The organism is Streptomyces sp. NPDC102462 (genome assembly GCF_044765425.1).
In the GTDB taxonomy this organism is placed as follows: Bacteria; Actinomycetota; Actinomycetes; order Streptomycetales; family Streptomycetaceae; genus Streptomyces.
Genome location: NZ_JBIWKB010000069.1, coordinates 1 through 48,836, shown reverse-complemented (window position 1 = coordinate 48,836; position 48,836 = coordinate 1). Strand labels below are relative to the sequence as shown.

The following is a 48,836-nucleotide window of genomic DNA, read 5'->3' as shown; positions in this document are numbered from 1 at the left end:
CCCGCAGTTCTGCCATCTGTTCAGAGGAGAGATCCATACCTGACTCAACGATCACAGAAGCCTCAGGTTCCATGAACAGGATCACGAGACACTAGTGCCGCATCAACCGACGTTCGCCCTGTAGTGCCGCGCTGTTGGAAGGTGGTGCGCTCATCGCTGCCGTCAGGAACGTGATCGCCCAGCGCCGGGCCGCCTCGCCCGCGACGGGGGACGCGCAGCCAGGGGAGGGCTGCTGGTGGACTTCGAGGCGGTCGACGGCCGTCACGGCGAGGATCCCCCGCATCCGGAACCGCAGCTCCTCCGGGGAAAGGCCGGGCAGTACGCGCGCGAAGGCCGCGAGATAGCGCTCGCTGACCGAGTTCTCGGCCGCGCCGGACCAACTGCGTGCCTCCTCGGCCGGGTCGCTGAGGATCGTCACGATCAGCCGGGATGTCCGGGCGCCGCCCTCGTCGCCGGCCGGCATCTCGTCGAAAAGCGGCCCCACGAACGCCTCCACCAGTTCGCTGACCGGTGGGTCGGGGGTCCGGGCGAGCAGTTCGTCGAGCGCGGCGCACTGGGCTGCGTTGATGGGCTCGATCACGCGGCGGGCGACTGCGGCCATCAGCTCCGCCTTGGAGCCGAAGTGGTAGCCGACGGCGGCCAGGTTCGCTCCGGCGAGTTTGGTGATCGCGCGGACCGAGGTGCCGCGGTATCCGTGCTCGGCGAAGAGGTGCTCGGCCGCGTCGAGGATCTGGGTGCGGGTGTCTGGGGTCGCCACACGAGGGACTCTACATATGCTTGAATGAAACGAACGTATGAATCAAACGAACGTATGAAAGAGGGCTGTCATGAAGCTGCTCGTGTACGGCGCCGGAGTGTGCGGCAGCCTGTTCGCCGCCCACATGCACGAGGCCGGCCACGACGTCTCGCTCCTCGCCCGGGGCGAGCGCCTGACCGCCCTGCGCCGGCAGGGAGTGCAGCTCGCCGAGGAAGACGGCCCAGCTGTCAGGCGGGTGCCGGTACCGGTGGTCGAGCACCCGGACGGCGGGTACGACCTGATCACCGTCGTCGTCCGCACCCACCAGGTGGACGCGGTGCTGGAATCACTCGCCGGTGTCCAAGGTGATGTGCTGTTCCTGCTCAACTGGGCAGCCGGCCCGGAGATGCTAGGTACGGTGATCGGCCACGAGCGGGTGCTGCTCGGCTTTCCCACGACCGGCGGCACGATGGACGGCGACGTGGTCCGCTACCGCAAGAGCAATGTCATCACCCGCCGGGTCGCGATTCCGATCGGCGAGCCCGACGGCCGTACCACCCCGCGACTGGTACGGATCGTGGAGACGTTCCGTACCGCCGGGATCAACGCCAAGGCCGAGCCGCGGATGGATGCCTGGCTCAGGACGCACGCCGCGTTCGCGGTCCCGCTCGGTCAGGCGGTACACACGGCCGGCGGCCCGGCAGCGCTGGCCGACGCCCCGGACGCGGTACGCGGCATGCTCCACCTCATGCGGCAGAACCTCGCCGCGCTACAGACACCGCCGGTACCTCGCGCGTTCGCCGCGTTGCGGGCTCTGCCGCAAGGGCTCCTCGTGGCCGTGCTCCGGCGCTTCCTGAAGAGCCCGACGGCCGTGCACAGCGGACTCAGCGACCTCTCGCCTGCCACGGCGGCCGAACTTGAGCGGCTGGCCGAACAGCTCCGTGCCCCTGCGGGAGCCCGCTGAGCGACCCCTGTGGAGGTGCGCTCTGGCGGTCAGGCGTCCGCAGCCGCGAGGAGTTCGTCCGTCGTCGGTCCGTCCGGGTATCCGCCCTGCGCGCCGAGGTGGCCGCAGGCGTACGTCGCCGAGGCCACCGCCGCCCGGAGCGCCGAGTGCGGGTCCGCGCCGCACAGGGAGCGGGCGATGTAGACGCCTGCCAGGCAGTCGCCGGCTCCGGTGGTGTCGACGATACGGGCGGCGGGCGGCGGCGCCACGGCGATCTCGCCGGACTCGTACGTCAGCGTCGCCCCGCGTGATCCCCCGGTGCGTACCACCGACTTGAGCCGGTGGCGCGCTGCGAAGCCGTGCACGTCGCCTATCTCCGCCGCGGTCCGCTCGTTGAGGAAGACGACCGCCGCCCCGTGCAGGGCCGGGGCGAGCGCGTCCATGCCGTGGGCGAGCGCAAGGGGTTCCAGGTCGATCGACAGCGCAATGCCGGCGGCGCGCGCCCGCTCCGCGAGCACCGCCGCGCCCTCCGGGTGCAGGCAGGAGGTGTGGATCCAGTCCACTCCCGCCAGTTCGGCGTCGCGCACCCGCTCCGGCGGGGGGTACTGCGAGACCGACGAGGTGTAGACGAGACGCTTCTCCCCGTCCTCGGCCAGGGTGCACACCGACAGCGCGGTCATGCCCGGTGTGGTGGTGACACCCGTGACGTCGACCCCATGTGCCGCGAGGCGGTCCGTGGCGTACGCGCCGAACACGTCGTCCCCGACGACGGCCAGCAGCGCCGCGTCGACGCCCTGCCGGGCGCAGGCGACGGCCGCGTTGGCGGCCACCCCTCCGGCACTCACCAGGTGCTCGAACGCGTGCGTCTTCTGGTCCGGGTCGGGAAAGCGGGGCACGCGCAGCGCCACATCGAACGCTATGTCTCCGCAGAACAAGGCCGTCGCCATGATGCCGTTCCCCTCGTCGTGCCCTTTGCCGGTCGCAACTCGGGCCGTCGGCATCCGGTGGTCGACTACCCTCGGTCCGTGGCCGACAGACGCAGACCGAACCACCCGGCGGCGGGGTGTCTCAACAAGGCGCGGATTGCTGTGTCTTCCCCGGCCTTTCGCGTCAACTCGCCCATGATGGCGCGTGGTTGCTGGTTCCGGTATGAGGGCGGACCGGGCTCGTGAAGACCAGCTTCAAGGTCCACGCCGGTGTGGCGCTCGCGCTCAGCGGGCTCTCGCTGCTGGTGTCGGCGCTCACGCTCCTGCCGGGCCGGCCGGTGCCGTTCCACGGTGGGCTGGTGACGATCGAATTCGCCCTGCTCTTCCCGCTGTTCATCGTGACCGTCGCGCGTGGGATCGCGCTGCGGGCCGACGGGACGAAGGTCACGCGCGCGGATCACTGGCCGGCCGTGCGGCGGCTGCCCCGCTCCGTGCGCTTCCTTCTTTTCTTTCTCTTCGCGTCCGGTATCGGTCTGACGGCCGGCGGCATGGTCGCGGACACCTCCCGCCAGGCCGGGAGGACCGAGGCCGGTCGCTATTACGCCATCGACCTCGGCAGCGCCACCCATGAACAGGTCGAGGTGTCGAAGAGCGAGTACGACGCGCTGCGCCGGCACGACCAGCGTGCCGTGCACGCCATCGGCGGGCTGCTCGCGGCGGGCGCCGCCACCCTGACCTTGATCATCGGCCAGGCCCAGCCCGGCACCGAGCGGCACCTGCCACCACACGGCCTCGATTCCGCGGCATAAGCCACCGGACGCGACGGTCCGAGCCCCACCCACGCGGATCTCCCGAGGCCAGCCCACACGGCACCCCCGAGCCTCGCAGCCGCACCGGCACCACACGCACCGCCGCGGACAGGATCTTCCCGTTCGCGTCGAGCCGGGCCGCGAGCATGCCCGCCCGTTGCCCGGCGTCGCCGAGGAAGGACAGGTCCCCGGCGCGTTCCGGATGGCGCGCCGCGCCGGCCGCACCGCGCTCCGCCGCGGCCGCCGCCCGGTCGTCCAACTGGGGGGCCGCCGCCTGCAGGGAAACGCGACGAAGGGCCGCACCCCCCTTTACGGGGGATGCGGCCCTTGGTCGTTTCGGCCGGTGCCTACTTGCGGATCAGGCTGCGCAGCACGTACTGCATGATGCCGCCGTTGCGGTAGTAGTCGGCCTCACCTGGGGTGTCGATGCGGACGACCGCGTCGAACTCGACGCCCGTGTCGGTGGTCACCTTGACCGTGCGCGGCGTGGTGCCGTCGTTCAGCTCGGTGACGCCGGAGATGGCGAAGGTCTCCTCGCCGCTCAGGCCGAGGGATTCGGCGGAGGCGCCCTCCGGGAACTGGAGCGGCAGCACGCCCATGCCGATGAGGTTGGAGCGGTGGATGCGCTCGTAGGACTCGGCGATGACGGCCTTGACACCCAGCAGGGCCGTGCCCTTGGCCGCCCAGTCGCGGGACGAGCCGGAGCCGTACTCCTTGCCGGCCAGGACGACCAGCGGGATGCCGGCGGCCTGGTAGTTCTGCGAGGCGTCGTAGATGAAGGAGACCGGCCCGCCGCCCTGCGTGAAGTCGCGGGTGTAGCCGCCCTCGGTGCCCGGCGCGATCTGGTTGCGCAGGCGGATGTTGGCGAACGTGCCGCGGATCATGACCTCGTGGTTGCCGCGGCGGGAGCCGTAGCTGTTGAAGTCGCGGCGCTCCACACCGTGCTCGGTGAGGTACTTGCCGGCCGGGGTGTCGGCCTTGATGGCGCCGGCCGGGGAGATGTGGTCGGTGGTGACCGAGTCGCCCAGCTTGGCCAGGACGCGGGCGCCGGCGATGTCCTCGACCGGGGCCGGCTCCATGCCCATGCCCTCGAAGTACGGGGGCTTGCGGACGTACGTCGACTCGGCGTCCCACTCGAAGGTGTTGCCGGTCGGGATCGGCAGCGCCTGCCACTGGGCGTCGCCGGCGAAGACGTCCTTGTACGACTTGGCGAACATGTCCTCGCCGATGGCGTTGGCGACGACGTCGTTGACCTCGGCCTCGCTGGGCCAGATGTCCTTCAGGTGGACCGGGTTGCCGTCCTGGTCGGTGCCCAGGGCGTCACGCGTGATGTCCACCTTCATGGAGCCCGCGATGGCGTACGCGACGACCAGCGGCGGGGAGGCCAGGTAGTTCATCTTGACGTCGGGGTTGATCCGGCCCTCGAAGTTGCGGTTGCCGGACAGCACCGAGGTGACCGCGAGGTCGTGGTCGTTGACGGCCTTGGAGACCTCCTCCGGCAGCGGGCCGGAGTTGCCGATGCAGGTGGTGCAGCCGTAGCCGACGAGGTTGAAGCCGACCTTGTCCAGGTACGGGGTGAGGCCCGCCTTGTCGAAGTAGTCGGTGACGACCTTGGAGCCCGGGGCGAGGGTGGTCTTGACCCACGGCTTGCGGGTCAGGCCCTTCTCCACCGCCTTCTTGGCCACCAGCGCGGCGGCGACCATGACGTACGGGTTGGAGGTGTTGGTGCAGGAGGTGATGGCCGCGACCGTGACCGCACCGTGGTCGAGGGTGTAGGTGGTGCCGTCGGGGGCGGTGACCTGGACCGGGTTGGAGGGGGCACCGTTCGGGGCGACCGCCGGGGAGTCGGAGGCCGGGAACGACTCCTTGCCCGCCTCGTCCACCACGTCCACGTAGTTGAGCACGTCCGACTTGAACTGCTGGGCGGCGTCGGCGAGGACGATGCGGTCCTGCGGGCGCTTCGGTCCTGCGATCGACGGGACGACCGTCGACAGGTCCAGCTCCAGCTTCTCGGAGAAGTCCGGCTCGGCCTTCGGGTCCAGCCACAGACCCTGCTCCTTGGCGTACGCCTCGACCAGCGCGACCTGCTGGACGCTGCGGCCGGTCAGGCGCAGGTAGTTCAGGGTCTCGTCGTCGATCGGGAAGATCGCGGCGGTGGAGCCGAACTCCGGCGACATGTTGCCGATGGTGGCGCGGTTGGCGAGGGAAGTGGCGGCGACGCCCTCGCCGTAGAACTCCACGAACTTGCCCACGACGCCGTGCGCCCGCAGCATCTCGGTGATGGTGAGCACGAGGTCGGTGGCGGTGGTGCCGGGCCGCAGCTCACCGGTCAGCTTGAAGCCGACGACGCGCGGGATGAGCATGGAGACGGGCTGGCCGAGCATGGCGGCCTCGGCCTCGATGCCGCCGACGCCCCAGCCGAGCACGCCGAGGCCGTTGACCATCGTGGTGTGCGAGTCGGTGCCGACCAGGGTGTCCGGGTACGCCTTGCCGTCGCGCACCATCACCACACGGGCCAGGTGCTCGATGTTCACCTGGTGGACGATGCCGGTGCCGGGCGGGACGACCTTGAACTCGTCGAACGCGGTCTGGCCCCAGCGCAGGAACTGGTAGCGCTCCTTGTTGCGCCCGTACTCAAGGTCGACGTTCGCCTTGAAGGCGTCGTTGGTGCCGAACTTGTCGGCGATGACGGAGTGGTCGATGACCAGCTCGGCCGGGGCCAGCGGGTTGATCTTGGCGGGGTCGCCGCCCAGTTCCTTCACCGCCTCGCGCATGGTGGCGAGGTCCACGACGCACGGGACGCCGGTGAAGTCCTGCATGATCACGCGGGCCGGGGTGAACTGGATCTCCTGCGACGGCTGGGCCTTGGAGTCCCAGCTGCCGAGGGCGCGGATGTGGTCGGCGGTGATGTTCGCGCCGTCCTCGGTGCGGAGCAGGTTCTCCAACAGGACCTTGAGGCTGTACGGCAGGCGGGCCGAGCCCTCCACCTTGTCCAGCCGGAAGATCTCGTACGACTCGTCGCCCACCTGCAGTGTGCTGCGGGCGTCGAAGCTGTTCGCCGACACGACAGTCTCCTTCATTGATGTGCGCGTACCACCACGATCCTGCCGCCACGGCCACGGGGCCGATCCGCTAAGGTAAGGCTAAGTTACGTAATCCTTACCCGGGTGGCGGCTGTGGTGCCCTCGGCAGATATCTCGATGTCGAGATAACTCTAGTACATGGGGCCGGAATGGTCATGCCCGGACCGCCCCGCGCATACGGGCGCGAGCGCCCGCCCCCATGCCGATGCGGGCGCGGGCGCGGGGCGCCAGGACGGACGCTCGTTCGAAGTCGACACGCGTGCGCGACATAACGGGACATCTAATGATTTATCACTCTGTCCGGTTACCCTGAATCTGCCACATCACCCTTGGCATCAGGGGACACTGACGTCCCATCACCCTGGTGGACCCCCCCAGCGGGCGCCATCTCATATCTGAGATAACCTCAACCTCATGGCAGACGACTACCTCGTACGCATCGGCAAGCTCATCCGTGACGCCCGCCAACACCGCGGCTGGACACAGGCACAGCTCGCGGAGGCACTCGGCACCAGCCAGAGCGCCGTCAACCGAATCGAGCGCGGGAACCAGAACATCAGCCTTGAGATGATCGCCCGAATCGGCGAAGCCTTGGACAGCGAGATCGTGTCGCTGGGTTACGCGGGCCCCATGCATCTCCGGGTGGTCGGAGGCCGTCGCCTGTCCGGCGCCATCGACGTGAAGACCAGCAAGAACGCCTGCGTGGCCCTGCTGTGCGCCACGCTCCTGAACAAGGGCCGCACGGTACTGCGCCGGGTCGCCCGCATCGAAGAGGTGTACCGCCTGCTGGAAGTGCTCAGCTCCATCGGCGTCCGCACCCGCTGGATCAACGACGGGGTCGATCTGGAGATCGTGCCCCCCGCCGAGCTGGAGCTTGAGTCCATCGACGCGGAGGCGGCCGTCCGCACGCGCTCCATCATCATGTTCCTCGGCCCCCTGCTGCACCGCATGGACGCCTTCAAGCTGCCCTACGCCGGCGGCTGCGACCTCGGCACCCGCACCATCGAACCGCACATGATCGCGCTGCGCCGGTTCGGTCTGGAGGTCGCCGCCACCGAAGGTCAGTACCACGCCACGGTGGACCGGTCCGTGCGTCCCGCCCGCCCGATCGTGCTGACCGAGCGGGGCGACACGGTCACGGAGAACGCGCTGCTCGCCGCCGCCCGCTACGACGGCGTCACCACGATCCGCAACGCCTCCTCCAACTACATGGTCCAGGACCTGTGCTTCTTCCTGGAGGCGCTGGGCGTGCGGGTCGAGGGCATCGGCACCACCACGCTCACCGTGCACGGCGTGCCCACCATCGACGTCGACGTCGACTACTCGCCCTCCGAGGACCCGGTGGAGGCGATGAGCCTGCTGGCCGCCGCCGTGGTCACCGAGTCGGAGCTGACCGTGCGCCGGGTGCCGATCGAGTTCCTGGAAATCGAACTCGCGGTCCTGGAGGAGATGGGACTCGACCACGACCGCACCGCCGAGTACGTCGCCGACAACGGCCGTACCCGTCTGGTGGACCTGACCGTGCGGCCCTCCAAGCTGGAGGCGCCGATCGACAAGATCCACCCGATGCCGTTCCCCGGCCTGAACATCGACAACGTGCCCTTCTTCGCGGCCATCGCGGCGGTCGCCCAGGGCAAGACACTGATCCACGACTGGGTCTACGACAACCGCGCGATCTACCTGACGGACCTCAACCGCCTGGGCGGCCGGCTGCAACTGCTCGACCCGCACCGCGTCCTGGTCGAGGGCCCCACCCGCTGGCGCGCCGCCGAGATGATGTGCCCGCCCGCGCTGCGCCCCGCCGTGGTCGTCCTGCTCGCGATGATGGCCGCCGAGGGCACGTCGGTGCTGCGCAACGTCTACGTCATCAACCGCGGCTACGAAGACCTCGCCGAACGCCTCAACTCGATCGGCGCCCAGATCGAGATCTTCCGGGACATCTGATGTACGAATGCCGCCGCACCCTTCCTTGACCTGCTACTCAGCGGGTCAAGGAAGGGTGCGGCGGCATCTCTGCTCCAATAGTCCGGAGAATCGCCGGGCCGCACAGCGCGGGAGCCGACCCCTACTACCGCTCCTGGCCGGCCGCGCCGGCGGTGAACACCTGGCGGATGAAACGCCGTTGCCACGGCACCTCGACCGCACGGGAGTGGTAGTTCCGCCGCACCCATTTGACCGCCTCTTTGGGGTCCATGCCCTCGAAGACGCACAACGCGGAGAGAGCCGTGCCGGTGCGTCCGACGCCGCCCCCGCAACAGATCTCCAGGCGTTCGTCCGTGGCGCGGTCGTACGCCACGCGGAGTTTGCGCATAGCGTCCATGGAGTCGGCGGGAAGCCAGAAATCCCGCCAGGGAATCCACAGAGACTCCCACGGCGTCTCGGGTGGCTGATGCTCCGTCAGATGTACGGCCAACGTGGGAGTCTGTCCCTCCGGAAGGTCGTATCTGAGCCCACGTCCGCGAACCCTCCGCCCCGAGGGGAGCGTCATCATTTTGGGCGTATCGGCGTTCCACGGTTCGGTCATGGTGAATTCCGTTCCGATCGGTCCCTTGCAATTGATCCGCCGGCCATGGCAATCATCCCCAAAGGGATCTGGGGAAGCACCAGTTGGGCATGGAAGAGTAGCGCAAGGCCAAAGCCTCGGCCTGCCCGAGGAAACCCGCCGTCGCGCCCAGCACGGCCGCTTCGAAGGTGCCCGGTTGGCCCGGCAGGGTCGGCAGGATGTCGGACACCTCGATCGACAGGAGCACGAGCACCAGGAAGGGCACCAGGCCCAGGCTGGACGCTGCCTGGACGGCGAACTCGATCCGCACCAGGAGCGGGAACCGGAGGCGGGAGTCGGTGAACAACGCATGGAACTCGGCCGGGCTCAGGGATCGCTCCTCAGCCGCGCCCCCGACATCGGCCGCCACAGCGCGCGCCCGGGCGAGCAGCGGCGCCCACTCAGGCGTCACCTGGCGTACGACGAGGACTTCCCCCCTCCCCAGCGCGTCAGCGTCCGCGATCTCGTGGATCACCCGGGCACGGCCCGTGCAGCTCCCCGGGCTCACGGCCGATCCACTCAGCCGGTCCTCCCCGTCCACGTCCCGCTCGATCCCGGACAGGGCCAGGGAAGAGCATGATGCGCGCGTCGGTAGGGACCACATCGGGCGGGTTGAGCCTCCGCCGGCGTCGCAGGCGGCGCTCGTGCACCAGGTCGCGCCATCCGCACGCGGCCCAGCAGGCGACAGGACGCGTGTCGCCGGCGGCGCCGGCTCAGCGCCGTGCGGGGTGGGGGTCGGTGCGGTGGGTCACTCCGCTGGGGTCCAGGCCTTCGGGCCGCCGCCGCGCCACTCGATCAGGGCCGGGTCGTCGAGCGTCGTGTCGGTCTCGGGCAGGCCGGTCCGGCGCAGGAACTCGACCAGATCGAGCAGGTGATACGCGGTGCCCACGTACTCGCCGCGGATCGTGACCCGCCTGCCGCCGTCAGGGCTCGGCGGCTGCACAATCACAGGCGCGCCTTCCATAGCTACTGAATGCCCCTTGCCGCGCCGCTCATGCCCGTCCGCGCCCGTCGAACGCCGCCGGTAAGCAGTCGAACACCCTCGGTACGCCGCCGGACGTCATCGGACGCCGGCGAAGCCCGCCGTACGGAGGAAAGCGACGGGGTCGACCGGCGCGCGCGGGAAGGAATGAAACCCGGCATTCCTGCCTACTCGGAACGCATGGCTCGGTCCAACGACGAGGTCGCGGCGCTGTTCCAGGAGTACGCGGACCTGATCTCGATCACCGGCGGAGACGCCTACAAGGCACGTGTCTACGAGAAGGCGGCGCGCGCCATCGGCGGCTATCACGCCGACGTGTCCACGCTCGACGCCAAGGGACTGCGGGAGATCCCCGGAGTCGGCACGTCGATCGCACAGAAGGTCACCGAGTACTTCCGCACCGGCAGCGTGTCAGCGGTGGACGAACTGCGCGCGCAGATCCCGGCCGGGGTCCGGCGGCTGACGGCCATCCCGACGCTCGGCCCGAGGAAGGCGCTCGCCGTCTACGAAGAACTCGGCATCTCCTCGGTCGACGAGCTGGTCGACGCGATCCACGCCGAGAAGCTGCGCGACCTGAAGGGCTTCGGCCCCAGGACGGAGGAGAACATCCTGCACGGCGTGGAGCTGCTGCAGTCCTCCGGCGACCGGGTGCTGCTCGACGTGGCGATGGACCTCGCCGACGACATCGTCGGGGAGCTGTCCCGCGTGACGGGCTGCCGCCGCTGCACCTACGCCGGGTCGCTGCGCCGCGTGCGGGAGACGATCGGGGACATCGACGTCCTCGTCGCGGCCGAGGAGTCGGACCCGGTGATGGACGCCTTCACCGGTCTGCCGTACGTCACCGAGGTCATCGCGCACGGCCGGGCGAAGACCTCGGTACGCACCGTCAAGGGGCTGGCCGTGGACCTGCGGGTGGTACCGCCGGATTCCTGGGGCGCGGCGCTGCAGTACTTCACCGGTTCGAAGGCACACAACATCCGCACCCGGGAGCTGGCCGTGCACCAGGGGCTGAAGCTGTCCGAGTACGGGCTGTTCGACGTCGAGAGCGGGCAGAAGATCGTCTCCGAGACCGAGGAGGAGGTCTACGCCCGGCTGGGGCTGCCCTGGATCCCGCCGCCGCTGCGCGAGGACCGCGGGGAGATCGAGGCCGGGCTGCACGACGCGCTGCCCGACCTGGTGCGGGAGCCGGACCTGCGGGGTGACCTGCACACGCACACCGATCTGACCGACGGGCTCGCGCCGCTGGAGGAGATGGCCGAGGCGGCGGCCGAGCGCGGCTACGCCTATTACGCGATCACCGACCACGGGCCGAACCTGTACATGCAGCAGATGACCGAGGAACGGATGCTGGCCCAGCGCGAGCGGGTGCGGGAGCTCGACGGGACGTTCGGCCGGCGGGGCGGGCGGCGCGGCATGCGGCTGCTGCACGGCGTGGAGCTGAACATCGACCCGGACGGCGGCGTCGACTGGCCCGAGGAGTTCCTGGCCGGCTTCGACGTGTGCGTGGCCTCGGTGCACTCGCACTTCAACCAGACCCGCGGGGAGCTGACCCGGCGGCTCGTGCGGGCCTGCGAGAACCCGTACGTCAACGTCATCGGTCACCCCACCACCCGCATCATCGGCAAGCGGCCGCCCCTCGACGCCGATCTCGACGAGGTGTTCGCGGCGTGCGCCCGCACCGGCACCGCGCTGGAGATCAATTCCCATCCGGACCGGCTGGACCTGCGCGACGAGGACATCCTGCGGGCCCGGCGGCACGGAGTGAAGTTCGCCGTCGACAGCGACGCGCATTCCGTCCTGCACCTGGCCAACATGCGCTACGGCGTGGGTACGGCGCAGCGCGGCTGGCTCACCGGGGACGATGTGATCAACACCTGGCCGGAGACTCGTTTGCGGCGGTTCCTGCGCAAGGGGCGGGCCGGGCGGAGGTCCCACGCCTGACCAGCCTGACCGTGCGGTTCGTGGGTGCCACGCCATGCCCTCGGGCGGGTGCGGGTGCGGGTGCGTTGTGGCTGGGCGCGCAGTTCGCGGCGCGCCTTTGGGGCGCTGCCCGGAGGGGTCCCCGGCGTTCAGGACCGGTAGGCGGCCGTCGCGATGTGGGCGAAGGAGCGGAGCAAGGGGTTCGGGTCGTTCTCGTTCCAGGCCGCCACCACGCGGCTCGGCGCCATGTCGGTCAGCGGTACCACGACCAGTTCGCCGAGTGGTTCGTGGCCGAGCGGGGTCATCCCCACCGTGCCGTTCCAGAGCACGGCCTGCAGACACTCCTGGACCGCGCGCACCACGGGGCCCTCGCGCGGCTCACCGCCGTTCCAGTACGCCTGCCAGAGCGGGTCGGTGCCGTCCGGGAACCGGAACCAGCGCCGGTCGGCCAGGTCGGCCAGCCGCAGCCGGTCGCGGCGCGCCAGCGGATCGTCGGCGCGCAGCACCGCTCCCACCGGGTCGGCGCGCAGTTCGTGCACCGTCAGGCCGGTCTCGTCGAAGGGCCCGCGGGTCAGCGCGATGTCGACCAGTCCGGCGCGCAGCCCGCACGTCGGGTCGGTCAGGTCGGTGTCGCGGATGCGGACCTCGACGCCCGGGTGCCGCCTGCGGTAGGCGGCGGCCAGCCGTCTCGCGCCGGGGTCGGTGCTGTCGCCGAGGATGCCGACGGTGAGGGTGGCGGTGCCGGCCGCGGCGGCCACGCGCACGCGTACCCGGTCGGCCCGGGCGAGCAGGGCACGCGCCTCCTCCAGCAGTGCCGTACCGGCCGGGGTGAGCGTGACGCCGGCGGCGGATCGGTTGAGGAGCACGGCGCCGATCTCGGTCTCCAGTTGCCTGATCGCCCGGCTCAGCGGCGGCTGGCTCATGTGCAGCCGGGTGGCGGCCCGGCCGAAGTGGAGTTCTTCGGCGACGGCCACGAAATAGCGCAGCGTGCGCAGCTCCATGACCTGCGACGTTACCCGTGGGGTATCGGCGTCACCTAATCGGTCTTGGCCGGCCGCGGCGCCCGCGCGGTGGATCGGATCATGACGGACCAACCGATGACGTGGGCGGCGGTGCGCCGACCCCGCAAGCGAGCGTGCGGGCGATGAGCCGGTACGCGACCGAGCCCGCCGACGACTTCGCGTAGACCCCGGTGTCCGCAGCACCGACCACCGACCACCGACCACCACAGATGGGAATCATGAACCTCGCGTATGGGATCGTCGCCGGCCTGCTCGCGCTCTTCTACCTCTACGGGGGTGGGATCAAGGTGATCAGGACCCGTGAGCGGCTGCGGCCGATGATGGCCTGGGTGGACCGCATGCCGATGCCGGCCGTGCGGACCCGGGGTCCTCGAAGTACTCGGCGCGACCGGGCTCGTCCTGCCGCCGCTGACCGGCATCGCGCCCTGGCTGGCCCTGGCCGCGGCCATCGGGTTCGTGCTGCTGCAGATCGGTGCGATCGGCGTCCACCTGAGCCTCGGCGACCGCCGGATCGCCCTGAACGTCACGCTCGTCACCACCGCGGCCCTCACCTGCTGGCTCGCCACGACCTGGCTGTCCTAGGCCCTGTCGTCAGACCCCCGCCTGCCCCGCCCCCGAGCATGAACTCCCGGCAGGCCGGCCGCCGCGTCCGCGCCCTGCGCCGCGACGGCTCACTTCCGGCGCCGTAGTGGGACGGCTCGCCTCCCGTGCCGTCGTGGTGAGGGCGTACGGGTTCGTGAGCCGGCGCTCGTTCGGCCGGGGCGGAACGAGCGCCGGGGACGCGGGTCAGCGTGCGACGAGCGTCACGTCCTGCCGACCGGTGGCGTGGAAGTACGGCAGCGGCAGGCCGCCCTGCGGGCGCAGCTCCATGAGGGTGGCCTCGACGTGTGCCGTCCCGGGGGCGATCCGGTCCGACGGCACCGTGCCGGAGTTCTCCCAGCGGTGTTCGGCGCCGTCGCACAGCGCGCGGGTGCCGCCGACGCCGTAGCGGGCCTGCGTGGATCCCTGGCCGATCGAGGAGCTGACGAACACCGGGCCGATGCCCGCGCCGCACCGGTAGGTGCCGGTGAGGACGACGGTGCCGTCGGCGGCGACCCGGCCCACGGAGTCGACGGTGACGCGTTCGGCGGGGGCGGCGGCAGCGGTCACCGGCGCGAGCGCGCCGAGCAGCAGCGCGACGCCACCGACGGCCGCGCCGAGAACGGGGCGTACGGGCATGGGGTACCTCCCGGGATCGTGAAGTGGTGGGGGTCACCTCAGGTCCTACCGCCTGTCCGGACCCACTCCTCTGACGTCACCCCATCAGTGGCGCGTCACAGCCCCCATAGGGGCGCGAGGAACTGCGCGACCAGCCACAACGCACCGGCACCCGCACAGCAACCCCCTACCGCCCCCCGCGGAGCGCCTAGTCGAGGAGGGCGAAGCCGTCGAGTTCCACCATGGCCCGCTCGTCCCACAGCCGCACCACCTCGACGACGGCCATCGCCGGATACGTCCGTCCTGCCAACCGATGCCAGACGCGGCCGAGTTCAGCGGCGTGGGTGCGGTAGGCGGCGACGTCGGTGGCGTAGACGGTGACCCGGGCGAGGTCGGCCGGGGTGGCGCCGGCCGCGTGCAGTGCGCTGAGAAGGTTGCCGAGCGCCCGCTCGAACTGCTCGGGCAGGGTGTCGCCGACGACCTTTCCGTCGGCGTCGAGCGCGGTCTGGCCCGCCAGGAAGACCAGCCGGGTGCCGGTGGCGACCACGGCGTGGGAGAAGCCGACGGGCGGGGAGAGGTCGGGCGGGTTGATGCGCTCGGCCGTCACGGGGCCTCCTGGGAAGTGCGCGATGCGGCGTGCGGGGCGTACAACTCCTTGGCGATGATGCCGCGTTGGACCTCGCTCGCGCCCTCGTAGATCCGCGGGGCGCGTACCTCGCGGTACAGGTGCTCCAGGAGGTGGCCCCGGCGCAGCGCTCGGGCGCCGTGCAATTGGACGGCGGTGTCGACGACGTACTGCGCGGTCTCGGTGGCGAGCAGCTTCGCCATCGCGGCGCGCCGCGGGACGTCCGGCGCGGCCTCGTCGTACGCCGTGGCCGCCGCGTACACCATCAGGCGGGCGGCCTCGGTGCGCAGGGCCATCTCCGCGACCTGGTGGGCGACGGACTGCAGGTCCTTCAGCTTGCCGCCGAAGGCGTCCCTTCGGCGGGTGTGGTCGACGGTGGCGTCGAGCGCGGCCTGTGCCATGCCGACCGCGAAGGCGCCGACGCTCGGGCGGAACAGGTTCAGGGTGCCCATGGCGACCCGGAAGCCGCGGTCGGGCGTGCCGAGCACGTCGTCCGCGGTGACGGGCACGGCGTCGAGGTCGAGGGTGCCGACGGGGTGCGGTGACAGCATCTCCAGGGCGGTTCCGGTGAGTCCTGGCCGGTCGGCCGGCACGAGGAAGGCGGTCACGCCGCGGGCGCCGGCGCCCGGGGTGGTGCGCGCGAACACCGTGTAGAAGTCGGCTTCGGGCGCGTTGGAGATCCAGCACTTCGCGCCGGTGAGCCGCCACCGCCGAGCGCCGTCGGCCTCGGCCACCGTCCCACCACCGAACTCACCGTCCAGCGACGCCCGTTGCCCGTCCGGCACACCCTGCGAGTCCCGCGTGTCCTGCCTGCCCCGCAAGTCCGAAGCGTCCCGCACGCCCTGCCCCTCCCGCAGGTCCTGCCCGTCCTGCCGGTCACGCACGTCCCGCGCGCCCCGCGTGCCCTGCGCGTCCCGCACACCCTGCGCGTCCCGCAAGTCCGAAGCGTCCCGGGCGCCCTGCGCATCCCGCGCGTCCGGAACATCCCGTAAGTCCGAAGGGTCCCGCGTGTTCTCGTTCTCCGCCCGCAGGGCCAGTGCCGCGGCGTCGGAGCCCGCTCCGGGCTCGGTCAGGGCGAAGGCGGCGATCGCGCTGCCGTCGGCGACCCGCGGCAGCCAGCGGTCACGCTGGGCCGGGGTGCCGTGGGCGTGCAGCGGATGGGCGCCGAGCCCCTGGAGGGCGAGCGCGGTCTCGGCCTCCGTGCACGCGTGGGCCAGGGACTCCCGCATCAGACACAGGTCGAGGGCGCCGGAGTCGAACATCCGGGAGATGAGGCCCAGTCGGCCGAGTTCCGCGACGAGCGGACGGTTGACCCGGCCGGACTCACCCTGTTCGGCCAGCGGGCGCAGCCGTTGCGCGGCGAGCGTGCGCAACCGGGCACACCAGGCGGTTTGCTCGGGTTCGAGTGCGAATGCGGGCACTGCCGTTCCTCCCTCCACGGCGGGTCGTCGCGACCCCACCCCGACGGTATCGCGGGCCATTGACTGTCGTCACCGACACGATACGCTCGATCCGCGAGCCCACCACGAGCCCGGCCGGCAAGGGGGGAGACGCCATGAACGTCTCGGCGCACGTGGACACCTTCGCGCGCGACCACCTCCCGCCGCCCGACGAGTGGCCCGAGCTACGCTTCGACCTGCCGGAGCTGCGCTACCCCGACCGGCTGAACTGCGCCGCGGAACTCCTGGACCACGCCGACCCGGCGCGCCCGGTGTTCCACACCCCCACGGGCGGCTCATGGACCTACGGCGAGCTGCGCGCCCGGGTCGACCGCCTCGCGCATGTGCTGACCGCCGGCCTCGGCGTGGTCCCCGGCAACCGGGTCCTGCTGCGCGGCCCGACCACTCCGTGGCTCGCGGCCTGCTGGCTCGCGGTGCTGAAGGCGGGCGCCGTCGCGGTCACGGTGCTGGCCCAGCAGCGCCCGCACGAGCTGGCCACCATCTGCGAGATCGGCCGGGTGGGTCACGCCCTGTGCGACATCCGGTCCGTGGCCGACCTCGCGAGGGCCGAGGTCCCCGGGCTGCGCATCACGACGTACGGCGGTGACGCGCCGGACGACCTGCTGAACCTTCCCGCGCCCGGCACCCCGTACCCGGCCGTGCGCACCGCCGCCGACGACATCGCGCTGATCGCGTTCACCTCCGGCACCACCGGCCGCCCGAAGGGGTGCATGCACTTCCACCGGGATGTGCTCGCCATAGCGGACACCTTCTCCAGACATGTGCTCGGCCCCCATGTGGACGATGTGTTCGCGGGCAGCCCCCCGCTCGGCTTCACATTCGGCCTGGGCGGGCTCGTGGTCTTCCCGATGCGGGCCGGCGCCAGCGCGCTGTTGCTGGAACAGGCCGGACCCGGACAGCTGTTGCCCGCGATCGCCAGGCACCGGGTGTCCGTGCTGTTCACCGCGCCGACCGCCTACCGCGCCATGCTGGACCAGTTGGACGGACACGACACCTCGTCGCTGCGGCGCTGTGTCTCGGCGGGCGAGAACCTGCCGGCGGCGACCTGGCGGACCTGGCACGAGCGCACCGGGCTGCGCATCATCAACGGCATCGGCGCCACCGAGCTGCTGCACATCTTCATCTCCGCCGCCGACGAGCGGATCAGGCCCGGCACCACGGGCGTGCCCGTGCCGGGTTGGCACGCGCGCGTGCAGGACGCGGACGGGAACCCGGTGCCCGACGGCCGGCCGGGGCTGCTGGCCGTGCGCGGCCCGGTCGGCTGCCGCTATCTCGCCGACCCGCGGCAGCGCGTCTATGTGCGCGGCGGCTGGAACATCACCGGCGACACCTATGTCCGGGAGGCCGACGGCTACTTCCGGTACGTCGCGCGCGCCGACGACATGATCGTCTCGGCCGGGTACAACATCGCGGGCCCGGAGGTCGAGGACGCGCTGCTGCGCCATCCGGACGTGGTCGAGGCCGCGGTGGTCGGGCGGCCCGACGAGGCGCGCGGCCAGGTGGTGGTGGCGTACGCCGTGCTGGCCGAGGGTGCCGCGCGGGACGCCGACGCGCTGCGGGCCTTCGTCAAGTCCGAGCTGGCGCCGTACAAGTGCCCGCGGGAGATCGTCTTCCTGGACGCGCTGCCGCGCACGGCGACCGGCAAGCTCCAGCGTTTCCGCCTCCGCGCCGTTGCACCCTCCGCGCCCTCCGCACCCAAGGTGACCCGTAATGATCACGAAGACCTAAGATGATCAACGTGTCCGAGCAGCACGCCCCCCGGTCCCTCATCGTCACGTTCTACGGCGCGTACGGCCGTTTCATGCCCGGTCCGGTGCCCGTCGCCGAGCTGATCCGGCTGCTGGCAGCGGTCGGTGTGGACGCGCCGTCCGTGCGCTCGTCGGTGTCCCGTCTGAAACGACGCGGCCTGCTGCTGCCCGCCCGCACGGAGCGGGGCGCGGCCGGGTACGAACTCTCCTCGGAGGCACGGCAGTTGCTCGACGACGGCGATCTGCGCATCTACGCGTCCGCGCCGCCCGGTGACGAGGGCTGGGTGCTCGCCGTGTTCTCGGTGCCGGAGTCGGAGCGGCAGAAGCGGCATGTGCTGCGTTCCCGGCTGGCGGGCCTGGGCTTCGGCACGGCGGCGCCCGGGGTGTGGATCGCTCCGGCGCGGCTGCACACGGAGGCCCGGCACACCCTCCAGCGGCTGGGCCTCGACCCGTACGTCGACTTCTTCCGCGGTGAGCACCTGGGCTTCGCGCCCACCGTGGAGGCGGTCGCCCGCTGGTGGGACCTGGCCGCCATCGCCAAGGAGCACGAGGCGTTCCTGGACGCGCACGCGCCCGTGCTGCAGACCTGGCAGCGGCGGGAAGACACCCCGCCCCAGGAGGCGTACCACGACTATCTGCTGGCCCTGGACTCCTGGCGGCGCCTGCCCTACACCGACCCCGGGCTGCCGGCGCACCTGGTGCCCACGGGCTGGCCGGGCGCCCGCTCGGCGGAGGTGTTCCACGCCCTGCACGCGCGACTGCGGGACGCCGGGGCCGAGTTCGTGGAAACCTGAACCCGACGAGTTCATGGGGCCTGGTCCCGGCGCATTCATAAGGGCCGGAACGCAGGTCAGCTCCCCAGGGTGAGCCGGGGCTTGGGGGCGTCCGTGCGCCCGGTCCGCGGGGGGCGGCTGCCCGCCCGGTAGGGCGCGGGCCAGCCGACGCCCGGCCCCTCGTAGCCCTGCTCGGCCGCCGCGTGCAGCGTCCAGTTCGGGTCGTACAGGTGTGGCCGGGCCAGCGCGCACAGGTCGGCGCGCCCGGCCAGGATCAGGGAGTTGACGTCGTCCCAGGAGCTGATCGCGCCGACCGCGATCACCGGGACACCGGTCTCGTGCCGGATGCGGTCGGCGAACGGCGTCTGGTAGGAGCGTCCGAACTCGGGCCGCTCGTCGGCCACCACCTGCCCGGTCGACACGTCGATCGCGTCGGCGCCGTGCGCGGCGAAGGCGCGGGCGATCGCCACGGCGTCCTCGGCCGTGGTCCCGCCGTCGGCCCAGTCGGTGGCGGAGATGCGCACGGTCATGGGCCGTTCCTCGGGCCACACCGCGCGCACCGCGTCGAAGACCTCCAGCGGGAAACGCAGCCGGTTGGCGAGCGAGCCGCCGTAGGCGTCGGTGCGCCGGTTGGTGAGCGGGGACAGGAAGCCGGACAGCAGATAGCCGTGCGCGCAGTGCAGTTCGAGCAGATCGAAGCCGGCCCGGGCGGCCCGCCGGGCGGCGGCCGTGAACTGCTCGCGGATGTCGGTCAGCTGGGCGCGGGAGAGCGGGCGCGGCGTCTGGCTGCCCGGCTTGTACGGCAGGGGCGAGGCGGCCACGAGCGGCCAGTTGCCCTCGGGCAGCGGCTCGTCGATGCCCTCCCACATCAGCCGGGTGGAGCCCTTGCGCCCGCTGTGGCCGAGTTGCACGCCGATCGCGGTGCCCGGCGCCCGCGCGTGCACGAAGTCGGTGATCCGCCGCCAGCCCTCGGCCTGCCGGCCGGTGTAGAGGCCGGTGCAGCCGGGGGTGATCCGCCCCTCGGCGCTCACGCAGACCATCTCGGTCATCAGCAGCCCGGCGCCGCCGAGGGCGCGGGCGCCCAGGTGGACGAGGTGGAAGTCGCCGGGGACGCCGTCGGTGGCCGAGTACATGTCCATGGGCGAGACGACGACCCGGTTGCGCAGGGTCAGGCCGCGCAGCCGGAACGGGGTGAACATCGGCGGTGTGCCCGGCGGGCAGCCGAACGCGCGCTCGGCGGCCTCGGTGAAGCGGGCGTCGCGCAGCCGCAGGTTGTCGTGGGTGACGCGGCGGCTGCGGGTGAGCAGGTTGAAGGCGAAGAGGCGGGGCGGCTGGTCGAGGTACCGGTCAAGGTCCTCGAACCACTCCAGGCTGGCGCGGGCGGCGCGCTGGGTGGAGGCGACGACCGGTCTGCGCTCGGCCTCGTAGGCGGCGAGCGCCCCGGCCGTCGTGGGGTGCTCGGTCAGGCAGGCGGCCAGGGCCAGGGCGTCCTCGACGGCGAGCTTGGTGCCGGAGCCGATGGAGAAGTGGGCGGTGTGGGCGGCGTCGCCGAGCAGGACGACATTGCCGTGCGACCAGTGGTCGTTGACGACCGTGCGGAAGGCGGTCCAGGCGGACCTGTGGGAGCGCAGCGGCCGTCCGCCGAGCGCGTCCGCGAAGGTCTTGGCGCACCGCTCGACGGATTCCGGTGCGCCCAGTCCGTCGAATCCGGCGGCCCGCCACACCTCCTCGCGCATCTCCACGATCACGGTGGAGGCGTCGGCGGCGAACGGGTAGCCGTGCAGTTGCATGACGCCGTGCTCGGTCTCGGCGATCTCGAAGCGGAAGGCGTCGAAGGCGAAGTCGGCGGCGAGCCAGATGTAGCGGCACCGGTGGGTGGCCACATGGGGGCGGAACACATGGGCGTATGCCTCACGGGTGGTGCTGTGCACACCATCGGCGGCGATGACCAGGTCGTACGCCGTGGCAAGCCGGGCCGGGTGCGGCGCCTCGCTGCGAAAGCGCAGGTCGACGCCGAGGGCGCGGCACCGTTCGTGCAGGATCTCCAGCAGCCGTCGCCTGCCGAGCGCGGCGAAGCCATGTCCCGAAGAGGTGTGGCGGGTGTTGCGGTGGACGATGTCGATGTCGTCCCAGCGGACGAACTCCCGTCGCAGGGCCTCGTGGACCACCGGGTCCGCGTGTTCGATGCCGCCCAGCGTCTCGTCGGAGAGGACGACTCCGAAGCCGAAGGTGTCGTCGGGGGCGTTGCGTTCCCAGACGGTGACCTCCCTCCCGGGGTTCATCCGTTTCAGCAGTGCGGCCGCGTAGAGGCCGCCGGGACCGCCACCGATGATCGCTATGCGTCGCGGACGGCCGGTCGCCGCCGGCGGCTGCGGGTCCGCCGTGGCGTGTCGCGCCCCGCGGCGGGGCCGCACATCGGCACGGCCCCGCGCCCCCCTGGGGGGCGGCTCGCCCGGGGTCGGCATCGAGGCTCACCTCCCCCGCCACTTCGGGGGGCGCTTCTCGGTGAAGGCCGCGTGGAACTCGGCGTAGTCCGCGCTGTTCATCAGCAGTGCCTGGGTCGAGGCGTCCAGTTCCACCGACGCCGCCAGCGGCATGTCCAGTTCGGCGGTGAGCAGCGCCTTGGTCTGCGCGTGTGCCAGGGCCGGGCCTGCGGCCAGCCGGCGGGCGAGTGCCTGTGCCGCCGCGTCGGCGTCCTCGGCCAGCTCGCTGATCAGGCCGATCCGCTCGGCCTCGGGGGCCCGCACCGATTCGCCGAGCATGAGCAGCCGGGTGGCGTGGCCGAGGCCGACGACCCTGGGCAGCAGATAGGCGGCGCCCATGTCGCCGCCGGACAGTCCGACGCGGGTGAACAGGAAGGCGAACCGGGCGCTCGGGTCGGCCACGCGGAAGTCGGCGGCCAGCGCCAGCACGGCCCCGGCCCCGGCGGCCACCCCGTGCACCGCCGCGATCACCGGGAACGGGCACTCCCGCAGGGCCCGCACGACCTGGCCGGTCATCCGGTTGAAGTCGAGGAGCTGGGCGGTGTCCAGGGCGAGGGTGGCGCCGATGATCTCGTCCACGTCGCCGCCGGAGCAGAAGCCGCGTCCCTCGCCGGCCAGCACCAGGGCGCGCACGGACCGCTCGCGGGACAGTTCGGCGAGCAGGTCGCGCAGGTCGGCGTAGGCGCCGAAGGTGAGCGCGTTCAGCTTCTCGGGGCGGGCGAGGGTGACGGTGGCGACGCCCTCGGTGCGGTCGACCCTGAGGTGGTCCCAGGCGGCGGTGCGGGCGGCGGAGCCGGTGAAGGGGCTCATGAGGTGCGGCCTCCTCGGGCGCGGACGGTTCCTCACGTAGCTCTACCCCGAGAAGCTATCACCGAATTCTGACCACCGTCAGGAGAGCGCGACAGAACGAGGGCCGGGCGGGACCGTGGAGCGTCGAGATCCGGCCACATCCGTCACGGCCCGTCAAGAGCCCGGTAACAATGTGACCGCAGGTGCGAGGTGGACCGTCGGCCCGGGTAGGCCAGCTCACAGCGGGGCCGAACGCCCCGGACGGTACCCGTCCAGTCCCTCCGGGATCGGGCACCGTACCCTTTCTGAGGTTGCAAGCTGGACAGCCTGCTCCATGAACGGAACCACCGTGCACGAACGCCCCTCCGCCTCGGCCTCCTGGCGCATCGCGCTGCCGCACACCACCGCGGCCGTGCCGGTCGCGCGTGCCCTGGTGCGCAACGCCCTGGCGGAGCTGGAGCACGCGGCCGACCGCGACACCGCGGAGCTGCTGACGGCGGAGCTGGTCGCCAACGCGGTGGAGCACACCGCGGGACGGGGCCCGATCGAGCTGGTGGTGGAGGTGCGGCCGACTGGCTGCCAGGTCGAGGTGCACGACCCGGACCCGGCGCCGCCCGGCAACCTGACCCTCCCGACCGCCGAGGAGCCCGACGTGTGGCAGGAGGGCGGGCGCGGGCTGCTGCTGATCCGGACGCTCAGCTCGTCCTGCGGCCACCGCCCCACCGAGTCCGGCAAGGCGGTGTGGTTCAGACTGCCTGCCGTGCCGCGTCAGCGGCGTCGGACGTGACCTCGGCGCGGGCGGCCCCCGCGAGCGTGGAGTGCCGGCGGCCGTAGCCCAGGTAGGCCAGCAGCCCCACGGCGAGGAACACCGCGAACTGGATCCAGGTCCGCCGGCCGGTCTCGTACATCAGATAGAGGCAGAAGCCGACACCGAGCAGTGGGAGCAGCACCGGGTGCAGCGGCACCCGGAAGGTGCGGGCGAGTCCCGGTTCCCGGCGGCGCAGGGCGATCACCGCGATGTTGACGACGGCCATGACGGCGAGCGTGCCGATGGTGCACAGGTTCATCACGGCGTCCAGGGAGGCGAAGGCCGCCGGGAGCGCGAAGACGACGGCGACGACGAGGGTCCCGGCGGCCGGGGTGGCGGTGCGCGGGGAGACCTTCTCGAAGATGCGCGGGACGAGGCCGTCCCGGGACATCGACATCAGGATACGGGTCTGGCCGTACATCACGGCGAGCACCACCGAGGCGATGGCGACGACCGCGCCGAACGCGATGATCCCGCCGCCGATCGTGGACCCGGTGACCTCGTTGACGACGTACGACAGCGCGGCGGGCCGGCCGGCCACCCGGTCGCCGCCGACGGCGCCGATCGCGGCGACGGCGACCGCGCAGTACAGCAGCGTGACCAGGCCCATGCAGACGAGGATCGCGACCGGGACGTCCCGGCGCGGGTTCTTCGCCTCCTCGCCGGCGGTGGTGATCGCGTCGAAGCCGATGTACGAGAAGAAGGCGGCCGTGGTGCCCGCGCCGATGCCGCCGAGCCCGGCCGGGGAGAACGGGGTGAGGTTGCCGTCCTTGAACGCGCTGTAGCCGATCGCGCAGAAGGCGAGCAGGATCGCGAGCTTGACGGCGGCCATGGCGGCGGTCGCCCGGGCGCTCTCCCGCACGCCGCGCACCAGCAGCAGACAGGCCAGCGCGATGACGATCACGGCGGGCAGGTTGACGATGCCGCCGTCGCCCGGCCCGGCGCTGAGCGCGGCGGGCAGTTGCCGGCCGGTGAGGCCGTGCAGCAGTTCGTTGACGTACTGGCTCCAGCCGACGGCCACGGCCGAGACGGAGACGCCGTACTCCAGCAGCAGGCACCAGCCGACCAGGAAGGCGGTGGGCTCGCCGAGGCCCGCGTAGGCGAAGGAGTAGGAGGAGCCGGAGACGGGGATCGCGCCGCCCAGCTCGGCGAAGGACAGGGCGGTGAACACGCAGGTGATCGCGGCGAGGACGAAGGAGACGACGACGGCCGGGCCGGCCTGGGCGACCGAGTCGGACAGGCCGACGAAGATGCCGGTGCCGACGATCGCGCCGACGCCGAAGCAGATCAGCTGGAACAGGCCCATGGTGCGCCGCAGGCCGTGGCCCTCGCGGTCGGCGCCGGATTCGGCGACGAGGAGCTGGGGGGACTTGATGCGCAGCGTGGTGCGGGGAGCGGGCATGGGGGTGGTGCTCGTTTCTGGTGGTGCGGGGCGACGGGTGGGTCGCCGCGGCGGCCGGCGGGGGTGGCGCCGGGCCGCCGGTCAGGGCGGGGCCTGGTGGGCGGTGCGGGTGGGGTGAACGGGGCGGTTGGTGAGCGAGGGGGGTGCCGCGGTCAGGCCAGGGTGGCCACCAGGACCGCCTTGATGGTGTGCATCCGGTTCTCGGCCTCGTCGAAGACGACGGAGTGCTCGGACTCGAAGACCTCGTCGGTGACCTCCAGCTCCGTCAGCCCGTGCCGCTCGTGGATCTCACGGCCGACGTCGGTGCCGAGGTCGTGGAAGGCCGGCAGGCAGTGCAGGAACCTGACGTCCGGGTTGCCGGTGGCGCGCAGCACGTCCATGGTCACCGCGTACGGGCCGAGCAGCGCTATGCGCTCGTCCCAGACCTCCTTGGGCTCGCCCATCGACACCCATACGTCGGTGGCGATGAAGTCGGCGCCGCGTACGCCCTCCTTCACGTCGTCGGTGAGCGTGATCCGGGCGCCGGAGGCACCGGCGAGCTGCCGGGCCACCTCGACGATCGTCTCGTCCGGCCACAGCAGCCGCGGGGCGACGATACGCACGTCCATGCCGAGCAGGGCGCCGGTGACCAGGTAGGAGTTGCCCATGTTGTAGCGGGCGTCGCCGAGGTAGGCGAACGCGATCCGGGTCAGCGGCTTGTCGCTGTGCTCGGTCATGGTGAGCACGTCGGCGAGCATCTGCGTGGGGTGCCACTCGTCGGTGAGGCCGTTGTAGACGGGCACCCCGGCGTATGCGGCCAGCTCCTCGACGACGCCCTGGCCGTGGCCGCGGTACTGGATGGCGTCGAACATCCGGCCGAGCACCCGGGCGGTGTCCTTCACGGACTCCTTGTGCCCGATCTGCGAGCCGGCCGGGTCCAGATAGGTGGTGTGCGCGCCCTGGTCGGCCGCCGCGACCTCGAACGCACAGCGGGTCCTGGTCGAGGTCTTCTCGAAGACCAGCGCGATGTTCTTGCCGGTCAGCTGCCGTCTCTCGGCCCCGGCCCGCTTGGCCGCCTTCAGCTCGGCGGCCAGCTCGATCAGGCCGCGGAACTCCTCCTCGGTGAAGTCCAGCTCCTTGAGGAAGTGGCGGCCGGCGAGGGCGGTCGGGACTGTCGCCATGAGGGGCGCTCCAGGGGATACGAGGACGGGGGCCGGGGTTACTGCGGAAGACCTGCGGACCATGGAAGTCTATACGACACTCAGCATTTATATACGGACGGGTCTGCGACGGGTCTACACGGGGTCGCGCACCACCGGACAGCTCATGCAGCGCGGCCCGCCCCGGCCGCGCCCCAGTTCACTGCCCGGGATCTCGATCACCTCGATGCCCTGCTTGCGCAGATGCGTGTTGGTGGTGGAGTTCCGCTCGTACGCGACGACCACACCTGGCTCGACGGCGAGGACGTTGCAGCCGTCGTCCCACTGCTCGCGTTCGGCCGCGTGCACGTCCTGGGTGGCGGTCAGCACACGGATCTCGCTCAGCCCCAGGGCGGCGGCGATCGCGCGGTGCATGTGCTCCGGCGGATGGTCGGTGACCTTGAGCTCCTTGTCGACGGCGCCCGGTTCGATGGTGTACGAGCGGAGCATGCCGAGGCCGGCGTACTGGGTGAACACGTCGCCGTCGACCATCGTCATCACGGTGTCGAGGTGCATCAGCGCGCGCCGCTTGGGCATGTCGAGCGCGACGATCGTCCGTGCCGACCCGGCGGCGAACAGCTTGTGCGCGAGCATCTCCACGGCCTGCGGGGTGGTGCGCTCGCTCATGCCGATCAGGACGGCGCCGTTGCCGATGACCAGGACGTCGCCGCCCTCGATGGTGGACGGGTAGTCGGCCTGTCCCTCGGACCAGGTGTGGAACTCCTCGCCGCGGAACAGCGGGTGGTGCCGGTAGATCGCCTCGAAGTGCACGGTCTCGCGCTGCCGGGCCGGCCAGCGCATGGCGTTGATGGAGACGCCGTCGTAGATCCAGGCGGAGGTGTCCCGGGTGAAGAGGTGGTTGGGCAGCGGGTCGAGGAGGAAGTCGTCGAGGTCCATCACATGGAAACGGACGGAGGTCGGCTCCTCGTGGGCGTCCAGGAACTCCCGCTTGGTCATGCCGCCGACCAGGGCCTCCGCGAGGTCGCGCGCGGGCATGGCCTCGAAGACGGCCCGGAGGTGGTCGGTGGCGAGCGGGCCGTACTCCTTCTCGTCGAAGACCCGGTCCAGGACGAGGCCCCTTGCCTGCGGGACGTCCAGGGTCTCGGTGAGCAGGTCCCCGAAGAGATGGACGGCGACCCCGCGGTCGCGCAGCACGTCGGCGAACCCGTCGTGCTCGGCGCGCGCCCGGCGCACCCACAGCACGTCGTCGAAGAGCAGGGCGTCCTTGTTGCTGGGGGTGAGCCTCTTGAGCTCCAGATCCGGCCGGTGCAGGATGACACGGCGCAGCCGCCCGGCCTCGGAGTCGACATGGAATCCCATGCCTCCATCCTGGCCGCCCCGGCCTGGCTTCACCCTCCCTCCCCCGGCTTTCCGCCCGTTCTTATCCTCGTCCCCCCGACGACAAGACCTCCCGCCGGCTACTGCCGCACCGACCCCGCCCGCCGCCCGGCCGAACCGGAGCCATGTCCGACGCATCACACGGCCGCCGACGGCCTCGGTGCCGGTGCCGGGGGCGGACACGGTCGGTGCGGCAGAAGCGGGCCTGTCCGACCCGCGCTGCCCTCCCCCAACCGAGGACAGCCTGCCCCGGGCCGACGTCACCCGCCCCTGGCGACGGGACGAATGCGCACGCTCTGGAACCGATGCGGGACCGGACGGCCCAGGTGGGGTGCCTGCACACGGCGGCTGCGCCCGCTGGGCCGGCGCCGCGAGGATCAGCCACCGACCGGCGACAGGCCCGCGCTCAGCACGGGTTCCGCGGCCACCAGCCGGCCCCGGAGGGCCAGCCGAGCGGGACAGGCCGTCGCCGGTCAGCGGAGCCGCAGGGCCGGGGCGGCCCGGAGTGCACGTGAGCAGGCCGAATCAGCCGCCAACCCACGACAACTCCGCACAGAACAGGCCCGCGCTCAGCACGCGCTCCCCGGCCACCCGCCGGACTCGCCCCAAGCAACAGGCCGAGCGGACGGGCCGTCCGGTCAGCCTGGCCGCAGGCCCGGGGCGGGTCCGGAGTCGGGGGGCTTTGGTTGGTGGGGCAGGGGGTGATGTGCGGGGCCCCTGCCGGGGGTCGCAGGTTGGTCACAGGCGTGGGTCGACCGGCTCTGATTCCAGGGACAGGACCGCGAAGACCGCCTCGTGCACCCGCCACAGCGGCTCGGAGTCCGCCAGGCGGTCCAGGGCCTCCAGGCCCAGCGCGTACTCGCGGATCGCCAGCGACCGCTTGTGGTTCAGGAACCGCTGCCGCAGCCGGGCGAGATTGTCCGGGCGGGTGTACTCGGGACCGTAGATGATCCGCAGGTACTCACGGCCCCGGCACTTGATGCCGGGCTGGACCAGCCGGCCCTGCGGGTCGCGGGCGAGCGCGGCCACCGGCTTGACGACCATGCCCTCGCCGCCCCGCCCCGTCAGCTCCAGCCACCAGTCGATACCGGCCCGCACCGACTCCGGGTCCCCGGTGTCCACGTACAGCCGGCGCGTGCTCCGCAGCAGCCCGCTCCCGTCATGCTCGACGAGCCGGTCGATCAGGGCCAGCTGCTCGTCGTGCGGCAGACCGGCCAGGCTGCGTCCGCGCACGGCGAGCAGCTGGAACGGGGCGAGCCGCACCCCGTCCAGTCCCTCGGTGGGCCAGCAGTAACGCCGGTACGCGTCGGTGAACGCGGCCGCGTCGGCGGCCCGTTCCCGCTGGCGGGCGAGCAGCCCGGCCACGTCGACACCGCGCGCCGCCGCGCCCTCCACCGCCGCCAGCACCCCCGGGAACACCGCCCCGGAGGCGGCGCCCACGGCCGCGTACTGGCTGCGCAGCAGCCCCGACGCCTTCAGCGACCACGGCATCAGCTCCGCGTCCAGCAGCAGCCAGTCGGTGTCAAGACCGTCCCACAGACCGGCCGCGTCCGCCGCCGACCGCAGCCGCCCGAGAACCTGCTCGGTCACGGCCCCGTCGTCGAAGAACGGCCGCCCGGTGCGGGTGTACAGCGCCCCGGTCACCCCCTCCGCCCCGAACCGCACGCGCGCCGTCTCCGCGTCCCGGCACACCAGGGCCACGGCCCGCGAGCCCATGTGCTTCTCCTCGCACACGACCCGCGCGACTCCGTCCTCGGCGTACTGCGCGAACGCCTCGGCCGGATGCTCCAGATAGCCCTCGACCCGGCTGGTGGCCGTCGGCGCCATCGTCGGCGGCAGGTACGGCAGCAGCCGCGGATCCACCGCGAACCGGCTCATGACCTCCAGCGCCGCCGCCGCGTTCTCCTCGCGCACCGCGACCCGGCCCGCGTACCGGGTCTCCACGGCCCGCCGGCCGCGCACGTCGTCGAGGTCGAGCGGCCGGCCCTCCCGTCCGCCGGGCGCCTCGCCGTGCAGCGGCTTCACCGGCTCGTACCAGACCCGCTCGGCCGGTACGTCGACCAGCTCCCGCTCCGGCCAGCGCAGCGCGGTCAGCTTGCCGCCGAAGACGGCGCCGGTGTCCAGGCAGACGGTGTTGTTCAACCAGGACGCCTCGGGCACCGGCGTGTGCCCGTAGACCACGGCCGCCCGGCCCCGGTAGTCTTCCGCCCACGGGTAGCGCACCGGCAGCCCGAACTCGTCGGTCTCGCCGGTGGTGTCGCCGTACAGGGCGTGCGAGCGGACCCGTCCGGAGGTGCGCCCGTGGTACTTCTCCGGCAGTCCCGCGTGGCAGACGACGAGCCGCCCGCCGTCGAGGACGTAGTGGCTGACGAGCCCGTCGATGAACTCCCCCACCCGCTGCCGGAATTCCTCGCTCTCCTGCGCCATCTGCCGCACCGTCTCGGCGAGCCCGTGGGTGAGCTGGACCCTGCGCCCCTTCAAGTACCGGCCGTACTTGTTCTCGTGGTTGCCGGGCACGCACAGCGCGCTGCCCGCGGCGACCATCGCCATCACGCGGCGCAGTACGCCCGGGCTGTCCGGGCCGCGGTCGACCAGGTCGCCGACGAACACGGCGGTCCTGCCGTCCGGGTGTACGCCGTCCGCGTAGCCCAACTTGGCGAGCAGGGCTTCGAGTTCGGCCGAGCAGCCGTGGACGTCGCCGATGATGTCGAACGGGCCGGTGAGGTGGGTGAGGTCGTTGAAGCGCTTCTCGGTGACGACGCTCGCCCCCTCGACCTCGTCCACCCCGCGCAGGATGTGCACCTTGCGGAAGCCCTCGCGCTCCAGGCTCCTGAGCGAGCGGCGCAGTTCGCGGGTGTGCCGGCGGATGGCGCGGCGCGGCATGCCGGCCCGGTCGGCGCGGGCCGCGTTGCGCTCGGCGCACACCTCCTCGGGCACGTCGAGGACGATGGCGATGGGCAGGACGTCGTGCTTCCTGGCCAGTTCGATCAGCTGCCGTCTGCTGTCCTGCTGCACGCTGGTGGCGTCGACGACGGTGCGACGGCCCGCGGCCAGCCGCTTCCCGGCGATGTAGTGCAGCACGTCGAACGCGTCCCGGGTCGCGCCCTGGTCGTTCTCGTCGTCACTGACCAGGCCGCGGCAGAAGTCCGAGGAGATGACCTCGGTGGGCTTGAAGTGACGGCGGGCGAACGTCGACTTGCCGGAGCCGGACGCGCCGACGAGCACGACGAGGGAGAGGTCGGTGACGGGCAGGACCCGTCCCTTGTGCGGTGTCTCGGTCATGCTGCCTTCGCCTCCTTTGCGCCCAGCGTGAACTCGGCCATCTGCGTGGGCGGTCCGACCTCGGGGTCGTCCGCTCCGACCGGCGTGAACTCCACGTCGTAGCCGTGCCGTTCGGCCACCGCCCGGGCCCAGGCGCAAAACTCCTGCCGGGTCCATTCGAACCGGTGGTCGCCGTGCCGCAGGTGCCCCGCGGGAAGCGTCTCCCAGCGGACGTTGTACTCCACGTTCGGGGTAGTCACGAGGACGGTGCGGGGGCGGGCCGCGCCGAACACCGCGTACTCGAGGGCGGACAGCCGGGGCGGGTCGACATGCTCGACGACCTCGCTGAGCACGGCGGCGTCATGGCCCTTGAGCCGCTTGTCGGTGTAGGCGAGCGAGCCCTGGAACAACCGGACGCGGGATGCCTGACGCTCGCCCATGCGGTCGAGTCCCAGCCGCCGGGAGGCGATGGTGAGCGCCCGCATCGACACGTCGACGCCGGTGATCTCGGTGAACGACGGGTCCTTCAGCAGTGCCTGCACCAACTGCCCCTGACCGCAGCCGAGGTCGAGGACGCGGGTCGCGCCGGAGCGCTTCAGCGCGTCGAGGATCGCCTGGCGGCGCAGCACGGCGAGCGGGGTCGGCTTCTCCTCGGTCCCGGTCTCCTGCGCGACCGCGTTGTCGATGTCCTCGACCGCGCTGTCGTCGGCCTCGGCGAGCCGCACCAGTTCAAGCCGCTCCATCGCCTGCCGGGTCAGCGACCAGCGGCGGGTCAGGTAGCGGCTGGCGATGAGCCGCTGCTCCGGATGGCCGGGCAGCCAGCCCTCGCCCGCGCGCAGCAGCTTGTCGACCTCCTCGGACGACACCCAGTAGTGCTTGGCGTCGTCGAGGACCGGGAGCAGGACGTAGAGGTGGCGCAGCGCCTCGGCGAGGGTCAGGGTCCGCGACTCCAGGACGAGTCCGACGTACCGCGAATCGCCCCACTCGGGGAACTCGGCGTCCAGCGCGACCGGTTCGGCCGTCACCGTCCAGCCCAGCGGTTCGAAGAGGCGCCGTACGAGGTCGGGGCCGCCGCGCGCGGGCAGCGCCGGGACCTGCACGCGCAGCGGCAGCGGTGCGGCGGCGCGCTCGGGGCGGGCGCGGCACACGCCCCGCATGGCGCTGGAGAAGACGTTGCCCAGGGCCACGGCGAGCAGTGAGGAGGCCGCGTAGGGGCGGTCGTTGACGTACTGCGCGAGCGCCGCGTCCGGAGCGCCGCCGCGGCCCTTCGTCTTCCCCCGCCGCACCAGCGCCACCGTGTCCACCTCCAGCAGCAGCGCCGCCGTGCAGCGCCGCACGTTCGCCTCCGGGTAGAGGACGTGCGCGGTGCCGAGGGAGGTGGAGAACGCCTGCGCCTTGTCGGGATGCTTGTGCAGCAGAAACCCGAGGTCGGTGGCGGGGTTGGTGTCGTCGCCCGTGGTGGAGATCGTCAGGAACACATGAGCGAGTATGGGTTCCGGTGGACCTGCGGCGGTACTGAATTACTTCGGCGCGACCGCGTGCCTCGGACGGCTGTGTTGCTCGGGACGACTGCATTCCTCGGGGCGGGCTGCGCATACTCGATTCCCCCTCCCAGGGCGTCTACGTACACTCGCGGGCAAGGCATGCCGCATCAGCGAGCCGGCCACCGACGCAACCTCTTCTGACGGGCGTTGCTCGCCTTGGTCGGGCCGGGTGAACCGCGACGGATCAGAGCGGCCCGGGCTGAGGAGAATGGCGGATGGGCTGTGCCGCCCGCGATTGCGTAGCTGCCGAGATGGTGAGGAGTTTGAGCCGGTCCTCGGATGCGGTGCCGGGTTCGGCAGTGTAGATGACCAGGTCGTGCACGGCTCGGCCCGACAAGGGCAGGTCGAGGGACTGGAAGGTCAGTTCCAGGTGGCCGACGTCGGGGTGCTGGAGCCGTTTGACGCCGTCGTGGCGCATCAGGACGTCGTGCGCGGCCCAGTGGCTGCGAAACTCCGGGCTGAGGGTGGACAGCTCGCCGACGAGTTCACGCAGTGCCCGGTCGCGGGGCTCGCGCCCGACCTCGGCGCGCAGCAGGGCGGCGGTGGCGACGCCGGCGGCGTCCCAGTCGACGAAGAAGTCATGTGCACCAAGGTCGAGGAAGATATAGCGGGCGATGTTGGGGCGGCCACGCTTGTCGATGGTGGCGCTGTCGAACATCGGCGCGAGCAGGGCTCGGGCCAGCGGGTTGCCGGCGACGATGTCCGTGCGGCCGTTGCGTACGAACGCCGAGGACATCGTCATGGAGTCGAGCAGCCACTGGACCCGGGGCGGGACCTCGACGTCCCTGCGACGCGACGGCGTGCGACTCTCGTGCCGCGATGACCGGGCCAGGTCGAACAGGTAGGTGCGTTCGTCGTCATCCAGTCGCAGGGCACGAGCCACCGCGTCAAGGACGTCTTCGGACACGCCGCCGATGTGCCCCTTCTCCAGCCGCGTGTACCACTCCGTGCTCACGCCGGCAAGGACGGCGACCTCCTCGCGCCGCAGCCCGGTGACCCGGCGACGGGCGCTGGTCGGCAGTCCGACCTGCGCCGGGGTGATTTTGGCGCGTCGGCTGGCAAGGAAGTCCCGGATTTCTCCGCGGTTTCCGGGCTGTCGGTCCATGTCATTCATGGTAACCGCTGGTCACGGCCCGAAAGGGGTTGAGGTTATACCCCCCATAGACGCGACCTTCTCCGGTGGCGGCGATCACGGTCTCCTGGGATTCGAACGTTCCGACACGATCCCAAGAACAAACAACGGAGCTAAGAAATGACGAGCAAGGCGCTGACTGTGCCGGCGGTGGCGTTGGGCACATGGGCGTGGGGAGACAGCGGCGAGGCAGGCGACGGCTACTTCGGCAGTCAGCTGAGCGAGTCCGGCCTGCGAGAGGTCGTCGAGAAGGCGCAGTCGAACGGTTTCACCTTGTGGGACACCGCCGTGGCGTACGGCATGGGCCGCTCGGAGACTGTCCTCGCCCAGGCACTGAGGGGCTATCACCGCAGCGAGTACCAGCTGTCGACGAAGTTCACCCCGCAGATCGCGGGCGACGGTGACGATCCGGTCGCGGACATGCTGGAGCAGAGCCTCGACCGAATGCGTACGGACTATGTGGATCTCTTCTGGATCCATAATCCTGCCGACGTGGCACGATGGACGCCGCCTCTGATCCCGCTGCTCAAGAGCGGCACAATCAAGCATGTCGGCGTCTCGAACCACAACATGGAGGAGATCGCTCTTGCCGATCAGATCCTCGGCGAGGCCGGCTTCCGCGTGGAGGCGGTCCAGAACCACTACAGCCTCCTGTACCGGAGCTCTGAGCGCGCGGGCATTCTCGACCACTGCCGCGAGCACGACGTGCGGTTCTTCTCCTACATGGTCCTCGAACAAGGAGCGCTGACCGGCAGGTACAGCCCGGCGAATCCATTGCCGGAAGGGAGCAGCCGGGCGTCCGTGTACAACGGCATCCTGCCCCAGCTGCAGGCGCTGACGGACCGGATGGAGGCGATCGGCAAGGACCGAGGCGCGTCCGCCGCCGATGTCGCCACCGCCTGGGCCATCGCCAAGGGGACCACCCCGATCATCGGGGTCACGAAGTCGGGTTACATCGACGGGTTGGTCCGAGCTCGCGGCATCGAACTCGCCGACGAGGAGATCGCGGAACTGGAGGCGCTGGCGGATGCCACAGACGTCGACACGCGCGGCTGGTGGGAGCACGAAATGTAGCGGTCGTCGGATCGGCGGCGGCTTGGTGGCGGCGCCGGCGTGACCAGCGCTGCCGTTTGCCGGAAGGCGTGAGCGCAGTACCGCGAGCAGTGCCTGGGCGAGCAGGGCGAGACTGGTGCCGCACCGGTGGTGGCACAGGAGTCAGGCGTATTCGGCTGCCGTTTCGCGGTCGCGGCGGATCAGCAGGCTGCGGCGCCATCCGTCCGGGCAGTCGCGGGACCCCCGCTCGGCTGCCTCGTTCGCCTGGCGCGGGTTCGGGCTGCGACCGTAGGCCTCGTCCCCGGCCACGTAGGCGAACGGCACCCCACCGGCGCGCGCTGGAGCATGACCACGGCCAACTGCCCCTTGGTCAACACCGTCGCGCGCCGGCCACCCCCGCGCACACCAGCAGCCCCGCCCGCGCATGCCGCCGCACACGCCCGCCTGGGCGCGGTGGGTTCGGCGCGGGTGGGCTTCGAGGCGGCCCGGGGGCCGTGGCACGTGGTAGGGGCTACGACAGCTGTGTCTGGATCTGGGACGAGATCAGTTCCAGGTGGTCCAGGTCGGTGAGGTCCAGGACCTGGAGGTAGATCCGTTCGGAGCCGATCTCCGCGTACTTGCCGATCTTGTCGACGACCTCGGCCGGGGAGCCGGCCAGGCCGTTGGCCTTCAGCTCCTCGACCTCGCGGCCGATCACGGCCGCCCGGCGGGCGACCTCCTGGTCGTCCCGGCCGACGCAGACGACGAGGGCGTTGGAGTACGTGATGTCGTCGGCGGCACGCCCGGCGGCCCCCGCCGCGGCACGGACCCGGCCGAACTGCCGCTCGCTGTCTGCGATCGAGGCGAACGGCATGTTGAACTCGTCGGCGTAGCGTGCGGTCAGCCGCGGCGTACGGGTCGCCCCGTGCCCGCCGATCAGCACCGGGATCTTCGCCTGGGCGGGCTTGGGCAGCGCGGGCGAGCCGGTCAGGTCGTAGTAGGTGCCGTGGAAGTCGAAGGTGTCCCCGACCTTGGTCTCCCACAGTCCGGTGACGATGGCCAGCTGTTCCTCAAGTCGGCCGAACTTCTCCTTCGGGAACGGGATGCCGTACGCCTTGTGCTCCTCCTCGAACCAGCCCGCGCCCAGCCCCAGTTCGACCCGGCCGCCGGACATCTGGTCGACCTGCGCGACCTGGATGGCGAGGACGCCGGGCAGCCGGAAGGTGCCCGCGGTCATCAGCGTGCCGAGCCGGATGCGTTTGGTCTCGCGGGCGAGCCCGGCCAGGGTGATCCAGGCGTCGGTGGGCCCGGGCAGCCCGTCCACGCTGCCCATGCGCAGGTAGTGGTCCGAGCGGAAGAACGCGTCGAACCCGAGTTCTTCGGTGGCCTTGGCCACGGCGAGCAAGGTGTCGTAGGTCGCCCCCTGCTGGGGCTCGGTGAAGATTCGAAGGTCCATACATCCATCCTGCACGCCGCCGCCCTTCCCGACCCCACCGGCACCCCCTGTCGCCGCCGTCCCCGGCCGGGTGAATTCACGTCAACCGCACGCCCAGGTGCCGTGGCGGCGGTGACCGGCCCCCGCGATCATCGTTGGGCGGTGGGGGCCGGACCGTCCGGCGTCCGCGAGGAGGCCGTCATGTCGGAAGAGTCCGTGCCGCTCCCTGCGGGGTCCGGACAGCCGAAGGGATTGCTGGAGCAGATGGAGGAGTTGATGGCCGCCCTGAACGCGGACCTGTCCGCTCTGGACGCGGATCTGCAGTCGGCCGGGGGGTACCGCCGCGCGTCCGCGGACGAGGCCGACCTCGGCTGAGGCGGGGCCGGTCCGTGCCGGCCGGCCCGCACTAGCCCACCTCCGTCTCCGGCATCGCCGCCTCCTCTCTGGCGGCCAGCTTGCGCAGCATCTCCCGCACCCGGTCGCGGGACTCGTCCGCCGCGTCGATCGCCTCCATGCACTGCCAGTACGTCGTCTCGTCGGCCGCGGCGCTGGCCAGCCCTACCAGGGCTATGCCGACCTCCGCGAGCAGGCCGCCCAGGCACAGCAGCGTATGGCGGGCGTCGTCCAGTTCGGTGAGCTGGGCCGCGCGCAGGTCCCCCGGGTCGAGGTCCGGCGCGTCCAGGACGCCGCAGCCCCGGCCCGCCAGCTCCGTCAGGCCCAGTGCCTCGCCGCGCAGTTCGGGTGGTCCGGAGACCGCCAGACGGCTGCCGATCGCCTGGGCCAGGGCCTGTGCCTGCCACACCTCCGCCAGGGTCTGCGGCGCGTCGCCGCCCGCGGTCAGGGCGCGCCTGCTCGTCCCGATGAGCCGCACCGCGTCCATGTGCTGCCCCCGTCCCTCCGACGTGCTCCGCGCACGTCTCGCCCTCGCTGCGCCGTTCACTACCCAGAGTGAGGGCCCGTGGGACGAAAAGCCAGAGGAAGACGGAAATCTGTGGACAACAATTCGGATTCGACGGCCACTTTGACTCCGGAGAGTGAAAGCGGAGCGTAAGGTTACGTGCCCGCGCCCCCGCCGTCCCCCGGCCCGCCCTGCGTTCCGTCCCCGGCGCCGGCCCCCGGCACCGGGAACCTCCGCTCGTTCCGGTCGATCTTCGCGTCCAGCGCGGACAGCGGGTCGACGCCCAGTACTTCGCACAGTTGGAGCAGATAGGCGAGGACATCGGCGATCTCGTCCGTGACCCGGTGCGCCGAGTCCGGGTCGGCCATGACGCGGGACGACTCCTCGGGCGTCAACCACTGGAAGATCTCGACCAGTTCGGATGCTTCCACACTGAGGGCGGTCGCCAGGTTCTTGGGGGTGTGGTAGGGCTGCCAGTTCCGGGCGGCCGCGAACTCGGCCAGGCGGCGCTGCAGTGTGGCCACGTCCAGGTGTTCCGTCACGGTTCCAGGTGTACCACCGGGTCCAGGTCCACCACCGTGACCCCGTCCGTCCCTGCGGCCCATGAGGCGTCGCTCACCGCCCCGACGAACCGGATGTGCCCGAGCGCGCACATCCGCGCGGCGAGCCGCAGCAGCCCGCCGCGCTGGCGCCCGTCCAGGGCCCGGTCGAGGCCGTCGGCGAGGACGGTGAGGCCGCGCATCGCGTCGGGCACCTCGCCCGGCGCGTCGACGTCGAGCACGCCCGGCCCGGTGAGCAGCACCAAAGCCAGTGCCAGATAGCGCAGTTCGCCGTCGCCGAGCCGGCCGACGTCGGTGCGGACGCCGTCGCCCCGGTCGAGCAGCGCCCGTACGGTGCCGTCGCCCAGCGGCTCGGCGAGCAGGTCGGTCACGCGGCCGCGGCAGCCCTCACGCACCGCGGCGACGAGTTGCGCGTACCGGCGCCCGCACTCCGACCGGGTGCGCCACAGGACGTCGGCGAGGTTGTCGCAGCCGGGCAGCAGCCGCCCGGAGCCCAGCGGGACGGGCCCGCGCATCCGGTCGGGCCGCGGATCACAGGCGAAGACGGAGCGCAGGGCGACCACGGTCTGCTCCGCGGCGGCGAGCACCTGCCGCTGTCCGTCGGTCTTGCCGGCCACGCGCAGCGGCAGCAGCGCGGTGCCGAGGCGGTCGTCGGGGAGCGGGGCGCGGGTGACGGGGGCCGTGCCCGCCGTGTGCCAGGCGGCCTGTACGGCGTGCCGCGCGGGGTCGCGCAGCGCGGTCTCCAGGAGTGTCCGCCCGCCGGCCGTCAACCGCTCGCCCACGATGCGCAGTTCGGGCTCCGCCTGGACGGCGACGTCCAGCCGGACCGGGCCCTCGGGGCCGTCCGCGGTGCATCCGATGCGGAAGCCGCGGCGGCGCTGGGCGTCGGGTCTTGCCCGCTCGGGCACGCAGGCGGCCGGGTCAGGGAAGACGTCCGCGAGCGGGGCGCCGCCGGCGAGCCGGGCCAGCGCCTCGTACGCCCGCAGCGCGGTCGTCTTGCCGCTCCCGCTGGGTCCTGCGAGGAGGGTGAGCGGCCCCAGCTGGAACCCGGCACGGCGGTGGCCGGCGAACGCGGACAACCGCAGTTCGGTCAGCCCCGGCCGGACCGCCCCCTCGGGCCGCGCGGGACGACCCGACGACGCACGGGAACCCGAGGGCGGGCGCGCACCCGGCGCCGTACCGGAAACCGAGGATGCGCGGGAACCCGGGGCTGCTGGGGCACCCGACGACGCACGGGAACCCGAGGGCGGGCGCGCACCCGGCGCCGTACCCGAATCCGAGGGCCCGCGGGAGCCCGGAGGCGTGGGGGCGCCCGACGGCGCGCGGGAACCCGACGACGCGGGGGCACCCTGCGCCGTGCCGGAATCCGAGGGGCCGTGGGAACCCGGCGGCAGCAGCGGGCCGGTTCGGGGGTTCGTGGGGTGCGGGGCGGGCGCGGTGGACGCGCAGGGCTCGGCCATGCCCGGACCCTAGGACTCCGGTGCCCGGGCGAACCGTTCCGTCCGCGGCACCTTCCTACGATCGGGGGACCGGGCTCAGCCGCCGGAGACGCCGGCGCCCGCCATGAGTCCGCTGACCTCGATGCCGGGCGGGGTGAGCAGGAACACATTGCGGTCGACGCGGTGCATCCCGCTGCCCAGTCCGAAGACCACGCCGGTACTGAAGTCGAGGACGCGCTTGGCGACGTCGGTCTCGGCGCTGCTGAGGTCGAGCAGGACGGGGATGCCGGCCATCACGGTCTCGGCGACCTCGCGGGCGTCCGCGAACACGTTGATCCGCAGGACCACGAACCGGCGGCGGGTCTCGGTCTCCGCCTCGGGCAGCGCCCGGTGGTCCACCGCGGACGGCCAGGCGTCCCGGCCCCGCAGCGGCACGACCTGGGCGAGCCCTTCCCACTGTTCATCGGTGGCGTCGTAACGGCTCACCGGCTCCCCCCGATCTGACTCGCAGTCCATGCCTTCACCGGCCAATTCTTACGCCAAGTCACCCGTTCGGCCCAACAGCGACACGAAGCGCGACCGACTCCGGCCATCCCGCCCCCGGTGGATCTTCGGGCACGTGTACGCATACGCCCGGTTCTTACCGCCCTCACACCGGACTCTTCGCCTCCCGTGACGCCCCGCTCACCGACCGCGACTACGGTCCCATGCCGTGCACTTGGCAGAAACACAGCAGGTGGCACCCGGGCGGCGGACGCAGTCGGTGGTGTCCGCCGCCTGGGAGAAACCCGATACTCCCGCGCAGTGGCACCGCGTCCTCACCCTGCTGGCCGATGTGAGCCTGTTCATCGGCACCCGCTCGGTGTGGACGCAGGCGGCCACGCACCGCATGGTCCTCGCGGCCGTCATCTCCGTGTGTTACGCGGCCGTCCTGGTCACCGGGGTGCTGGCCCTGACGGCCCGCCGGACCCGTTCGCTGGCCCGGCTCGACCTGGTGGTGCTGGTGACGGCGGTCACGCTGGTCCTGTGCACCTGGGCGCTGAACCACAGCGGCGGCGACGAGGCGGTCCTCACCACCCAGGCCGCCCGGGAACTCGCCACCGGGCACCCCGTCTACGGGCAGCCCTGGCCCTGGCTGTTCACCGGGAAGGGCGTGGCCCTGACACCCACGACCAGCGGCGGCTACGACCTGACGTACGGCTATCCGCCGCTGGCACCGCTGCTGACCGCGCCGCTGCTGTGGCTGGGCCATGGCGGCGCGCCCGCCACGGCGGTGAGCACCGGAGCCCTCGTGGTGGGCGCGGTCACGCTGTGGCGGATGCTGCCCGCGCCGTGGCGGTCGGCGGCGACCATGGCCTGCCTGGGCTTCGGCTTCCTGCCGACGTACGCGCGGCTCGGCTACCCGGCGATCATCGGGCTGGCCCTGCTGGTGCCGGTGGTGGTGCGCTGGCCGCGGATCGGGCGGGGCGGGCGGCTGGGTACGGCCGGGATCGCCCGGGCCGCCTGTCTGGGCGCGGCCTGCGCCGCCCAGCAACTCCCTTGGTTCCTCGCGCCGTTCCTGCTGGCCGGCATCTACGCCGTGCGCCGTGGTGAGCTGGGCGGCCGGGCGGCGGGGCTGCTGGTACTGCGGCTGGTCGGGGTCGCGGCCACCTGCTGGCTGCTGATCAACACGTACTTCCTGGTGCGGCAGCCGGGCCCCTGGCTGGAGGGGATCGCGCTGCCGCTCACGCAGGGCGCGGTGCTGCACGGGCAGGGCCTGGTGGGCGTCTCGCTGTACTTCACCGACGGCAGCGACCGCCTCGACTGGTACGCGCACGCGAGCATGTTCCTGGCGGCGGCGCTGCTCGCGCTGTTCGTGCTGTTCGTCCGGCGGCTGGGTCCCGCGGCGACCGTGCTGCCCTGGTGCGCCTTCTATCTGGCGACCCGCTCCCAGGACGGCTACTACCTGATGATGACGCCGCTGTGGCTGGCGGGTGCGGTGACCGCGGCGCCCGCGGAGTTCGAGCATGCCTGGCAGCCACGGCCCCGGCCGCTGACGGGGGTGCGCCGCCGGCCGGCGCTGGCCGCCGTGAGCGCGCTGCTGGTCCTGCCGGCGCTGCTGAGCGCGGCCCTCGCAGTGACCGGCACTCCGCCGCTGCGCATGCGGGTCGCCTCGGTGCGCAGCGCCTCGGCAGGCGTGGTCTCGGCGCTCACCCTGCGGGTGACGAACTCGGCGGGCGACGCGCTCACCCCGCACTTCACGCTCACCACGGGGCAGGGCATGAACCGGTACTGGTCCCTGGTGCGCGGCCCGGCGACCATTCCCGCCCACGGCACGGCGACCCTGGAACTCCGCCCGCCCAAGGGCCGCTTCACCGTCCCCGGCCCGCACACACGAATCCGCCTACGCGCCTTCACGGCCACCCCCCAAACCCTGTCGAGCCAGGACGTACGCCTACGCCCTTCAGGCACCCCAGGCTGACATCCGGCACACACGAACAGCCACCGCCCCGGCGACCACCGGCACCGACACCGCCGGCCAACGGCCGGTTCAGGACGGGGTGTGGGTGAAGCGGAGGGTGGTGGTGATCGTCGTCAGGCCGCGGATCATGCCGAGTTGGTTCCAGCCGAGGCCGAACTGCTCCCGGTCCACGGTGAATTCGGCCTCCAGCGAGAGCGCGTCGGCATCGGCCTGCACGAGCCTCGCGGTCAGCGTCTGCGGCCGGCTGATGCCCCGTACCGTCAGCCGTCCGGTGACCTGCGCGGTGTCGCCGTCGCGGAGTTCGGCGCCCTCCACCGTGAACGTGATCTCCGGGTGGTTGTCGGCGTCGAGGAAGTCGGCCGAGCGCAGATGGGCGTCGCGCTTGGCGTGCTTGGTGTCCAGGGAGGCGGCGCCCAGGGTCACGGTGCCGGTGGCGGTGCCGTCGGGCCGGACCTCGCCCTGGCCGGCGACCGCGGCGAAGGTGCCCTTGACGGTGACCAGGCCCCAGAAGGTCTTGTGCCGCAAGGTGACGGCGGAGGCGGCGGGGTCGACCTGCCAGAGACCCGTTTCCACGGCGACGGTCATGGTCGTGCTCCTTCGAATGACGGGTCGGGTTCGAGTGGATGGTTCAAATTTGGATGAGCTGTGGGCCAACGCTAGCCCACGATCCAAATTTGGACAACAGGTAGACTCACCTCCATGGCCGCCCACCACCAACCCCCCGCCGACCAGCCCGAATGCCCCTCCGCGGAGGGAACAGGGCTGCTCCCCGGCGAGTTGCGCGCCTGGATGCTGCTGCTGGCCGCGACCGCGGCGGCGGAGCAGCGGCTGCGGTCCGTGGTGAAACAGACCCTGGACGTCTCGCACGACGAGTTCCTGATCCTGTGCCTGCTGGCCGAACAGCCGCAGGGCGGCCTGCGCATGACCCGGATCGCCGAACTGCTCGGCCGTCCCAAGACCCGGCTCACCTACCAGATCGCCTGCCTCCAGCGGCCGGGCCTGGTCACCCGCAGAGCCGTCTGCGGCGACAAGCGGGGCGTGGAGGTCACCCTGACCGACAAGGCACGGCGGTTGCTGCGGGAGTCTTCGGGACTGCTCGCCGAGGCGGTCAAGGACGCGCTGGCGGAGTTCGTCGGGCCGGCCCAGCGCGCGGCCGTGCTCGGCCTGCTGCCCGGACTCGCGGACGGCACCCGCTGACCGTCCCACGCGCGGCCCGTCCCAAGAGGCGCCCGGAGCGGCCCGCGCGGAGCCCCGAGGAGGCACAGGTCACAGGGCCGGAGAGGGAAACGTCACAGCGCGTGCTCCACTGCCGTGCGAGCGGGCTGGCCTAGCATCCGAGCATGACGGTCCTGCCTGACGACGGGCTCTCCCTGGCCGCCGAGTTCCCTGACGCGACACACGAGCAGTGGCAACGCCTGGTCGAGGGTGTGCTGCGCAAGTCGGGCCAGGAAGTCTCCGGTGCGGCAGCGGAGGACGCCCTGTCCACGACGCTGGAGGACGGGCTGCGCACCCGTCCCCTGTACACCGCGCGCGACACCGCACCCGAGCCCGGTCTGCCCGGCTTCGCCCCGTTCGTGCGCGGCGGCCGCCCGGAGGGCAACACCGTGGCCGGCTGGGACGTACGGCAGCGGCACGCGGCGCTCGCCGACGGCGCGGTCCTCACCGATCTGGAGAACGGCGCCACCTCGCTCTGGCTGCTGGTGGGCGCGGGCGGCATCCCGGTCTCCGGCCTGCGCCGCGCGCTCGACGGCGTCCACCTCGACCTGGCGCCGGTCGTGCTGGACGCGGGCCGGGATATCGAGGCCGCAGCCCGGGAGCTGCTGGGGCTGTACGCGCAGCGGGGCGTCGCCCCCGAGGCGGCGCGCGGCAACCTCGGCGCCGACCCGCTCGGCTACGAGGCCCGCACCGGAGACCGGCAGGACTTCGCCCCGGTCGCGGCGCTCGCCGAGCGCTGCGCCGACGGGTACCCGGGGCTGCGGGCGCTGACCGTGGACGCGCTGCCGTACCACGAGGCCGGCGGCTCCGCCGCGCAGGAACTCGGCGCCGCCCTCGCCACCGGCGTCGCCTATCTGCGCGAGCTGACCGGGGCCGGGCTGACCGTCGAGCAGTCCTGCGCCCAGCTGGAGTTCCGGTACGCGGCCACCGCCGACCAGTTCCTGACCGTGGCCAAGCTGCGCGCGGCGCGCCGGCTGTGGGCGCGGGTCGCCGAGGTGTGCGGGGCGCCCGACGCGGGCGCGCAGCTCCAGCACGCCGTGACGTCGCCGGTCATGGTGACCCGCCGCGACCCGTGGGTGAACATGCTCAGGGCGACCGTGGCGACCCTGGCCGCGGGGGTCGGCGGCGCCGACGCGGTGACCGTGCTGCCTTTCGACCACGCGCTGGGCCTGCCGGACGCGTTCGCCCGCCGCATCGCCCGCAACACCTCGACGATCCTGGTGGAGGAGTCGCATCTGGCCCGGGTGATCGACCCGGCGGGCGGCTCCTGGTACGTGGAGCGGCTGACGGACGAACTCGCCCGGGCGGGCTGGGAGTTCTTCCGGTCGATCGAGCGGGCCGGCGGCCAGGCGGCCGTGCTGCGCTCGGGCCGGATCCGCGCGGACCTGGCGCAGACCTGGCAGGAGCGCACGGCGCGGCTCGCCAGTCGGCGCGAACCCATCACAGGGGTCAGCGAGTTCCCGCAGCTGGCGGAGCAGCCCGTGACCCGTGAACCGGCACCGGAGCCGCCGTCCGGGGGGTTGCCGCGGGTCCGCCGCGACGAGGCGTTCGAGGCGCTGCGCGCCCGCTCCGACGCCCATCTCGCGGCGACCGGCGCCCGGCCGCGGATCTTCCTCGCCACGATCGGCCCGGCCGCCGCGCACACCGCACGCGCCGCGTTCGCCGCCAACCTCTTCCAGACGGGCGGCGTCGAACCGGTCACCGAGGGCGGCTTCGCGGACAGCGGTGCCAGCGAGGCCGTGCTGTGCTCAAGTGACGCGCTCTACGCGGAACAGGCCGAGCGGGCCGCCGCGGACCTGCGGGCGGCCGGTGCCCGGCACGTGTCCCTGGCGGGTCGGCCCGCCGGGTACGCGGGCGTCGACTCGTATGTGTTCGCGGGCTGTGACGCCGTCGCCGTCCTGTCCGCGGCCCTCGACCGCATGGGAGTGTCCTGATGGGAATCCCCGACTTCTCCGGCATCGACCTGGGCGGCCCCGCCCCGGCGGGCGGCGACACCGAGTGGCGCACGGCCGTGCGGCGGGCCACCGGGGGCGCGGAGCCGCTGTGGGAGACGCCCGAGGGCATCGGCGTCAAGCCGCTGTACACCGGCCGTGACCTGGAGGGCCTGGACTTCCTGGACACGTATCCGGGCATCGCGCCGTATCTGCGCGGCCCGTACCCGACGATGTACGTCAACCAGCCCTGGACGATCCGCCAGTACGCGGGCTTCTCCACCGCCGAGGAGTCCAACGCGTTCTACCGGCGCAATCTGGCGGCCGGCCAGAAGGGCCTGTCGGTCGCCTTCGACCTGCCCACGCACCGGGGTTACGACAGCGACCACCCGCGGGTGACCGGCGACGTCGGCATGGCGGGCGTGGCCATCGACTCGATCTACGACATGCGGCAGCTGTTCGACGGGATCCCGCTGGACCGGATGACCGTGTCGATGACGATGAACGGCGCCGTGCTGCCGGTGCTCGCGCTGTACATCGTGGCGGCCGAGGAACAGGGCGTGCCGCCCGAGAAGCTGGCCGGGACCATCCAGAACGACATCCTCAAGGAGTTCATGGTCCGCAACACGTACATCTACCCGCCGAAGCCGTCGATGCGGATCATCTCCGACATCTTCGCCTTCACCTCGCAGCGGATGCCCCGCTACAACTCGATCTCCATCTCCGGCTATCACATCCAGGAGGCGGGCGCGACGGCCGACCTGGAGCTGGCGTACACGCTCGCGGACGGCGTGGAGTACCTCCGCGCGGGCCGGGAGGCCGGCCTGGACGTGGACGCGTTCGCGCCCCGGCTGTCGTTCTTCTGGGCGATCGGCATGAACTTCTTCATGGAGATCGCCAAGCTGCGGGCGGCCAGGCTGCTGTGGGCCAAGCTGGTGTCGCGCTTCGAGCCGAAGAACACCAAGTCGCTGTCCCTGCGCACGCATTCGCAGACCTCGGGCTGGTCGCTGACCGCGCAGGACGTGTTCAACAACGTCATCCGCACCTGTGTGGAGGCGATGGCGGCCACCCAGGGCCACACCCAGTCGCTGCACACCAACGCGCTCGACGAGGCGCTGGCGCTGCCCACCGACTTCTCCGCGCGCATCGCCCGCAACACCCAGCTGCTCATCCAGCAGGAGTCCGGCACCACCCGGGTCATCGACCCGTGGGGCGGCAGCGCCTACGTCGAGCGGCTGACGTACGACCTCGCCCGCAGGGCGTGGCAGCACATCGAGGAGGTCGAGCGTGCGGGCGGCATGGCGCGGGCCATCGACGCCGGCATTCCCAAGCTGCGGGTGGAGGAGGCGGCGGCCCGCACCCAGGCCCGCATCGACTCGGGACGGCAGCCGGTGATCGGCGTCAACAAGTACCGGGTCGACAGCGACGAGCAGATCGAGGTGCTGAAGGTCGACAACTCCGCCGTGCGCGCCCAGCAGATCGAGAAGCTGCGCAGGCTGCGCGCGGAGCGGGACGAGACCGCCTGCCGGGACGCGCTGGACGCGCTCACCCGGGCCGCCGACGGCGACGGCAACCTGCTGGAGCTGGCCGTGCACGCGGCCCGCGCCCACGCCACCGTCGGCGAGATCTCCGACGCCCTGGAGAAGGTGTACGGCCGGCACGCGGGCCAGATCCGTACGATCTCCGGTGTGTACCGCAACGAAGCAGGCGAGTCACCCTCCGTGGACCGCACCCGCGCCCTGGTGGACGCCTTCGCCGAGGCCGAGGGGCGCCGGCCGCGCATCCTGGTCGCCAAGATGGGCCAGGACGGCCACGACCGCGGCCAGAAGGTGATCGCGACCGCCTTCGCCGACCTGGGGTTCGACGTCGATGTCGGCCCGCTGTTCCAGACCCCCGCCGAGGTGGCCCGGCAGGCCGTCGAGGCGGACGTGCACGTGGTCGGGGTGTCCTCGCTCGCCGCCGGCCACCTCACCCTCGTGCCGGCGCTGCGCGAGCGGCTGGCCGCGGAGGGCCGGGAGGACATCATGGTCGTGGTGGGCGGGGTGATCCCGCCGCAGGACGTGCCGGCCCTGCTGGAGATGGGCGCCACGGCCGTGTTCCCGCCCGGCACGGTGATCCCGGATGCGGCGTACGACCTGGTGAAGCGGCTGTCGGCCGACCTCGGCCACGAACTGTAGGGCGCCATGGCGGCGATCGATCTCGACACATATGTGAAGGGTGTGCTCGACGGGCGGCGGGCGATCGTGGCCCGCGCGATCACCCTCGTGGAGTCCACCCGGCCGCACCACCGCGCGCTGGCACAGGAATTGCTCACCGAGCTGCTTCCGCACGGCGGCCGGGCCCGGCGGATCGGCGTGAGCGGGGTGCCGGGGGTGGGCAAGTCGACGTTCATCGACGCGTTCGGCACGCTGCTGACCTCGCTGGGGCACCGGGTGGCGGTGCTCGCCGTCGACCCGTCCTCGACCCGCACCGGCGGCTCCATCCTCGGGGACAAGACCCGTATGGAGCGGCTGGCCGTGGACCCGGCGGCGTTCGTGCGGCCCTCCCCCAGTGCGGGCACGCTCGGCGGGGTGGCCAGGGCGACCCGCGAGTCGATCGTGGTGATGGAGGCGGCGGGCTACGACGTGGTTCTCGTGGAGACCGTCGGCGTCGGCCAGTCGGAGACCGCGGTCGCCGACATGGTCGACTCGTTCCTGCTGCTCACCCTGGCCCGCACCGGCGACCAGTTGCAGGGCATCAAGAAGGGCGTCCTGGAGCTGGCCGACGTGATCGCCGTGAACAAGGCGGACGGCCCGCACGAGCGTGACGCCCGGGCGGCGGCGCGGGAACTGGCGGGCGCGCTGCGGCTGATGCACGGCAGGGACGCGGCGTGGACGCCTCCCGTGCTCAGTTGCAGCGCGCGGGAGGCGACCGGGCTCGACACGGTGTGGCAGCGGCTCGAACAGCACCGTGCGCTGCTGGAGTCCACCGGCCGGCTCACCGAGAAGCGGCGCGACCAGCAGGTCGGCTGGACCTGGTCCATGGTCCGCGACGAACTGCTGGGCCGGCTGCACGCCGACCCGGCGGTCCGCGCCATCGCCCCCGAGCTGGAACAACGCGTCAGGGACGGCTCGTTGACGGCGACCCTGGCCGCCCAACACATCCTGACCGCCTTCACCGACCCCCCACCGCCCCAAATAAGCCCGGGGAACTAAGCGCCCCAAAGGGGCGCGGGGAACTGCGCGCCCAGCCACGACGCACCCGCACCCGACCGACTACACACCACGCCGTTTGCCGCCAACCCCACATCGCCCCCCAGCGGCCAGCGCCCGAAGGGGCGCGGGGAACTGCGCGACTGGCCACGACGAAGCCGCACCCGACCGACGACGCATCACGGCCCAACCCGCGGAGCGTCCGTGGACAGCCGCCGATAGGCGGCGTGGGCATTGACCAGACGCGCAAGCACCGTGCCCACGAGCGTGGCGCCGAACAGGCACGTGAGCCAGAACCCGTCACGGTGCGAGGCCCAGGACAGCGTGCCCGCCGGGGGAATCCCGAAGCCGTTGAGGAGCAGCCAGCACAGCAGCGCGGTGCCGGGCGCCGCCACGAAACGGGCGCACAGCCCGAGCAGCGCGGCCAGCAGGGACAGCACGGTCAGCGCGAGCGTGGGCCGGTACGGGCCCACGAGGTGGTTGAGGAGCGCCACGAGTACCGATGCGCCGCCGACGGCCCCGGCCCACACCAGCGGCGTCGCGACGGGCTCGGGCACGGGGACGGCCCCTGAGCGGAATGACACCCACTCGATCATGCTGACGCTTCCTTCCGGTCCTGCCCGGTGCCGACGCAGGGCGGTGCCTCAAGCAGGCACCGTCGGCTGGTTCCGGGACGCTCGTTAGAGTGTCACCAACCGTTTTGCAAAGGAACAGTCAAACCAGACAGGGGGCCTCAGTGGGCGCCGCACGCATGAGCAGCACGCCGTTGCCGGGCATCGGAGTGCGCTACGACCTGACCACACGAGAGCAACGGCGCCTGTCGGTGGTGGCCCACCGGGACGGCTCCCGGACGCTGAGCGCCTACCGCGCGGACGACCCGGACGCCTGCGCCCTGTCGGTCCGGCTGGCCTCCGGTGAGGCGGACGCGCTCATCGACGCGCTGATGCCCAAGCACCACAGCCCGAGCCTGCTGTCGACGACCGAGCTGGGCCTGGTCGCCGAGCGGGTCGAGCTGTCCGCCACGTCCCACTGGAACGGGCGGCTGCTGGGCGAGACCCGGATGCGCACGGAGACCGGTGTGTCCATCGTGGCCGTGATGCGCCGGGCCGAGGCGATCCCCTCGCCCGGCCCGGACTTCCGGCTGGCCGGCGGCGACACCATGATCGTGATCGGCACCCGTGAGGGCGTGGACGCGGCAGCCGAGATCCTCGGTCGGGAGTGACAGTCTGTGCACTCCTCCGCGATCTTCCTGATCGAGTTCGGCGCGGTCCTGCTCGGCCTCGGTCTGCTGGGCCGTTTCGCCGGGCGGCTGCAGTTCTCACCGATCCCCCTGTACCTGCTCGCCGGTCTGGCCTTCGGCGAGGGCGGGCTGCTGCCGCTGGACGCCAGTGAGGAGTTCGTCGCCACCGGTGCCGAGATCGGTGTGATCCTGCTGCTGCTCATGCTCGGCCTGGAGTACACGGCGAGCGATCTGGTCTCCAACCTCAAGACGCAGTACCCGGCCGGTCTGGTGGACGCGGCGCTGAACGCGCTGCCCGGCGCGGTGATGGCGCTGCTGCTCGGCTGGGGCCCGGTCGCCGCCGTGGTCCTCGCCGGGGTGACCTGGATCTCCTCGTCCGGAGTGATCGCCAAAGTGCTCGGCGACCTGGGGCGGCTCGGCAACCGCGAGACCCCGGTGATCCTGAGCATCCTCGTCCTCGAAGACCTCTCTATGGCGGTCTACCTGCCGATCCTCACCGCCCTGCTCGCCGGCACCGGGCTGGCCGCGGGCAGCGTCACGCTGGCCATCGCCCTCGGGGTCGCGGGGCTGGTGCTGCTCCTCGCGGTGCGCTACGGGCGGCACATCTCCCGCTTCGTCTCCAGCGACGACCCAGAGAAGCTGTTGCTTGTGGTGCTGGGGCTGACCCTGCTGGTCGCCGGGGTCGCACAGCAACTCCAGGTCTCCGCCGCGGTCGGCGCGTTCCTCGTCGGTA

At 72.0% G+C, this 48,836-nt stretch carries 41 protein-coding genes and 1 pseudogene; 17 read left to right on the top strand and 25 right to left on the bottom strand.

The features are described 5' to 3' along the window. Positions 1–91: 91 nt before the first annotated feature. Positions 92–757, bottom strand: a complete 666-nt coding sequence (locus tag ACIRFL_RS37500; RefSeq protein WP_404038174.1) for a TetR/AcrR family transcriptional regulator — start codon at positions 755–757, stop codon at positions 92–94. A gap of 70 nt (positions 758–827) precedes the next feature. Between ACIRFL_RS37500 and ACIRFL_RS37495 the strand changes: the two genes are divergently transcribed. Then, positions 828–1,700, top strand: a complete 873-nt coding sequence (locus ACIRFL_RS37495; protein ID WP_404038171.1) for a ketopantoate reductase family protein — start codon at positions 828–830, stop codon at positions 1,698–1,700. 29 nt (positions 1,701–1,729) lie between these two features. Here the strand turns inward: ACIRFL_RS37495 and ACIRFL_RS37490 are convergent, their stop codons facing one another. Continuing rightward, positions 1,730–2,626: a carbohydrate kinase family protein gene (locus ACIRFL_RS37490; RefSeq protein WP_404038169.1), complete on the bottom strand. Its 897-nt coding sequence runs from the start codon at positions 2,624–2,626 to the stop codon at positions 1,730–1,732. A gap of 251 nt (positions 2,627–2,877) precedes the next feature. Between ACIRFL_RS37490 and ACIRFL_RS37485 the strand changes: the two genes are divergently transcribed. Next, a complete protein-coding gene (locus ACIRFL_RS37485; RefSeq protein ID WP_404038167.1) occupies positions 2,878–3,414 on the top strand; it encodes a hypothetical protein in 537 nt (178 codons plus the stop codon). 347 nt (positions 3,415–3,761) lie between these two features. On the opposite strand, the gene acnA is transcribed toward ACIRFL_RS37485, so the two are convergent. Beyond that, positions 3,762–6,479, bottom strand: a complete 2,718-nt coding sequence (gene acnA / locus ACIRFL_RS37480; RefSeq protein ID WP_404038164.1) for an aconitate hydratase AcnA — start codon at positions 6,477–6,479, stop codon at positions 3,762–3,764. 432 nt (positions 6,480–6,911) lie between these two features. Here acnA and ACIRFL_RS37475 point away from each other — a divergent pair, with 432 nt between their 5' ends. Then, positions 6,912–8,441 carry a helix-turn-helix domain-containing protein gene (locus tag ACIRFL_RS37475; protein ID WP_404038161.1) on the top strand — a complete coding sequence of 510 codons (1,530 nt, stop codon included), beginning with the start codon at positions 6,912–6,914 and terminating at the stop codon, positions 8,439–8,441. 124 nt (positions 8,442–8,565) lie between these two features. Here the strand turns inward: ACIRFL_RS37475 and ACIRFL_RS37470 are convergent, their stop codons facing one another. The 3 genes from ACIRFL_RS37470 to ACIRFL_RS37460 all read right to left on the bottom strand — a co-directional run bounded on the left by ACIRFL_RS37470 (position 8,566) and on the right by ACIRFL_RS37460 (position 10,003). Beyond that, positions 8,566–9,021 (bottom strand): protein phosphatase, encoded by a 456-nt coding sequence (locus ACIRFL_RS37470; protein WP_404038158.1) that lies wholly within the window; start codon positions 9,019–9,021, stop codon positions 8,566–8,568. 52 nt (positions 9,022–9,073) lie between these two features. Next, a complete protein-coding gene (locus tag ACIRFL_RS37465; protein ID WP_404038155.1) occupies positions 9,074–9,514 on the bottom strand; it encodes a hypothetical protein in 441 nt (146 codons plus the stop codon). Positions 9,515–9,787: 273 nt separating this feature from the next. Then, positions 9,788–10,003, bottom strand: a complete 216-nt coding sequence (locus tag ACIRFL_RS37460; protein WP_404038153.1) for a hypothetical protein — start codon at positions 10,001–10,003, stop codon at positions 9,788–9,790. 198 nt (positions 10,004–10,201) lie between these two features. Here ACIRFL_RS37460 and polX point away from each other — a divergent pair, with 198 nt between their 5' ends. Further along, on the top strand, positions 10,202–11,962 hold the full coding sequence (gene polX, locus ACIRFL_RS37455) for a DNA polymerase/3'-5' exonuclease PolX (protein WP_404038150.1): 1,761 nt from the start codon (positions 10,202–10,204) through the stop codon (positions 11,960–11,962). Positions 11,963–12,090: 128 nt separating this feature from the next. On the opposite strand, the gene ACIRFL_RS37450 is transcribed toward polX, so the two are convergent. After that, positions 12,091–12,942 (bottom strand): LysR family transcriptional regulator, encoded by an 852-nt coding sequence (locus ACIRFL_RS37450; RefSeq protein ID WP_404038147.1) that lies wholly within the window; start codon positions 12,940–12,942, stop codon positions 12,091–12,093. A 239-nt stretch (positions 12,943–13,181) separates the two neighbouring features. Here ACIRFL_RS37450 and ACIRFL_RS37445 point away from each other — a divergent pair. Continuing rightward, positions 13,182–13,545 (top strand): annotated as a pseudogene (locus ACIRFL_RS37445) (DoxX family protein). Positions 13,546–13,749: 204 nt separating this feature from the next. On the opposite strand, the gene ACIRFL_RS37440 reads toward ACIRFL_RS37445, so the two are convergent. From ACIRFL_RS37440 to ACIRFL_RS37430, 3 genes are all read right to left on the bottom strand, one after another. Continuing rightward, positions 13,750–14,181: a DUF6299 family protein gene (locus tag ACIRFL_RS37440; RefSeq protein ID WP_404038144.1), complete on the bottom strand. Its 432-nt coding sequence runs from the start codon at positions 14,179–14,181 to the stop codon at positions 13,750–13,752. Positions 14,182–14,368: 187 nt separating this feature from the next. Further along, complete coding sequence (locus tag ACIRFL_RS37435) at positions 14,369–14,767, bottom strand: RidA family protein (protein ID WP_404038141.1); 399 nt, start codon at positions 14,765–14,767, stop codon at positions 14,369–14,371. Then, a complete protein-coding gene (locus tag ACIRFL_RS37430; RefSeq protein WP_404038139.1) occupies positions 14,764–16,206 on the bottom strand; it encodes an acyl-CoA dehydrogenase family protein in 1,443 nt (480 codons plus the stop codon). Before ACIRFL_RS37430 ends, ACIRFL_RS37435 begins: the two co-directional genes overlap by 4 nt. Before the next feature lie 134 nt (positions 16,207–16,340). Here ACIRFL_RS37430 and ACIRFL_RS37425 point away from each other — a divergent pair, with 134 nt between their 5' ends. Beyond that, positions 16,341–17,978: an AMP-binding protein gene (locus ACIRFL_RS37425; protein ID WP_404038136.1), complete on the top strand. Its 1,638-nt coding sequence runs from the start codon at positions 16,341–16,343 to the stop codon at positions 17,976–17,978. Further along, positions 17,975–18,787 carry a PaaX family transcriptional regulator C-terminal domain-containing protein gene (locus tag ACIRFL_RS37420; RefSeq protein ID WP_404038133.1) on the top strand — a complete coding sequence of 271 codons (813 nt, stop codon included), beginning with the start codon at positions 17,975–17,977 and terminating at the stop codon, positions 18,785–18,787. The genes ACIRFL_RS37425 and ACIRFL_RS37420 overlap by 4 nt, the downstream gene beginning before the upstream one ends. 56 nt (positions 18,788–18,843) lie before the next feature. On the opposite strand, the gene ACIRFL_RS37415 is transcribed toward ACIRFL_RS37420, so the two are convergent. Both ACIRFL_RS37415 and ACIRFL_RS37410 read right to left on the bottom strand, forming a co-directional pair. Then, complete coding sequence (locus ACIRFL_RS37415) at positions 18,844–21,231, bottom strand: bifunctional salicylyl-CoA 5-hydroxylase/oxidoreductase (protein WP_404038130.1); 2,388 nt, start codon at positions 21,229–21,231, stop codon at positions 18,844–18,846. Positions 21,232–21,237: 6 nt separating this feature from the next. Continuing rightward, positions 21,238–22,059 (bottom strand): enoyl-CoA hydratase family protein, encoded by an 822-nt coding sequence (locus ACIRFL_RS37410; protein ID WP_404038128.1) that lies wholly within the window; start codon positions 22,057–22,059, stop codon positions 21,238–21,240. 313 nt (positions 22,060–22,372) lie between these two features. Between ACIRFL_RS37410 and ACIRFL_RS37405 the strand changes: the two genes are divergently transcribed. Beyond that, positions 22,373–22,825, top strand: a complete 453-nt coding sequence (locus ACIRFL_RS37405) for an ATP-binding protein (protein WP_404038125.1) — start codon at positions 22,373–22,375, stop codon at positions 22,823–22,825. Here the strand turns inward: ACIRFL_RS37405 and ACIRFL_RS37400 are convergent. From ACIRFL_RS37400 to ACIRFL_RS37375, 6 genes are all read right to left on the bottom strand, one after another. Next, a complete protein-coding gene (locus ACIRFL_RS37400) occupies positions 22,785–24,248 on the bottom strand; it encodes an amino acid permease (protein WP_404038122.1) in 1,464 nt (487 codons plus the stop codon). The two genes, ACIRFL_RS37405 and ACIRFL_RS37400, sit on opposite strands and share 41 nt — an antisense overlap. Positions 24,249–24,400: 152 nt before the next feature. After that, positions 24,401–25,408, bottom strand: a complete 1,008-nt coding sequence (argF, locus tag ACIRFL_RS37395; protein WP_404038119.1) for an ornithine carbamoyltransferase — start codon at positions 25,406–25,408, stop codon at positions 24,401–24,403. A gap of 114 nt (positions 25,409–25,522) precedes the next feature. Further along, the gene (locus ACIRFL_RS37390; RefSeq protein WP_404038116.1) at positions 25,523–26,746 is read right to left on the bottom strand and encodes an arginine deiminase; all 1,224 of its coding nucleotides are present in this window, start codon (positions 26,744–26,746) and stop codon (positions 25,523–25,525) included. A 756-nt stretch (positions 26,747–27,502) separates the two neighbouring features. After that, complete coding sequence (locus tag ACIRFL_RS37385; RefSeq protein WP_404038113.1) at positions 27,503–30,046, bottom strand: polynucleotide kinase-phosphatase; 2,544 nt, start codon at positions 30,044–30,046, stop codon at positions 27,503–27,505. Further along, positions 30,043–31,503 carry a 3' terminal RNA ribose 2'-O-methyltransferase Hen1 gene (locus tag ACIRFL_RS37380; RefSeq protein WP_404038110.1) on the bottom strand — a complete coding sequence of 487 codons (1,461 nt, stop codon included), beginning with the start codon at positions 31,501–31,503 and terminating at the stop codon, positions 30,043–30,045. The genes ACIRFL_RS37385 and ACIRFL_RS37380 overlap by 4 nt, the downstream gene beginning before the upstream one ends. Before the next feature lie 250 nt (positions 31,504–31,753). Continuing rightward, positions 31,754–32,674, bottom strand: coding sequence for a helix-turn-helix transcriptional regulator (locus ACIRFL_RS37375; RefSeq protein ID WP_404038107.1), 921 nt, complete (start codon positions 32,672–32,674; stop codon positions 31,754–31,756). 147 nt (positions 32,675–32,821) lie between these two features. Here ACIRFL_RS37375 and ACIRFL_RS37370 point away from each other — a divergent pair, with 147 nt between their 5' ends. After that, positions 32,822–33,775 (top strand): aldo/keto reductase, encoded by a 954-nt coding sequence (locus ACIRFL_RS37370; RefSeq protein ID WP_404038104.1) that lies wholly within the window; start codon positions 32,822–32,824, stop codon positions 33,773–33,775. A 490-nt stretch (positions 33,776–34,265) separates the two neighbouring features. Here ACIRFL_RS37370 and ACIRFL_RS37365 read toward each other — a convergent pair whose 3' ends face one another. Beyond that, on the bottom strand, positions 34,266–35,189 hold the full coding sequence (locus ACIRFL_RS37365; protein WP_404038101.1) for an LLM class F420-dependent oxidoreductase: 924 nt from the start codon (positions 35,187–35,189) through the stop codon (positions 34,266–34,268). Positions 35,190–35,369: 180 nt separating this feature from the next. Here ACIRFL_RS37365 and ACIRFL_RS37360 point away from each other — a divergent pair, with 180 nt between their 5' ends. Further along, positions 35,370–35,543 carry a hypothetical protein gene (locus ACIRFL_RS37360; protein WP_404038098.1) on the top strand — a complete coding sequence of 58 codons (174 nt, stop codon included), beginning with the start codon at positions 35,370–35,372 and terminating at the stop codon, positions 35,541–35,543. A 31-nt stretch (positions 35,544–35,574) separates the two neighbouring features. Here the strand turns inward: ACIRFL_RS37360 and ACIRFL_RS37355 are convergent, their stop codons facing one another. From ACIRFL_RS37355 to ACIRFL_RS37340, 4 genes are all read right to left on the bottom strand, one after another. Beyond that, on the bottom strand, positions 35,575–36,048 hold the full coding sequence (locus ACIRFL_RS37355) for a DUF6099 family protein (RefSeq protein ID WP_404038095.1): 474 nt from the start codon (positions 36,046–36,048) through the stop codon (positions 35,575–35,577). Positions 36,049–36,221: 173 nt separating this feature from the next. Continuing rightward, positions 36,222–36,608 carry a nucleotide pyrophosphohydrolase gene (locus tag ACIRFL_RS37350; RefSeq protein WP_404038093.1) on the bottom strand — a complete coding sequence of 129 codons (387 nt, stop codon included), beginning with the start codon at positions 36,606–36,608 and terminating at the stop codon, positions 36,222–36,224. Further along, positions 36,605–37,720 carry an AAA family ATPase gene (locus tag ACIRFL_RS37345; RefSeq protein ID WP_404038179.1) on the bottom strand — a complete coding sequence of 372 codons (1,116 nt, stop codon included), beginning with the start codon at positions 37,718–37,720 and terminating at the stop codon, positions 36,605–36,607. The genes ACIRFL_RS37350 and ACIRFL_RS37345 overlap by 4 nt, the downstream gene beginning before the upstream one ends. Positions 37,721–38,161: 441 nt before the next feature. Beyond that, positions 38,162–38,581: a cell division protein SepF gene (locus ACIRFL_RS37340; RefSeq protein ID WP_404038090.1), complete on the bottom strand. Its 420-nt coding sequence runs from the start codon at positions 38,579–38,581 to the stop codon at positions 38,162–38,164. 220 nt (positions 38,582–38,801) lie between these two features. Between ACIRFL_RS37340 and ACIRFL_RS37335 the strand changes: the two genes are divergently transcribed. Further along, on the top strand, positions 38,802–40,526 hold the full coding sequence (locus ACIRFL_RS37335; protein WP_404038177.1) for a hypothetical protein: 1,725 nt from the start codon (positions 38,802–38,804) through the stop codon (positions 40,524–40,526). Between the two features lie 69 nt (positions 40,527–40,595). Here the strand turns inward: ACIRFL_RS37335 and ACIRFL_RS37330 are convergent, their stop codons facing one another. Further along, positions 40,596–41,111 carry a YceI family protein gene (locus tag ACIRFL_RS37330; protein WP_404038087.1) on the bottom strand — a complete coding sequence of 172 codons (516 nt, stop codon included), beginning with the start codon at positions 41,109–41,111 and terminating at the stop codon, positions 40,596–40,598. Between the two features lie 114 nt (positions 41,112–41,225). Here ACIRFL_RS37330 and ACIRFL_RS37325 point away from each other — a divergent pair, with 114 nt between their 5' ends. The 4 genes from ACIRFL_RS37325 (at position 41,226) to meaB (ending at position 46,866) form a co-directional block, all read left to right on the top strand. Continuing rightward, a complete protein-coding gene (locus ACIRFL_RS37325) occupies positions 41,226–41,723 on the top strand; it encodes a MarR family winged helix-turn-helix transcriptional regulator (protein ID WP_404038084.1) in 498 nt (165 codons plus the stop codon). Between the two features lie 143 nt (positions 41,724–41,866). Continuing rightward, positions 41,867–43,675, top strand: coding sequence for a methylmalonyl-CoA mutase subunit beta (locus ACIRFL_RS37320; RefSeq protein WP_404038082.1), 1,809 nt, complete (start codon positions 41,867–41,869; stop codon positions 43,673–43,675). After that, positions 43,675–45,849 (top strand): methylmalonyl-CoA mutase, encoded by a 2,175-nt coding sequence (gene scpA, locus ACIRFL_RS37315; protein WP_404038079.1) that lies wholly within the window; start codon positions 43,675–43,677, stop codon positions 45,847–45,849. The genes ACIRFL_RS37320 and scpA overlap by 1 nt, the downstream gene beginning before the upstream one ends. Before the next feature lie 6 nt (positions 45,850–45,855). Continuing rightward, a complete protein-coding gene (meaB, locus tag ACIRFL_RS37310) occupies positions 45,856–46,866 on the top strand; it encodes a methylmalonyl Co-A mutase-associated GTPase MeaB (RefSeq protein ID WP_404038076.1) in 1,011 nt (336 codons plus the stop codon). A 176-nt stretch (positions 46,867–47,042) separates the two neighbouring features. On the opposite strand, the gene ACIRFL_RS37305 is transcribed toward meaB, so the two are convergent. Further along, positions 47,043–47,459, bottom strand: a complete 417-nt coding sequence (locus ACIRFL_RS37305; protein ID WP_404038073.1) for a hypothetical protein — start codon at positions 47,457–47,459, stop codon at positions 47,043–47,045. Positions 47,460–47,614: 155 nt separating this feature from the next. On the opposite strand from ACIRFL_RS37305, the gene ACIRFL_RS37300 reads away from it, so the two are divergent. Next, entirely contained in the window at positions 47,615–48,085 is a 471-nt protein-coding gene (locus tag ACIRFL_RS37300; protein ID WP_404038070.1) for a cation:proton antiporter regulatory subunit, read from the top strand. A gap of 6 nt (positions 48,086–48,091) precedes the next feature. Beyond that, the coding region (locus ACIRFL_RS37295; protein WP_358912066.1) for a cation:proton antiporter at positions 48,092–48,836 on the top strand (745 nt) is incomplete at its 3' end.

What these genes read in the sequence shown, in the direction of transcription:
- ACIRFL_RS37495 (WP_404038171.1), top strand. Translation starts at nt 828, where the DNA reads ATGAAGCTGCTCGTGTACGGCGCCGGAGTGTGCGGCAGCCTGTTCGCC.
- ACIRFL_RS37490 (WP_404038169.1), bottom strand. Translation starts at nt 2,626, where the DNA reads ATGGCGACGGCCTTGTTCTGCGGAGACATAGCGTTCGATGTGGCGCTG.
- ACIRFL_RS37475 (WP_404038161.1), top strand. Translation starts at nt 6,912, where the DNA reads ATGGCAGACGACTACCTCGTACGCATCGGCAAGCTCATCCGTGACGCC.
- ACIRFL_RS37470 (WP_404038158.1), bottom strand. Translation starts at nt 9,021, where the DNA reads ATGACCGAACCGTGGAACGCCGATACGCCCAAAATGATGACGCTCCCC.
- ACIRFL_RS37460 (WP_404038153.1), bottom strand. Translation starts at nt 10,003, where the DNA reads ATGGAAGGCGCGCCTGTGATTGTGCAGCCGCCGAGCCCTGACGGCGGC.
- polX (WP_404038150.1), top strand. Translation starts at nt 10,202, where the DNA reads ATGGCTCGGTCCAACGACGAGGTCGCGGCGCTGTTCCAGGAGTACGCG.
- ACIRFL_RS37450 (WP_404038147.1), bottom strand. Translation starts at nt 12,942, where the DNA reads ATGGAGCTGCGCACGCTGCGCTATTTCGTGGCCGTCGCCGAAGAACTC.
- ACIRFL_RS37440 (WP_404038144.1), bottom strand. Translation starts at nt 14,181, where the DNA reads ATGCCCGTACGCCCCGTTCTCGGCGCGGCCGTCGGTGGCGTCGCGCTG.
- ACIRFL_RS37425 (WP_404038136.1), top strand. Translation starts at nt 16,341, where the DNA reads ATGAACGTCTCGGCGCACGTGGACACCTTCGCGCGCGACCACCTCCCG.
- ACIRFL_RS37420 (WP_404038133.1), top strand. Translation starts at nt 17,975, where the DNA reads ATGATCAACGTGTCCGAGCAGCACGCCCCCCGGTCCCTCATCGTCACG.
- ACIRFL_RS37415 (WP_404038130.1), bottom strand. Translation starts at nt 21,231, where the DNA reads ATGCCGACCCCGGGCGAGCCGCCCCCCAGGGGGGCGCGGGGCCGTGCC.
- ACIRFL_RS37410 (WP_404038128.1), bottom strand. Translation starts at nt 22,059, where the DNA reads ATGAGCCCCTTCACCGGCTCCGCCGCCCGCACCGCCGCCTGGGACCAC.
- ACIRFL_RS37405 (WP_404038125.1), top strand. Translation starts at nt 22,373, where the DNA reads ATGAACGGAACCACCGTGCACGAACGCCCCTCCGCCTCGGCCTCCTGG.
- ACIRFL_RS37400 (WP_404038122.1), bottom strand. Translation starts at nt 24,248, where the DNA reads ATGCCCGCTCCCCGCACCACGCTGCGCATCAAGTCCCCCCAGCTCCTC.
- argF (WP_404038119.1), bottom strand. Translation starts at nt 25,408, where the DNA reads ATGGCGACAGTCCCGACCGCCCTCGCCGGCCGCCACTTCCTCAAGGAG.
- ACIRFL_RS37390 (WP_404038116.1), bottom strand. Translation starts at nt 26,746, where the DNA reads ATGGGATTCCATGTCGACTCCGAGGCCGGGCGGCTGCGCCGTGTCATC.
- ACIRFL_RS37385 (WP_404038113.1), bottom strand. Translation starts at nt 30,046, where the DNA reads ATGACCGAGACACCGCACAAGGGACGGGTCCTGCCCGTCACCGACCTC.
- ACIRFL_RS37375 (WP_404038107.1), bottom strand. Translation starts at nt 32,674, where the DNA reads ATGGACCGACAGCCCGGAAACCGCGGAGAAATCCGGGACTTCCTTGCC.
- ACIRFL_RS37370 (WP_404038104.1), top strand. Translation starts at nt 32,822, where the DNA reads ATGACGAGCAAGGCGCTGACTGTGCCGGCGGTGGCGTTGGGCACATGG.
- ACIRFL_RS37365 (WP_404038101.1), bottom strand. Translation starts at nt 35,189, where the DNA reads ATGGACCTTCGAATCTTCACCGAGCCCCAGCAGGGGGCGACCTACGAC.
- ACIRFL_RS37360 (WP_404038098.1), top strand. Translation starts at nt 35,370, where the DNA reads ATGTCGGAAGAGTCCGTGCCGCTCCCTGCGGGGTCCGGACAGCCGAAG.
- ACIRFL_RS37355 (WP_404038095.1), bottom strand. Translation starts at nt 36,048, where the DNA reads ATGGACGCGGTGCGGCTCATCGGGACGAGCAGGCGCGCCCTGACCGCG.
- ACIRFL_RS37340 (WP_404038090.1), bottom strand. Translation starts at nt 38,581, where the DNA reads ATGGACTGCGAGTCAGATCGGGGGGAGCCGGTGAGCCGTTACGACGCC.
- ACIRFL_RS37330 (WP_404038087.1), bottom strand. Translation starts at nt 41,111, where the DNA reads ATGACCGTCGCCGTGGAAACGGGTCTCTGGCAGGTCGACCCCGCCGCC.
- ACIRFL_RS37325 (WP_404038084.1), top strand. Translation starts at nt 41,226, where the DNA reads ATGGCCGCCCACCACCAACCCCCCGCCGACCAGCCCGAATGCCCCTCC.
- ACIRFL_RS37320 (WP_404038082.1), top strand. Translation starts at nt 41,867, where the DNA reads ATGACGGTCCTGCCTGACGACGGGCTCTCCCTGGCCGCCGAGTTCCCT.
- scpA (WP_404038079.1), top strand. Translation starts at nt 43,675, where the DNA reads ATGGGAATCCCCGACTTCTCCGGCATCGACCTGGGCGGCCCCGCCCCG.
- meaB (WP_404038076.1), top strand. Translation starts at nt 45,856, where the DNA reads ATGGCGGCGATCGATCTCGACACATATGTGAAGGGTGTGCTCGACGGG.
- ACIRFL_RS37305 (WP_404038073.1), bottom strand. Translation starts at nt 47,459, where the DNA reads ATGATCGAGTGGGTGTCATTCCGCTCAGGGGCCGTCCCCGTGCCCGAG.
- ACIRFL_RS37300 (WP_404038070.1), top strand. Translation starts at nt 47,615, where the DNA reads ATGAGCAGCACGCCGTTGCCGGGCATCGGAGTGCGCTACGACCTGACC.